The organism is Variimorphobacter sp. HTMS_6 (assembly GCF_059717775.1).
In genome coordinates, this window is record NZ_AP046094.1 from 958015 (window position 1) to 1015685 (window position 57671).

Sequence of the window (57671 nt, forward strand, 5' to 3'; positions counted from 1 at the left end):
GTATCCTTTGTACTAAATAAAGGTATAACAATAGATTATAACAAACAACCCAATTTCACATGTGACGTGAAATTGGGTTGTTATATTTAAAGCAACTTTTATATTATTGAACCAGATTAATTCTCTTTTTTATCAAAAAAGTTTTCTTCTAACATGTTTTTGAAGCATCTGGTACCAAAGATAATTCCAATGATTAGTACGGATGCAACCGATAAGTATTTAATAATCTTAGGGACATCTACATTCACGCTAACTTTCACATTGGAAGCAGTTTCTGACGGAGTACAACAATTTTTTAATGACATTTTCATAATTCCTCACTTTCATTTTTATATTTAGGTAAGTGTGCGAAATAACCATATTATTAATCAGTGTATGTAATCGCAACATGAATCATTTCACAATTACCTTAAGAATCGTTAAAAACCTAATTCTTCCCCAACTAATATAACTTTGATACGTCCGGGGATGCCGGATCTGCGGGTAATTACAATATCACTGCACATACAATCATCTGTCAAGCAATTGGCGCAACGACCAATCTCCGCACAAGGCGTTTTAAGATTGAGACGCACAGCATTTGGTGGAGCAGCAATATTGCGGACACGTTCGATACCAGTTTGAGTATCTGTTACTATTTTATTCATTCCTGCTATGACGATTACATTCTTAGGTCCGGTTATCAAACAAGCTACACGATTGCCGGAACCGTCAATGTTGATTAACTGACCATCAAGTGAGATGGCATTGGAACTCATAAAGTAATAATCAACTGTCACGATTTTACTATACATGGCTGACTTCTCCTCAGGTGTGTTTGCCTTTAGACGGTCATAAAGTATGTAGTCTGAGCTATATAAGTCTTCTAGTAGTCCAATATCGGAAAGAGTTTGGGAGCCACCCCAAGAGATGGAACAACCGGGAGTTAAAAAGCGCTTCGCAGTCAGTAGAGCATCTTCTGTATTATCACAATAATAGCCTTCAATCCCCCTCTTATTGAATTTTTCAATGATACTGTCTGCCAAATTCTCATAGGAAATCTTCTTGGGTGTCATGTTCTTTCCTCCTTATATTTTGTTGAAATTTTTAACAAAACATATACCAATACCCCCTGGACCGGTATAGGTTCCGATAGTTACTCCGATTTGAAAAACAGGATATTCAATGTGACGATCAATAATCTTCTCGATTTCATTCTGTAAAAATATCGAATCCTCATCAGTAGTTGCATTTGCAATACAAAAATCATAATCTTTGGGATTTTCCCCGGATTCAACAAAGTATTCCTCCACCATAGTAAGGATTTTTTCTAAGGATTTTTTTCTTCCTCTAATATTAGAATAGGGAATCAGTTCAGCGCCCTTTAATTGTATTAAAGGCTTTCGTTCAAGCATGTTTCCGGCAAGTGCAGCAGCTTTACCAATTCGTCTTCCCTTCTCCAGATAAGTAAGGGTATCAACCGTGAACATGATTCTTGAGGTGTCTCTAAGTAAGGGAAGCTTATCAACAATTTCATCGATTGTTAATCCGGCTTCTTTCATATAAGTGAGCTGAAGCAACAGTAAGCCTTGTCCCGCAGTAGCCTGATAGCTGTCAAATATCTCGATTCGTGCTTCAGGATATTGTTCTTCGAGAATATCTTTAGCATTTACAGCGGATTGATAGGAGCCGCTAAGCTGATGGGATAAGCAGAGGCAGATAATATCGAGTCCGTTCTTTATTGCTTTTTTGAATTCAGACATATAATCCTGAACAGAGGGTAGAGAGGTGGTGGAAAAAGTGTTATTTTGCTCTAACCTTTTATAAAAGTCTTCGTTCGAGATTTCCACATTCTCCTTATAGTAATTGTCCTGGTCAAAGGTTACATAAAACGGGATTAACTTTATATCATGTTCTTTCACTAAAAGTTCAGGTAAATCACACGATGAATCGCTGAATATCTGATATGCCTTCATGAAATGCCTCCAAATGTATATTTATTATGTAGTATAGATTCCTATCCTCATTTTATACGATGCAATGGAAACTTTCAACAAGTTTTCGCATATGGATTTCAAGGAAATTTGTACGGATAAGCTCATACTGTATCGTTGTGTGGTCAGTACCGAAAACATGCTCGTTTTTCGGGAGCTACTGCATGCATCTATTTCGTTTTGCTCCGCCCTAATAGTGCGTCGGTCGCTCGCAAAACGAATTAGCATGCAATATCTCGCACGAAAAACGGCAAATTGTTTTCCGTATCTGACCACACAACGATACAGAATGAGCTTATCCTGTACTGTAGGTATCGTTTCTTCCCACGAAAAGCAGCTCAAAGACTTCGTCTTGTCGGGCTTGCTTTGCAAGACCGTGTTCGCAGTTGCGGCAAGTTGTGGAATGCGCGAAAGCAACTCGAGAACAAAGTTCTCGAGTTCGCGTTGCGGCGGGAATGGAAAATAAAGAAAAGATGAAAGTGAAGGGAACTTTTATCTTTTCTCTATTTTTCATTCCCTTTGCTTTTCGCGCATGGTATAATCGTTGTATTAATGAGAAAGTTGGAGTTGTATGTCTAAGAGTTTATACATTGCCGAAAAACCGAGCGTGGCGAATGAATTTGCCAAGGCGCTTAAGATAACAGGGAAGAAGCAGGATGGTTATATTGAGTCGGATAATGCGATTGTAACCTGGTGTGTCGGACACTTGGTCACGATGAGTTATCCGGAGGTTTATGATCCTGCCCTGAAAAAGTGGAGTATGCAAACACTGCCGTTCATCCCGGAGCAATATCGTTATGAAGTGATTGGGAATGTGAAAAAGCAGTTTAATATTGTAAAAGGTTTATTGACCCGCAAGGAAGTGGACACGATTTATGTGTGTACTGACTCCGGACGTGAAGGAGAATATATCTATCGTTTGGTGGATCAGGAAGCGAAGGTTCCTTCTGATAAGGTGAAGAAAAGAGTGTGGATTGACTCTCAGACGGAGGAAGAGATTCTTCGAGGAATCAGAGAGGCGAAACCTCTTAGCGCCTATAATCCTTTATCCGATGCAGCATATCTAAGAGCACAGGAAGATTATTTGATGGGTATTAATTTTTCTAGAATTCTTACACTGAAATACGGTAATGAAGTGCAGAAGATAATGAATTCTGAAAAATGGACCGCTATCTCCGTGGGTCGAGTAATGACTTGTGTGCTTGGTATGGTAGTCAGAAGAGAGCGAGAGGTTCGAAGCTTTGTGAAGACACCATTTTACCGAGTTATGAGTGGATTAAAGTTAGACGAGAAGGAATTACCAGCAGAGTTTCGTGCAGTTGAGGGTTCTAAGTATTTTAATTCCCCTTTGCTCTATAAGGAGAATGGTTTTTCTGAAAAAACCTCTGCGATTAAGTTGATTTCAGATTTGTCGGAGCAAATTCCGCTTACGAATGATGACGGAACGTGGAATGCGAAGCTTGAACAAAATGAAGAACCACAGTTATTTGCTCAAATTAGCGCAATTGAGAAAAAGAAAGAGAACAAGAATCCTCCTTTATTATACAACTTGGCGGAGCTTCAGAATGATTGTTCCAGAATGTTTAAAATCAGCCCGGATGAAACCTTAAAAATCACCCAGGAGCTCTATGAGAAGAAGATGGTGACATACCCAAGAACGGATGCCAGAGTTTTATCCACTGCGGTCTCAAAAGAGATTGGGAAGAATATCAAGGGACTACAAGAGCTAAATCAATTCTCCGGTTTTGTTCAAGAGATTATGGAACAGGGAACCTATAAAAATATAGCGAAAACTCGTTATGTCAATGACAGTCAGATTACAGATCACTACGCAATTGTACCAACAGGCCAAGGCTTGGGGGCACTCAGATCGGTATCTCCGACCGCTGCAAAAGTATACGAGACGATAGTAAAACGTTTTTTAAGTATTTTCTATCCTGCGGCTGAGTACCGCAAGGTAGGCATTACAGCGAAAATAAAAGGGGAAAGCTTCTTTGCTTCAGTTAGAGTGCTCGAAAAAGAAGGGTATTTGAAGGTACTGGGCAATAATTATGAAAAATCACAAACCACAGCAAAATCAGAAGAAGATAAGAATTCGGGTGATGGTGATAATTCAGAAGAGGAGGGTGCTGACCAATCATTATTACAGGCAGTAATGAATTTGAAGAAGGGAATGGAACTCCCGGTAAATTATCTGACCATCAAAGAAGGGGAGACCGCCCCACCAAAGCGTTATAATTCCGGTGCGTTGATACTTGCAATGGAAAATGCAGGACAATTGATAGAGGATGAAGAGCTGAGAGCCCAGATCAAAGGTAGTGGTATCGGAACCAGTGCAACGCGAGCTGAAATCTTGAATAAATTGGTAACAATTACATATCTTAATTTAAATAAGAAAACGCAGATTATAACGCCGACATTACTTGGTGAGATGATCTATGATGTGGTAAATTCATCGATTAAATCTCTGTTAAACGCAGAGCTAACTGCAAGCTGGGAGAAGGGCTTAACCTATGTGGCAGAGGGGCAGATATCGAAAGAAGAATATACCGCTAAGTTGGATGCCTTTGTTGCGAAGATGGTAAATGGAGTAAAGGGATTAAATAATCAGGCCGCCTTGACTTATTTTTATAAAGAGGCTGCACAATTCTATAAGAAATAATTTGGTATTATATCGCATACTAATACAGATAAAGAATGTCAAACTATGAATTTAGTTCTTCAACTTTTCTTTGGGGATGAATTCATAGTTTTAAGTCAAGATAAAAGGAAGCAAACGGAATGGAGGATTATATGTCAGAACATCTTATGATTAAATCTTTATTTGATTTGGAAGAAACCATAGCCGCAGAGGTATTTAACGGATGTATGTATCCGTGGGAAGTACTTGGAAAGATAAAGGATGAAATCCTCAAGATTGGAGAAACGTTATCTTCTGAGGAATATATCAAGGTCGGCGAGAATGTGTGGATTGCAAAATCAGCCAAGGTAGCACCCACAGCATATATTAATGGACCGGCAATTATCGGCAAGGAAGCGGAGATAAGACATTGTGCATTTCTCCGCGGGAATGCAATAGTAGGAGAAGGAGCAGTAGTGGGTAATTCTACCGAGCTTAAGAATGTAATCTTGTTCAATAAGGTTCAGGTTCCTCATTATAATTATGTAGGTGATTCAATATTAGGGTATAAAGCTCACATGGGTGCGGGATCGATCACCTCGAATGTGAAATCGGATAAAACTTTGGTTAGCGTAAATGCAGGAGAATTAAAGATTGAGACCGGTTTGAAAAAGTTTGGAGCCATACTCGGAGATTACGTTGAGGTAGGATGTAACAGTGTATTAAATCCGGGCTCAGTTATCGGAAGAAGTGCTAATATATATCCGCTTTCCATGGTACGAGGGTATGTTCCCGAAGGTAGTATTTATAAGAAAGCCGGAGAAATAGTAGTGAAGTTGTAAAATGTAATGACAATTGTGTGATTTTTATTATCTAGGGCATATTATTGAGAGCATCAACTATATTATAGTTGATTTTATTATCACAATAATTAATGAACGAATTTCCTATAAAATGGGAGATATTTGCAGTTAAAATTATATAAAAAAACTATAGACTTATTAAGGGTTTTATGCGAAAATATGTTAGGTAAAGAAGATGGATCATTCTGTGATTCACTTTATACTTCATTATCGTAAGTGGGATATGACTTACGATAATTTAATGTTGAAAGCTGTTATTTTCTTAACAAGGAAATGAAATGCTATACTATGTATTATTGAAAGGAGTTTCAAAACATGACTTATTCACATGAAGTTCAATTGATGTGTCCGGTTACACAGGGTGTTCATCATGGAGCAGCACCAATCCCTCAAGAAGCAAAATGGGTACAGGCAAAAGAAATCAAAGATATCTCAGGCTTAACTCATGGTGTGGGCTGGTGTGCACCACAGCAGGGTACCTGCAAATTAACTCTTAACGTAAAGGATGGTATCATCCAAGAAGCTTTAGTTGAGACTGTAGGATGTTCAGGTATGACTCACTCCGCAGCTATGGCATCTGAAATTCTTCCTGGTTTAACTATTTTAGAAGCGTTGAATACAGATTTGGTCTGTGATGCAATTAACGTTGCAATGAGAGAATTATTCTTACAGATCGCTTATGGTAGAACACAGAGTGCATTCTCTGAGGATGGTCTTCCAATCGGTGCAGGTCTTGAGGATTTAGGAAAAGGTCTTCGAAGCATGGTTGGTACTATGTACGGTACTCTTGAAAAAGGCCCTCGTTACCTTGAGATGACTGACGGTTATGTAACAGGTCTTGCTTTAGATGAAAACAGCGAAATCATTGGTTACCAATTTGTTAACTTTGGTAAAATGATGGATTTCATCAAAAAAGGCGATGATGCAAACACTGCATTAGAGAAGTCGAAAGGCCAGTATGGTCGCGTAGCTGATGCTGTTAAGATCATCGACCCAAGACACGAATAGTAAAGGAGGATACATACAATGGCTTTATTTGAATCATATGATAGAAGAATAAATCAAATCAATGCTGCTTTAAATAGCTACGGCATTGCTTCCATTGAAGAAGCAGAGAAGATTACAAAGGATGCCGGACTTGATGTAATTAGCATGGTTAAAGGCATTCAACCTATTTGTTTTGAAAATGCTGGTTGGGCTTATGTTGTAGGTGCAGCTATCGCAATTAAAAAAGATGCTAGAAAAGCTGCTGATGCAGCTGCAGCAATCGGTGAGGGCTTACAGTCTTTCTGTATTCCTGGTTCCGTTGCTGATCAGAGAAAAGTTGGTCTTGGTCATGGTAACTTAGGTAAAATGTTACTGGAAGAGACAACAGATTGTTTCTGCTTCTTAGCAGGACATGAGTCTTTCGCAGCAGCTGAGGGTGCGATCGGTATCGCTCAGTCCGCAAACAAGGTAAGAACAAAGCCTTTAAGAGTAATCTTAAACGGTCTTGGTAAAGATGCAGCTCAGATCATCTCCCGTATCAACGGCTTTACTCATGTTGAGACTCAGATGGATTACTATACAGGTGAGGTTAAGGAAGTATCTCGTAAGGCATACTCCACAGGCCTTAGAGCAGCAGTAAACTGTTATGGTGCTAACGATGTAACAGAAGGTGTTGCTATCATGCATAAGGAAGGTGTTGACGTTTCCATCACAGGTAACTCCACTAACCCTACCAGATTCCAGCATCCAGTTGCAGGTACATACAAAAAAGAATGTGTTGATTTAGGCAAGAAATACTTCTCCGTTGCTTCCGGTGGCGGTACAGGTAGAACTCTTCATCCTGACAATATGGGAGCAGGTCCTGCTTCCTACGGTATGACAGATACTATGGGTAGAATGCACTCCGACGCTCAGTTCGCTGGTTCTTCTTCCGTACCTGCTCATGTTGAAATGATGGGCTTAATCGGCGCAGGTAACAACCCTATGGTTGGTATGACTGTTGCTGTTGCGGTTTCTATCCAGGAAGCTGCTGAAGCTGGCAAATTCTAAGAAATACAGTGTTTTCAAGGGATTGAAGAGCTGTGAAAAGTTACTAAACGTAGTGAAAAGTAGTGAGTAGCACACAAGTAACTCACACGTAGCACACGAAATATTATAATGTAAAAGGGATGTACCGTAATGGAACATCCCTTTTTAATCTGGATTTTTTGATGAAATAACGTTAGCGATAACATTTTTTACAAGGTTTAAGTCCTCTTGCTTTTGCCTTTTTTAAAGTAGTCTTTGTAAATTTGCCGTTACCACACTTGTGCGTATGATATTTCCAAAGAACGGGATTCTTGTTTTTTCGCTCTATTACCTTTATTAATATATTATTGATATTAAGTATTACTTTGTTATTGTGATGTGTATAGTAGCTGCCTTTTTACTACCATCTTTAGCTGTAGCAGTAATTGTAACTTTACCTGCTTTAATGCCCTTTACAAGGCCAGTAGAACTCACTGTAGCAATCTTTGTATTAGAAGATTTCCAAGTAACTGCTTTATTTGTTGCATTGGTAGGTGCTATAGTAGCCTTCACAGTAGTAGTCTTTTTTACTTTTAGTGTCTTAACTGCTTTGAGTTTTATGCTTGATACATTTACAGCTTTAACAGTTATAGTACATATTGCTGTCTTACCATTTGAAGTTTTAACGGTGATTTTAGCTGTGCCAACTGCTTTTGCGGTTACAACACCTTTTGTTACTGAAGCAACTCTAGTATTGGATGACTTCCAAGTTACTGCTTTGCTAGTTGCATTGGATGGTGCAACTGTTGCGGTTAGTGTATATTTACTACCGACATGTAAACTCTTTGTAGTGGCATTTAGCTTAATGCCTGTAACTGGAACGGTGGTTACAAGAAATTTCTTGAATACTTTTAAATCGGTTAAATACTTCGTTCTATTCGTTTCATTATTAATTATAGGTGTTTTTAATTCGATTTTATCTGGTACTAATTGGTTCATATCTGTATCAAAATTTTTCTTTGTTATTTTCTTTTCATTTCCAGATGTAACTTTATAGTAAGTGTTGCTTTTATAAATATAGCTACGATCCGTATTATAACTTAATACATTGTCAGGATCACCTTGAGTACTATTCACTTTATAGAAGTGCCATTCTTTTTCATTGTTCCAGCTATAATAATTCATAATGGTTTTTGTTTTACTGGAATAGAAAAATGTCTCCATTACCCAAGAATTATAAATCCAAACTGCTTTATCATTTTTCAAACTATATGAAAATATCTGTGGTGATTCACCATTGATAATTAATTCAGGAATACCATCGCCATCTAAATCAAGAAGATTGAAGCTTCTAGCAGTAAAGCCTCCATCGCCGCCTTTATATGGATTTGTCGCTAAAATGTTTAAATAGCATTTCATTGCTTTGTTTAATTGTGTATCTGTAACATTAGTCTCTCCAAGTGCTGTCAAACTTGAAAATTGCATGGAAAATAATGCAGTAATAACTAAAATAACAATATAATTCATAACCTTTTTTGATTTTATCATTATTAACCCTCTCTTTAGTATAATTTAACTTATTATACGATACATGACATAATAATGCAATTTTTGAAATGTAAAAAAGGCTGTTGAGGAGGTTCTAATTGCATCTCATAAGAGTAAGATTTTCATTAAAATAGGCATAGTTAACATCATTCTATTTATTATTTTAGATGAACTATATAATAATAGAAAATGTCAACTAATGCCTGCTTTAATTTACATACCACAATATTAAGTTCAGCGTTAAAGTTCTAACCTCTAAAACCCCCAAACATTACCGGAGGTATGACGGTCGCTTTCACTACTTTTCGCTTTGGCACCTCCAGCCTGTGGAATATACTTATAATCATCCGTAGCACCGTTGGTGGGGTTGTTTGATTTTGTTTTAGGGGGTTGATTTTGAGTGTGTGTCACATTTTTATTGGTTATCTTATTCTCTGATATACTGCTTTTACCTTGTTGTTTAGAAGATTTGTTAATGCTATTATCCATTATTTCTTACTCCTTTCGTGATTGACTTTCATCTGTGGTGCAATTTATCAACACAATCAATAATATCCTGACGCGTACGTGATGCATCAGTGTGTTTGACTACATAATCTCTGGTGTCAGAATCTAATGATGCAAGATAATCCTCATTACTGGCATTCATGAAAGCTCCTGGGGAAAAAAATCCATACAATTGAACCATAGGCACTGGTTGATCAGTAACATATTTTTCTGAATGATCCATGTTTATCACCTCCATAATGAAGTATTATCTACATTTACAATGAAATGTATGTATGGATCTGTTGGTATCACAAAATAACATATGTAGTTCCATTTTATTAAAAGTTTAAGATTTTTAAATTACTTTATCTTCTCCTATGGAGTAACTTAAGTACAAAACAGAAGAGTACTACGAATATAATAAACATGACCATAACAATTGTATGGAAGCGAGCATGTGGAAATAGTAAGCCCCAGGTATAATCAGTATAGATAAGAACGTAAATCTTCCACCCGATATTACAGATAATTAAAATTAATAAGTATAGGGCAAAGATACAGATCAGACCCTTCATAAGGTAAGATAGTAGTCGGTTCATCATAATCAGCTCTTTTTTATTTTAATATATGAGCAGGAAAAAATTATATAACAGAAGTGCTTTGGGTAAGCAAATCAGAATAAGGAGATGTTGCAATATAACATTATTTCGCTAAATCATTTATATTGCAACATCTCCTTAGTTTTTCATTTTATTTGACGTGGGTGTGTTTTTTAGAATTCGTAGCGTTACTGCTATTTTTATAGTCCACATCATTGTCTGAATTATTATTCTTAGCGCCGGTATCCTTTGTTGGAGTACTTTTACTATCTTTTGCTTTGGCCACTAAAGTACACTCCTTTCTATAAGATTTGAATATTATTTGTTATTGCTTCAAAAGTATTCATGAATTTGTATAGATAGTAATGCATAGCCAAAGACTACTTTTTCTCATGCTCAGATTCTTTCACTATCTGATCCAGAACATCGATGAGATCATGAATATTATTAAGCTGGACATTTCTCTCGAGTATATCATTTTTTAAATCAACGGACAATGTTTCAAATTTATCCCTGATTGCCGGAGCCACATAAGACATATCATCACCTCAAGGTTAGATTAACCAGATTTTTAAAGAATTATTTATATAGCCGAGAAAAAACCGGGTCGTAAATAATAAGTTCGTTGAACTTATTAATTTCGACCCGGTTCGTCATATAACTATATTATTTGCTAATTATGCAAATGGATTCTCGGATTTGTAAAGCATACCCTTAGGCTGGTTGAAGCCGATATCGGATACTTCTAAGTAACGGAATACGTTGTATAAAGCTTTTCCGTAATGTCCGAATGCAACAGCACCGTGATGAGGATAATTCTTCTCAATTAATACATGGCGATAGAAACGACCCATTTCACTAATTGCAAAGATACCGATTGAACCGAAAGAACGTGTAGCAACAGGAAGAACTTCACCTTCTGCAACATATGCACGAAGCTTCGCATCAGCAGTACTCTGAAGACGGAAGAATGTGATCTGGCCAGGAATGATGTCACCCTCTAATGTACCACGTGTAATGTTTGGCTCCTGATCTGGCTCTAAAGCTCTAGCCATAATCTTCTGATGTTTCATAGAAGAGCTGCTTAACTTGCAGATTGCAGTGTTACCGCAGTGGAAGCCCATGAAAGTATCTTTGTTTGTGTAATCAAAGTTGCCTTTGATTTCTGACTCGTACATATCAGCAGGTACGGTATTGTTGATATCAAGAAGAGTAACAGTATCTTCACTTACACAAGTACCGATGTATTCGCTTAATGCGCCGAAGATATCAACTTCACAAGATACCGGAATACCCTTAGCTGTTAAACGGCCATTAACATAACATGGAACAAAGCCGAACTGTGTCTGGAAGGAAGGCCAACATTTGTTAGCGAATACAACGAATTCTCTAGCACCTTTGTGCTCTTCAAGCCAGTCAAGTAAGGTGATCTCATACTGAGCTAATTTAGGAAGGATACCAGGCATTTTGTTGCCTTCGCCTAATTCTTTAGCCATATCTTCGATTACAGCAGGAATACGAGGATCATTTGCATGCGCATTGAATGCAGCATATAAATCAAGCTCTGAATTCTCTTCGATTTCTACACCTAAATTATAAAGCTGTTTGATTGGTGCATTACATGCTAAGAAGTCCTGTGGACGAGGTCCGAAAGAGATAATCTTTAAGTTCTCAAGACCAAGAATAGTTCTTGCTACAGGAACGAATTCGCCGATCATGTCAGCAACTTCTTCTGCAGTACCTACAGGATATTCAGGTATGTACGCTTTGAGTTCGCGGAGCTTAAGATTGTAGCTTGCATTCAGCATACCGCAATATGCATCGCCTCTACCATCTAATAAGTCATCACCGCTTTCTTCCGAAGCCGCTACAAACATAGTAGGACCATCGAAATATTTAGCTAATAAGGTCTCTGCTGTTTCTGGACCGAAATTACCAAGGTATACAACGAGAGCATTAACTTCAGCTGCTTTAACATCTTCAATAGCCTTAAGCATGTCCTTCTCATTTTCAACGGTAACTGGGCACTCATAGATATCGCCTAATCTTTCACTATAAGCTTTTACAACAGCACTTCTTCTGCTCGCGGATAGTTCCATTGGGAAACAATCTCTACTTACGGCAACTACACCGAGCTTAACTTTGGGGAAATTCATATTTTTACCTCCTAATTGATACATTTAAAAATGAATCTACACTATATTATATGGGTTTGTTATATATTAGTCAATTTGTAATTAATGATATTTTGTATACAGATTAAAAAATTTATAGAATTTACATGAAAGAATACTAAAGATTACCAATATTTGAAAAACTTTGTTGAAGAAAATATTATGATATGGTAGGATATAGGTACGATTTATATTTTTTAAAATAATAGGGGGTAAATTTCATGGACGAATTTAATAATTCTCAGCAAAATAATGCTGATAATACACCTGATTCTCAACCACAGGTAGATCAACCTCAAGTTGAACAACCACAATACGAACAGCCACAGTATGAGCAGCCTCAATATAGTGGGGAATCACAATACCAGCAAACAAGTGGTCAGGAATATCAGTATGATCAAAACTATAATGAATATCCTGAACCGAAGAAAACGGATGCATTTGCAGTCGTATCCCTTGTATGTGGTATCTGTAGTCTTGTTTTTGGATGTTGCTTATACGTTGTAACCTGGATTCCTGCTATCGTAGGTCTTGTATTCGGTATTTTGAGTATCAAGAGAAATCAGAACGGTAATAAAACTATGGCAATCTTTGGTGTTATTCTATCTGCGTTAGCACTTTTGTTAGCTATCGTTTTCATTATTTTTGTTGTCATATTTGCATCCAGTGGTTTTATGTCAGAATTTCAGAATATGAATGTCAATTATTAATAATAGCAGCTACATAGCGGTTATATGATTTGTAACCAAATCTACTTATCAATAAGAGAGCTACGGTATAGGACAGCAGAATCTGTTCTTTACCGTAGCTCTTTTATGAATTATCACTTTAAATTCTCTCGTATGAGAGTATTACTGTGCATGCACTTATTACTATTATTATGGTACCTTATAGGAGACGGAATTGGAGGTGAAACTTCCATTTCCGAATACATAGGTGACACTAAAGTAATAAGTTTCTCCGGATACTAGTTCCGGATTATGGTTATAATCGCCGCTAGAAAGAGAGAGTGTCCAACACGATTTACATTTATCGGAGAAGGAAGCTAAATAACCATCCTCTGGATATTTGGGATTGCGATTACTTTTGGAAGCTACGATTTTATAATAGTTAAAATCAGTGTACGTTTTACCATTATAATAGGTATTACAGTCCTTTACCGAAGTCCACTTAAAGTCCAGTCCACTACAGGAGGAGCTTACGGATAGATCGTAGTTGGAGACTTCTTCGGTAGGGGGCGGCGTACATGGGACAGGTGTGCAGGGAGCAGGTTTGCAAGGAGCCTGAGTTGGATTTGCCGGAATCTTCACTCTTCTTGAAGATGAACTGAATTTGCCATTGTCAAACACATAAGTAACACAAAAATAATAGGATGTTCCTGGGCTTAGCTTTGGTGAACAGCTATTCGTGTCACAGGGATTAATCGTACATTTCGTGGAACTTCGGTCAGTAATACAGGTGAGATATCCGTCCTCAGGATATTGAGGATTGGGATTGGTCTCAGAAGCAACAATCTTATAATATTGAAAGCCTTGATAGGTATTTCCCTTATAAATGACGGTATCGGATTTTGGCTGGGACCAAGAAAAGTCCAATTTGCTGTCCTTGTTTTTAACCGATAGATATGGCTTGAATTCACCGTTATGTATAATTTGAGAAGGCCTTGGTTTAGTGGTTATTGAGGGCTTATCAGTGGGCGAAGGAGTATTACTTGGATTTGTGGTGGAATCCCCATCGTTTTCAGCTGTTTGCGTAGGTGTGACGGACTCCGTTGGTGACGGTGGTTCGGTAAGATCCTGACTACCCGAAGGAATGGGATCGTTAAGCGAATGACTCCTTGATAATTTTTCATTCAGTTTACCGTCCTGTTTAAGAGCGTTTAACTTAAGAAGCAACTCCGTAATGTTGGTATCTCGAACGTCATCGGCAGACAGCTGCCCATTTTCTGATTGGGCATACTGATAGAGCAGTTCTTTTCCGATTGACAAATTATTGCTTTTTGCGCGCTGTATAATGGACGAATCATCAATAAATACGGTTAATACAGAAGCGTCGTTTTGATTTCCTTCTATATTTAATAAGATATCCTTTAACTGATTGGCATATTTTTTGCTATCCGATTCGGTTAGTGAATCATATAATGCGGCGGATACAAGTACAACATTAGTGTCTTTATCGATATAACCCAATTCCTTAGCCGTACTTACAATCTTTTTGATTCCCTCTGGAAGGGATAATTTTTTTAAGTCAACCGAGCTAAGTACATTAACACCATCTTTATTCACAGCATTCGCTTTCACAATCTGTTTATCTTTGTTAATGCTGATCTGAATGCTTGGATTGATGTCGACGGAGACTAAAGCGGTACATACCTGGTCAAATGATGAACTACCTGTATTTAGCGGATGAACCAATGTCACAAGAGCAATTACCGTAACCAGTAAAATCGCAGCAGCCACAACTGCTAGGTTTTTGATGGATTTAAATCGAAAATAATAGGTATTCGTATAAATATCATTCTGTGAAAAAGTGACATGCTGTCCGAGAATAAAGTCCTTCTTGGTTTTTATTGTGACAACGGAATAATCCATCGTAAATACGTATGTTTTATTGTTGGTAATCTCAATAATTGTTCCGGCATAAATCATGTTCTGTTCACTCCTTTCAAAAGAAAACTGCTGTAACTTTTGATTATTTCTAGGTTACTGTTTAAGACAAGGTATAAGGCGATGATGTATTTTCTATGATTTTCAATTGTTTTCCGATTGAGGTGAAAGACGTTCAGTAATTCGTTTATTGGAAGTCTTTTTTCACCCTCTAATCGTTCGGATAATTCCTTTGTAATGGATAGCTTATTAGCGATATGAAGGCATAACAGCTTAGTATCAAGATGTTTTGGTGTTATACGAACTAAATCCTCAAAGGTTATTCCATAGCTGTTTAATCGATTTTTAAAATTTAAAATTTCCTCCTGAATCTCATATTTGTCTGTAAATGTTGATGTTTGGCTGGCATAGTGTTTTTCAAGATAATTATCGTTGTCCCGCGCTTCAAAATAAGTAAAAGGATATTCCAATTGATAACGTTTATTCTGCCTTATGTAATCGATTACGCGTCGATTGATCACGAGGCCCGCATAGTAGAGAAAGTTAACATTTTTAGATGCGTCAAAACCATCAATGGCCTCGTTAAAAGCTTGCAGCCCGATACTGTATTCGTCGGATGAATTGGCTGGTTTTCCAATCATTTTTGATACGATAGATAAAATATAATTCTGGTAATGCTCTACTAGAAAGTTTCTTAGGTGGCTTTCTCCCCTTCTAAGGCGCAGAATCACTTCTTCGGGTCGGATATCATTCTCGGCCTCACTAGTTATTTGCATTGTATTCCCCCTCCGGTATGGATTTACTATATAATTCGGCAGAATATTGTTTTTTTATGGGGTAGGTTGGAAGAATTAGGTCTAAATGCTTAGAAAAGGTAGATGTTTATCGGTTTATATCATATAATGAGATTAACATCAATTAATATGGTCTCTTGTATTGAAGAGATTTGATATAAAATGCTTGTTATGGATGGAAGAATGAAGTATAATATGAAAAATTATTATAAAAGAATTTATAATTATGCTTTTTAGGTACGCATTGTCCAAAATATAGTGCGAAAATGATATTATTGAGATGGGTACAGTGAATAGTTATAACTACTTAATAAACAACAGCAGGTTATTAAAATAATAAATCAGTAAGGATGATGCACGATGAGATTAAAGGATTATTTGGAGAATCACAGACTGATACCAGATGGTTCAATGGGAACCTATTATTCGAGTATTATGGATCAACCGGGTGCGATATCAGAGTATGCGAACCTCGAGGCACCGGACATAATAAAGAAAATCCACATGGAATATATAAAATCCGGTGCGAGAATTCTTCGTACAAATACTTTTGCTGCAAATCGTGAAGTTTTAGCAATAGAGGAAGAAAAACAGTTGTTACTTATTGAAGCTGCTTGTCGGATTGCGAAGGAAGCTCAGATTGAGAGTGACAGCTTGTATCCGGAACATCCCCCGGTATGGATTCTTGGTGATATTGGCCCGATTCCCGAAGATGCAGATACGAAGGAAGAGGATGTATTCAATGAATATAAGAAGATGTGCGACATCTTTTTAGCGGAAGGACTTGAGGGAATTCACTTTGAGACGTTCTCGGGGATTCGTTATATAGAAAAGTTGGTTCCTTATATAAAACAGAAAAATCCGGACATGTTTATTATGGCTAGTTTTTCAGTGAATAAGAATGGCTATACGTCGTCCGGAACGCGTGCGGCACGAATTCTCGACATGGTTAGTAAATTAGAGGGCGTGGATGCCTGTGGACTCAATTGTGGAGTGGGTTCAGGACATATGTATCAAATTTTGAAGAATATCGCACTGCCACTAAATAAATATATCTATGTTGCTCCAAATGCAGGTTATCCAGAGCAGATGCAAAATCGAATGATTTTCATGGATAATGCAGATTACTTTGCAGATAATATGAAGCGAATTGCTGAGCTAGGTATTGATATTATTGGCGGTTGTTGTGGAACAACACCGGAATATATCAGTGATCTTGTAAGTACAATTGACCTAACCCATCAACATCGGACAAAAAGAGCAGTCCGTGGAGAAAATCTTATTGTAGATTTACCGGTGAAGGAAAATGAATTCGAAGCACTTTTAAAAAGAGGTAAGAAAGTAATTGCGGTAGAACTTGATCCGCCCTATGATGCGGATATTGACAGAGTGATGGAATGTGCTCATATCTTAAAGGGCAGCGGGGCTGATATGATAACCTTTGCCGATTCCCCGATGGGAAGAAGCAGGGTGGATTCCATCCTAATGGGTATCAAAATCGCTGAAGAGACAGGATTAAAGGTTATGCCTCATATCTGTTGCAGGGATCGTAATATGATTTCAATCAGATCTACGCTGTTAGGCGCTTACATTCACGGTATCCGTAATCTCTTAGTTGTTACTGGTGATCCTGTTCCGAGTGACAGCAGAGTGAAGACAACCAGTGTGTTTGATTATAATTCCATTAAATTGATGGATTTTGTTAAGGAAATGAATGTTGAGCATTTTTTGACCGAACCACTTTCTTACGGTGGAGCGCTAAACCATGCAAGGGGCAGTTTAAAGAGCGTGGTGGACCGAATGAAACGTAAGATCGAGGCAGGAGCAACTTACTTTCTGACACAGCCTATTTATTCCAAGGAAGATGTGGAGCGAATTCGTGAAATCAAGGAGCAGGTGGATACTAAGATTCTATGTGGGATTATGCCATTAGTAAGCTATCGGAATGCATATTTTATTAAGAATGAATTCACCGGCATCAATGTACCGGATGAAATAATGGATCGCTACCATCCAGATATGACAAAAGAGGAGGGCGAGCTTGTAGCAGCAGACATAGCCCGAGAAGTAATGGAATTACTGGATCCGGTAGCGGATGGGTTTTATTTCATGCTTCCTTTTAACCGTGTCAGTTTAATGGATAAGATATTGCGATAATATGTGTAGTGGTAGAACCTGATTGGCTACAGCAGCAGAATACTTATAATTAGAAATTTAACATAGGATAGATTTAGAGTTGGATAGGAGGAACTATGACAAAAAAGGATTTTGTAGAACTAATTGAATCACGAATTGTGTTAATAGACGGTGCAACCGGAAGTAATCTTCAAAAGAGAGGAATGCCGACGGGGGTATGCCCGGAGGAGTGGATTTTAGATAATAAAGACATATTAATTGACCTTCAGCGTGAGTTTTTAGAAGCAGGCTCTGATATTATACTGGCGCCGACTTTTACCGCAAATCGAATAAAGCTTGCGGAATATGGAATAGAAGAACGAATAGAAGAGATAAATAAAGGGTTAGTGGAAGTTTCAAAGAGTGCGGTAGAAAGTTATTACAAAAAGAACGGCAATCAGCGTAAAGTGTACATCGCTGGTGATTTAACCATGACCGGTGAACAGGTTCAGCCGATCGGTACGCTTTCATTTGAGGAATTAGTGGACGTGTATAAAGAGCAACTAAGGTATGTGGTAGCAGCAGGTGTTGATCTGATTGTTGTTGAGACTATGATGAGCCTACAGGAATGCCGCGCTGCACTACTTGCGGTGAAAGAAACCTGTGATCTACCGGTTATCGTATCGCTTACTTATGCTGAAAATGGAAGAACCTTATTCGGAACCGATCCGAAGACTGCAGTGATTGTACTTCAGAATATGGGTGCGGATGCAATAGGTATCAACTGCTCTACAGGCCCTGATAAAATGGTGGATCTTATTAAGGAGATGAAGCAGTATGCTTATATTCCGATTATGGCAAAACCAAATGCTGGAATTCCGATATTAGTTAACAATGAGACGGTATTCCCGATGGAGGCAGAAGAATTCGCCATTGAGGTAGAAAAATTAGTCGATGCCGGAGCTAGTATTGTGGGCGGTTGTTGTGGTTCGACACCAAAGCATATTGAGTTGTTAACCAAGCAGGTACAGAATAAAAATGCACATGTTATCACAAATGCTCATGTCAGAGCGCTTACTACGGAGCGAAATACCTTAGAGATACCGCTTGATGGGCATTTTATGATTGTGGGAGAGAGAGTTAATCCTACGGGGAAAAAAGCACTTCAGGCTGAATTAAGAGAAGGAATATTAAATATTGTAAATCAGATGGCAAGTGAGCAGGCAGAGCTTGGTGCAAGCATTCTGGACATCAATGTCGGTATGAATGGGATTGATGAGAAGGAGATGATGCTTCAAGTGATGCAGGAGGCAATGCAGGCTAGCGATTTACCGCTTTGTATTGATTCCAGCCATGTTCCTGTAGTAGAGGCTGCACTTCGTATCTATCCAGGTAGAGCATTAATTAATTCAATCTCTTTAGAAAAAGAGAAATATGAAAAACTGATACCAATTGCAAAGAAGTACGGAGCAATGTTTATTCTGTTGCCATTATCTGACGGAGGACTTCCTAAGGATATAGAGGAGAAGAAGCAGGTGATTCAGACGGTTCTTGAGCGAGCTTATAAGTTTGGTCTCACCAAAGAAGATGTGATTGTGGATGGTCTGGTAAATACTGTTGGAGCGAATAGAAATGCATCCATCGAAGCATTACAAACAATCCGTTATTGTAAGGAAGAGCTGGGTGTGGCTACCATAGTAGGATTATCTAATATATCCTTTGGTATGCCGGAGCGCCAATTTGTTAACAGTACATTTTTATCCTTTGCGATACAGACAGGACTTACAATGGCAATAGCAAACCCATCCCAGGATCTCCTGGTTAATACCGCGCTGGCAGCAGATTTGCTTCGTGGCGTTGAGGATGCAGCGGAAGCATACATTGATCGTGTAACGTCAAGACCTACTACAATTACAAGTGGAGCCACTGCACCGAATAGTAAACCGCTACAACCCAAAGCTTCCCCCGAGGTAAATACAAAGGATGCTTGTTGTTCACCCGCCGGGGAACACACGCATGAAGAAAGCGCAGAGCAAAGTCCTGATTATAAAAAGGAGATTTTTGAAGCGGTAGTTAAGGGTAGAAAAAAGATTATTATTGATATAGTAGAGAAAGAATTAGCGCTTGGCACCAAGCCGGATTTAATCATTGAGAATACTCTGATTCCAGCAATAAACGAGGTTGGACGATTGTTTGATAAACAGATATACTTTCTTCCACAGCTAATATCTGGTGCAGAAACGATGAAAACTGGGATCGATTATCTGGAGCCAAAGATAGAGAAAAAGGATTCAGTTGCAAAGGGAACTATTGTAATCGCCACAGTAGCCGGGGATATCCATGATATCGGGAAGAATCTAGTTGTACTGATGTTAAAGAATTACGGTTACCGAGTAATTGATCTCGGAAAGGATGTTCCGTCGGAGAAGATCATTCAGACAGCCAAGGAGGAGAACGCTGATATCATTGGTCTTTCCGCTTTGATGACCACTACCATGGTGGAGATGAGACGTGTTGTTGAACTGGCTCAGGAAGCAGGAGTTACCGCAAAGATTATGGTCGGTGGGGCAGTAATTACAGAAAGTTATGCGGATGAAATAGGCGCTGACGGCTATTCTGAGGACGCGCAATCTGCTGTAGAATTAGTAAGAAGATTTATGTCAATCTAATGGGACTCTGAATTGGTTTGTGCTATATGGAATTGATTCTTGGTAGGAAAGGATAACCTCTATGGGATTATTTCAAAGAAGTAAATTAAAGATTGAAAAAACAATAAAGAATGGAACAAATCAATACTTTGTTGATTATTCAAAACAGAAAGCACCTGAAATTTTTCTAACGAAATTTTATCAATTTATCATAGAAGAGGAAAACTGTTTGATTATCATAGATTCCGATCTATTTTATGAGAAGCGTAAGGGAGAGATGGAAGGCGTATTTGACAGAATCAAGACGGAGCTGGAGCATAAGGGGATCCCTTTTCAAGAGTTTATTACAATGAAGGATGCGGACAATCGAATTCTCGGCATGAAAATGAATACCACAGAGCAGGTAAATCACTACCGGATTGGAGTGCCGTGCAATTCTAATACAATCAAAGAAGTGCTTCCGTATCTAACGCAGTACAATATCTTTTGTTACATACTTAAAGATTCTACCGAAGAAGAACTGATGAACCGTTTTCATGAGATTCGAGGTAATTTAGAAGAATTCAATCAGCTCAGTGAAAGATATGTGTATCACGATAGCTATTTCAAACGTATCGGTGTTTATTGTGATCACGATATCCAATCAAAAATTGAGGATATTGTTCAGCAGTGTGAAACAAAGTAATTATTATATAAGATCAACTATAAGCAAAATATTTAACATCTTAAAAAAGACTGGCGTAAGCTAGTCTTTTTTTTCTATAGGACAGACCTTATTACTATAAAATGATAAAGCTTTTGAATCCTATAGAATAAAAATCACCCCTTGAAGGATGCGCATTCTCCGCGGAACACATACATGCGTATTGTTTTTATCTGCCTGTGGTAGAATACGCTCGGTACGAGAATGTGCCAGGGCACATTCTTGTTATGCTATAAGCTAAAACAACCATATATTGCCAAACTGTTTGCGGAAGTAGTATAATAAATTTAGTGAATGTGGTTGAATGGTGATATACGTTTGTTGGAAGGGGAAGAACATGATTTTTATACGAATAGTTTTAACCAATATGAAACGTTATAAAAGTAAAAGCGCATTGAATCTAATGATTTGTATGATTCTAGTAGTTTTACTAAGTCTATTTTTCGGCAATCTAGAGGGTAATAAAAAACAATTGAAAGATATGTCAAAGACAATCACAATTCATGGACAAATCAGCAATTTGAATGGAACTCTACAAACCGGACTGGTAATTAGGAACAATGTTATAGAAGGTTTGTTGCAGTCAAAGTACATAACGAAGCCTAGCATCACGGTGACATTGTCCGCCTGTGAAGGGAAATTTCCAAAAGAGAATATAAGGTCAAAAGTAATGATTGATGTTGCCGCTGTCACAAATATTGCTGCAATAAACGGGGTATCTGAGAAAAACATAACGACGGATCAAAAGACCTCTTTGAATTTCCTTCAAAAAGATACCGCTACCTGTATCGTGGAGGAAGGATTTTTAAAACAAAATCATTGGAGTGTAGGACAAACCGTTCAGTTATCAGTTTATTATGATTATAGGGATCAAAATCTGGAATACACCATGCAGGAATTGAAAGCAGAACAGTTTTATATTGCAGGAAGTGTAATCTCTACGGAAGGAGAGAATATTCCGCAGGTAATTGTTCCGTTTCAATGGGCTAAAAAAGTATTTAAGGAGAAAAAGTATCCGTTCCTTGCTAATGCGGCTTCCTTTAGTATTAAAAATCCTCTTCAGATTAATGAGTTTAAGCATGAGATGCATCAGAAGTTACATTTACTCGAGATTATTCCGGCAAGCGATTCGGACTTTGCAGGAAATGCTCTGGCAGTTAATGATGAAACATATATTCTATCTGCCTCAAAAATTAAGGATAATATCGCAATGTTAAAGGGGTTCTTACCTCTGATTTTACTTATTATAGTTTTTATCGGGTATATAACCTCCTACCTTCTGATACAGAATCGGAGGGGGCAATATGCGACGATGCGATCTTTGGGTGTAAGTAGTAGAAGCTGTTTTTTCGTTTTCTTATTGGAAAGCTTATTGGTGGAGTTAATGGGCGGAGTCATCGGTATTGCGATATCGAATTTTTTAACAGAGACAAAAGGAAGGGCACTTATCATTGTATTTAGTGTTTTTCTTATCTGCTTTCTGTCCGGTACTGCGGTGGCGCTCTATCAGCTTGGCAGGATGAGTGTATTGAAGGCTTTTGCTCAAAAGGATTAAGGAGGAGGTTAATATGGAAATCATAAAAGCGGAACAAGTTCATTATTCATACCAAACCAAATACCAGACAATCGAAGCAGTTCGTGGAGTTTCCTATTCCTTTGAGACTGGTAAAATGTATGCAATTGTAGGAGAATCAGGATCCGGTAAAAGTACATTTTTGTCCTTACTAGCAGGACTTGATGTGCCCACAAAGGGAACGATTTATGTGGAAGGAGAAGATATTACCGTTCTGAATCGTGATATCTTTCGTAGAGAAAAGGCTTCGGTTGTATATCAATCGTTTAACCTCTTTCAATTGTTGACAGCAAAGGAAAATGTAATGTTTCCGATGGAGTTAAAAGGGATGAAAAAAAAGGCTGCGTCAAAGAGTGCAAATGAATTGATTGAACAGGTAGGACTTCGGAAACAAGTGGCGAATCAGTTTCCACAGATGATGAGTGGTGGCGAACAGCAGAGAGTGGCGATAGCAAGAGCGTTGGCTTGTGGCGGTAAGATTTTGTTGGCAGATGAACCAACCGGTAATTTGGATTCGGAAAATGAGAAGAATATCGTTCGGTTGTTAAAGGAAGCAGCGCATAATATGGATTATGCAGTTATTGTGATAACACACAATCCGGAAGTGGCAGCAGAGGCTGATCATATCTTAAAGATGAGAGATGGTAGGCTAATAGATTAGGAGGGGTTTGATGTTAATTAGAAACAGCATACGGCAATTAATGAGAACCCCGGTAAAGTCTTTCCTTTTTCTAATACTCATAATGTTTGCAACGATTTTATGTTCTTTGGGAGTTCATTTGTGGAAGATGAGTGATTCCAATGTAAAGGCATTTGAAAAAGCATTTACAACAATCGGGACAGTGGAGCAGAAGAAGACTGTAATGAAGAAAGAGGAAGAATGGGATTCGATTGATAAGATTTTTAGATATTATTATTATCCGGAATACAATGCTCCAATTCCTGTAAAAATTTTGGATTTTAAAGGGGTGAATTACCTTCAAAAGCCCGAAAAAAGACCGTTCTATGGTGCATATTTACCGGATAAGAAGATACTTCCACCGAATGTGAATTGGGGAATAGAAGAGATTATTGTACAATTTAGCGTTGATAAGGATTGTGTACCCGATCATGAGATTGAAATTAATATTAAGAAACAGTTATTTGCCAGATACCTAATTAATACAAAGACGGTTTGGTTTTGCGATCGATATAATCCAAAGCCTGATAAATTATATGCTGGCAAAACTTATATTATGGCTATGGCTGCGACGTATAAATGGACGAGCGATACTTCGATAAGAAGTATATACACTCCGGTAGATATGGTAGGTTCAGTGCAATACACGAAAGACGGTAAAGTAATGCCTGATGATATGCAGGGAATTTTATATGAGGAAGTTACTAAGAACTTTGACCAGTCAGAACATGGAAAACGATGGCTGGCCTTGTCTAAAACCATGGATCGTCCATACCATACCGTTGCAGTCACTCCGACGAATGATACAAATCTTTTAATCCCCTTTTATGGAGGAACCACATATGTCGAAAGGGGAAGGGATATTACGAAAGAGGAATATGAGAAGGGTGATAAGGTTTGTTTGATCTCAAGCAGCTTTGCACGACGAAACAATATCAAGGTGGGTGATAAGATTACCTTACCATTGTATTATGCCAACTATCAATATTCGGCGGGTAGGGCATTTGGGGGAAGTGAAGCATGGAACGGATTTCGCTTACTGAATGTAAAGGGAGAACCTTATCCAGTATTTTATGAAGCGGATTATAAGATTGTCGGTTTTTATGTCAATGCCGGTGGAGGGAACTCAAGCGGTTATTCATTAGCACCAAATGAAATAATTATTCCGACTAAATCTGTCAAATCGAGTGATAAGGATAATATTATTTCATATGGTCCGATGATGGGGTATAATACTTCCTTTCAGATACCGAATGGATCCATTGATAGGTATAAGAAGGCGTTTCAAAAGTTGGGTTACGATGAGTTGGAGCTGAAGTTTTATGATAAGGGATATTCGCAGTTAAGAGCCGGTCTTGATAATATTAAAAATATGTCATTCGTATTGTTAGCGGCAGGACTGATTGCTACTATATTAATTCTTGCATTCTTTTGTAATCTGTTTATTGCAAAACAAAAGAAGCGAACAGCTATTGAACGATCTTTAGGGATGAGTAAATGGAAATGTATCAACTCCATGATTAGCGGAGTGGTATTAATTGTCCTGATTGGAAGTTTAATTGGTTGTTTAATCGGGTTTGGGTTAACAAGTGTGGCAGCTAAGGACTTCAGCGGTCAAAAGCATTTTAGTACGGAGTACACAAGTGGCTCGATAAGTAAGAATTTGGATGCACAAACCGTAATCGAACATACCCATCCAAGCTTCGTGCTTTCGATAAGCATAGGTTTGGTTATAGTGATATTTGCGATGCTGTTATCATATATTGTTGTGACAAGCAGTCTGAGATGTGAACCTTTGGAATTGCTATCGCAGAAAACCGAATAAGGTTGCAACCATAAAACATTTTAAAACGTCTAAGTATATATAATGAGAGGAGTGAAATAATGAGATTTAAAAGTAAAATGTGGAAGTTTGTAGTAGGTGTTTTTTTGGTAGGAATTATAGTAGTTGGCATGCATCAAGGCGCAACTAGGGTTAAAGCGGATGAAGTTGGGACATCTTATAACAAGCAGGTGATTAAAGACCTACTTGGTGCCGGCCAATTTGGTATATCGGACAATGGGGTTACTTTACGCAAGGATGATACTGCAAATGGAGTTATGATATCCGGGCCAAATAGTAACATATCAAACTGTAAATTTACATTTACAAAGGAGTTTAATTTTGATCAAAAAAGTCCTGCGTGGATTATAGTGGATGGGTTAGCGGAGATACGCAAGGATACTGTATTGCAATTCTATTTGGATGATGCAACAGAGAGCTTTGCAACGGTTAAGCTTCAAAGACAGAAGAAGGAGTATAATTGGAATGCACAGAAAATAGTTACAACTGAGATTCCTGGTGCAGGGATTACCGGAAAGCATAAGATATCTTTCCGAGTGGTTGCAGGAAGCGATTCCAGTGCGATATTACTTTTACGCTACATAGAATTTGTACAAAACGATCTGCCGGTAGTTAATTTAAACCTAGATGAGTCTAAGGGATTAATTGATGCAATGAATAATGATCCGGAGCATTTGACCGAATGTTATGGAAATATGACGCTTCAGATTCCGGAGGGATATAAATCGGAATATTCCGATAAGACCTTTACGACTGGAACCTATCCTCTTGAGTATATTCGTGGTAGAGGGAATTCTACTTGGATGGTCGATAAAAAACCATACAAGATGAAGCTCCAAAGTAAGGCGGATCTCTTAGGAATGGGCAAGAGCAAACATTGGGTGCTACTTGCGAATTACTATGATGTATCAATGATTCGTAATAAGATGACCTACTGGATGGGGAATGCTCTTGGAATGGAATTTACACCACAATGTGTGTTTGTAAATGTAGTTATGAATGGAAAATACCTGGGGAGCTATTATCTATGTGAACAGGTACGAGTAGGCAGCAGTGTGGTTGATATTGATGATCTGGAGAAGGATGATACTACAAAGGCTGCAACCGATGCAACAACTATCTCCGGTGGATATCTATTGGGCATGTCTCCTTATGGAGATGATGAGGGACTTACCTTTTCTACAACAAGGGGAAATTCCTATGAGATAGAAAGTCCGTCTTTTGAAGGATATACGAATCAGGCACAGTTTAACTACATAAAAAATTATATTCAAAAAACGGAAGATGCCATTTATGGTAAGAATTTTAAGGATAGCAGTGGAAAATCTTATTCTGATTATATGGATGTGGATTCTGCGATAGATTATTATTGGATTCAGGAAGTCTCAATGAATGGGGATGGATTTATAAGTCCCAGTACATATTTGTATAAGAAAAGAGATGGCAAGCTATATTGGGGACCGTTATGGGACTTTGATTATGTGGCCTGGGGTGCAACTGAATTTGATGGCAATCAAACCAGTGGATTTACACAGAATCAAAAAACTTGGTTTGCACAACTTCTGCAAGATGATAATTTCTATAATAAATTAAAAACGCGTTGGCCTGCTATTAAGGCGAAGCTTCTAGAGGCGGCAAAAGATGGTGGCAAGATTGACCAATATGCAAAAGAGCTTACTATCTCACAGAAATATAACTATGATATCTGGGAAAAATTTAATGACTACGGTGAGGACATGTCAAATGTTACATATAATGGTGAAGTCTCACGATTGAAGAGTTGGATTAAGGCTCGTGTTACCTGGATTGATGCAAATTTAAATAAAGTAAGGCCATCTATTTATAAAGTGGTATTTCAGGTAGATAACAAAGATTATAAGGATTACAGTGTTGAATCAAATTCCACGTTGGATCAGCTGCCGAATGACCCGACAAAAAAAGGATATTATTTTAAAGGTTGGTATACAAAGGGCAAAATTAATAACAAGGAATATGAATACCAGATAACCGCTCCGATAACTGTCAACTCCAATATGACTATCTATGCCAAGTGGATGAAGATATCTGATGTAATAAAAGCAACAAAAATATCGTTTGCTGCGCAAGATATCTATGTTCCGACCTATGGTTTAGTTGTACTGAAGATGGGAACAAAACCTTTTGATGGATATATCGGTAAAGTAACTTGGAGCAGCAGCGATTCCAGTATAGCAGAGCTATATGATAATAATGGCAATGTATATACCAGTGATAAAGAAGGTGTAGTAACAATTAAGGCTACCACAAGTACAGGGCTGGTAGCAACCTGTAGGATCCATGTTGTATCCAATATGAATGATAAAATAACAAAATTCACGTGTATTCAAACCGATTCAATGAGTATTGGTGAATATAAGAAGATTAACTTAACAAAAACACCGGGTACGAAAGCTTTGGGTATCTTTAGCTATGCCTCACAGGATCCTTCTATTGTTGCAGTAAATGAGATTGGTGAACTATATGCGAAGAAAGTTGGTACAACGAATATCTGTATTTATAACGCGGATAGTAATACCATGAAGTTTTGCAAGGTAACCGTCAAGGCAACTCAGTTTGAAAATGGTGGATTAAAGTATCAGGTTATCGCATTGGGTAAGATAAATTACGCTAGATGCATTGGAGTAACGGCTAAAATGTCCACAATTACTGTACCGGCTACGGTGACAAATAAGAATGTAAATTATCGAATATACTCAATCAGTGATAAAGCATTTAAAAATAATACTAATGTGAAGAAAGTAGTATTAGGTTCTAATATATCCTCGATTGGAACGGAGGCTTTTGCAGGTTGCAAAAACCTAACTTTAATCAAGATAGAATCTTCTGTATTATCGAAGGTTGGAACATCAGCAATAAAGGGAGTTAACAAACAATTTAAGATTGAAGCTCCTAAGAACAAGCAAACAGCGTATAAGAATTTGTTTTCAAAAGCAAAATAAAATAGAAATATTTTAAAGTTAGATACAGCCGGGGAGATTCATACCCGGCTGTATTGTATATCTAAATTCAATAATTATTTATCGAAAAACAATAAATAATTATTGACTTTCGTTTTTCATGATGATATATTATTATCAAGGCAGGGAAAATTATAACGTTTTTCTGTTATGATTTTATAAGTCAGGTATGTTAGTGATGGCAATGTACCTAGAGAATACCGTAACATAAACCGGTTTAATTAAGAAAAATATTATTTCAGGAGGAAGTTTTCTTATGAGTAAGAATCCATTGGTACGTGTCACTAAGCTCTTATTAGATTTTATGTTTTTTGTGGGGATAGCGGTATGTATAGCGGTTCCATTGATATTTAAGTTTGCAGGGAAATATTATAGTATATTTGAAACATATTATCTCCCCTTTTGTATTTTGTATATGATCGCAGGTTTATTTGCGTTGATTATTCTATGGGAGCTGCGTAAAATGTTCCGTTCAGTTATGCAGGAAAATCCATTTGTAATAGGGAATGTGATATCGTTAAAGCGTATGGGAGGCTGTTCCTTCATTATCTCGCTTTCAATGTTACTTCGATTGGTATTTATTATAACTGTGGCTGAATTAATTCTTGTAACGGTATTTTTGATAGCTGGATTATTTTCCGTTGTACTGTCTATGGTATTTGACCGAGCGGTAACTTATAAAGAGGAGAACGATCTTACCATTTGATTTGGCGACATTTGGGAACGTACATGGGTAAAATGGAGGAAATATATGATTTTAGTAAATTTGGATGTTGTAATGGCTCAAAGAAAAATTGGTTTAACAGAGCTAGCAGAGAAGGTGGATCTTACTCTGGCAAATCTGTCCATTCTTAAGAATAATAAAGCAAAAGCAATGCGATTTACCACCCTTGAAGCCATCTGCGAGGCACTGGATTGTCAGCCGGGTGATATCCTAGAATATGTAAAGGATGATAAAGAAGAGTAGGATTAGTATAAGGGGTGTGGAAACTATGATAACAATGTTTTTTGCTAATGAGAAGGTCGTCGGTGGAAAGTTGATATTATATGGAATATTAATTTCGGTGATTATATTTTACTTGATCTTTATACTGTTTCGTGAAAATAGAAACCGAAAATCAATGATATATTATTCAGTAGGAGTAATAATTGCACTTGAGGTATGTGATATGCTTTGGTTATCTTATCTATTTCCTCACAAGGAATATGTGAATCGAGGATTAGAGGGAGCATATAATTTGTTGATATTTCCAACATCACTAATCATCTTGAATACATCAATTACTGTTAAAAATAAGATAAATGATAGTACACTAAAAAGTACGTTGAATTAAAAATAGATTTATAAGTCACAAAGAGTTTTGTAATATTTAGACAACGATCAAAAATGAAAGTTAGAAAACATATAAAATTAAAATAATGGAGGTAAAATTATGGAACAACTGAATAATCCTCTTCCTCCACAGGAAGAGAAAAATCCCGCAGCGGAGGCGGTAATTCTTAGAAAGGAATCTCCACTGTTTCTACAAGTGCGCCAAAATTTCGGGTTATATGGAGCAATTAGCCTAACCTTTGGAGGTGCATTTGCATTACTTTTTTATAAGGCTTGGATTGGATTAAATGTATTATTGTATGCAGCAATCATTGTCGGGCTCTTAGCAATCGTTATGATGAAATTAACTTCAAAGATAAAATCTGGTACAAAACTTTACTTTACAGCAGTTATCTTGTTGGGAATTTCAACAATGTTAACGTCAAATGGGACAGTTCAATTTTTGAATATAGTTGGTATCTTAATATTGCTGGATCTATCCCTTCTGCATCAATTTTATGAAGTCGGTAGATGGGAATTTGCAAAACACCTAGTCAAAATGTTTGGCATGGTATTTAGTTCAATTGCATGCATCTGGATGCCATTTGCAGACAGTATTAATTACTTTAAGAAAACGAAAGTTCTTAAAAATGATAAGGTACGGAATATTACAATCGGAATCGTCATCGCAATTCCTATCTTGTTTATTATAACAGTATTATTATCTGGCGCAGATATATTGTTTGGAAGCGTGACAAAAGATATCTATAATACAGTATTTTCAGCCGATATATTCTGGATTATAACGATGATATTATTTGGTTTACTAGCGTGCTATTGTATTCTCTGTGCATCGGTTAGTAAGGTGGGAATTGAAGATGTGAAGAGTTATCAAAAAGCGGATGCCACAATAGCTGCCACGGTTATGACATTATTATGCCTTGTTTATGCCTGCTTTTGTGTACTACAGGTCGTCTATTTGTTTGCCGGTGGATTGTTTACCTTACCGGAGGGTTATACTTTTGCAGAGTACGCAAGAAGAGGGTTTTTTGAATTGATGTGGGTTACTGCAATCAATATTGGTCTTATGATTCTTTGCAGAAGTTTATTTAACGAAAGTAAATATCTTAGCTTGTTAGTTGTGATTATGACAGTATGCACCGGAATCATGATTGCTTCAGCGACGTATCGTATGATTTTATATATTAGCGTGTATCACCTGACATTTTTAAGATTGTTTGTATTAATGATTCTATTAATTGAGGTATTTGTGCTGGCAGGTGTAATCATATCTGAGTATAAAAAAAGCTTTCCGTTATTCACCTACAGTGTAGCAGTTGTTACTACATGTTATATTATTTTTTCCTTAGGAAAACCGGACATATGGATAGCCTCTTATCTTGTGGATCAAAAAGAAAATTTAACATTAAATGATCTATTCTATGTCACTTCGGATTTATCCCTTGATGCCGCAGGGGTAGTCCTACCGTTAATTGGGGATGAGAAACGCTGGAATAACGAAGGTGAAAAACTTGATGACGTAACAGCATATGAATCGGATCGAATATATAATAACAGTTATGAGGATATGATTAAGAATTATTATGCTAGAATTAAAGAAGCAAATCAGGGTGCGGATCTTAGGGAATATAACTATTCGAATAGTAAAGCAAATGAGTTGGTAAAAGAATATCCGATGAAATAGGTTAGTGAAAAAAGTATATGAGGTTGTTTATGAAACGATATTTTAATTTTGATAAGAAACATTTACCACTAATTACTGTTTTGATATCTATATTTGCAATTGCAATACTTTGTTTATATATATTATCCTTTCTTGCATCAAAGGATATGTATTTATACTTCAATTCAATTATTAATTCAAGGATTAAAAATGTTATAATTTATATCCTAATTATTGATATCAGCATTAGTGTATTCATTATCATAAAAAATAGGAATCTTAAAATATATGTAATAGTAGTTTGTCTTTTGTTTGGATTCTTAAACTATGCATTTAATGGTTTCTTGGAACCTGATATAGCATATTTTGAGTTTACATCACCAGACAATAAAACGATATTGATTGAAGAATATTCATTTCTATTAGGTGGTTGGAGTAATGTGTATCAAAAGAAGGATAACCATATTCTTATAGATTTGAAAGGAAATATTGGCACTGATGATGGTTATACACCTTTTTCAAATAATGATTATAAACTAAAATGGAAGAAGAATTCAGTAACAATAACATATGGTTTTGGAAGTGAAGGTATCGAAAAAACTGAAACAATTAAGTTAAATAATAAAAAATAAAATGTTTTAGGGCTATATCTATGTAATTCAATATCAGGTTGCTATAAAGCGAAAGAAAGATGATCTCGGATTAAAAGTATTTGTAGTTTATGTGCAATTCTTAGGTGCCAGATGGAACGATGAAATCAGATGTGCTTGTAATCGCACGAGCGCAAATGTTTGACGAAGGAGTATTTTGCGCGTTCTGATTGTTTCAAGTGAAGGAGGGTACCTTAGAACTGCTAGTAAACTACAACTGTCTTTTATTACGAGATTACTTTCCTTATCGCTTTATTAGCAACCGTTTCTTGAATAACGATAACTACATTTTATATATTCTTAATAATCTTTCTGGTTTTCATTTCTCCAAATTGTGGTATACTTAACACAAAGAGTATATATTATGGAAGGAAATGAAATATAAACTATGGAAGAGTCAAATACAACAAATAAACCAATCAATAATTACTCGGTGGATGTAATCATTCCGACCTATCACTCTGACGATAAGCTGAATAAGCTATTGAAGATGTTGGACAGTCAGACGGTTAAGCCTGGCCGGGTTTTTATTCTGCATACAGAAGAAACTCCGGGACAGGAACAGCCGTTGCCGGAGGTTGAAAATCTTAATATTACAGTAGTTCCAATTGAGAAGTCTTCCTTTGATCACGGTGGAACTAGAAAATACGGTGCATCCCTTTCCGATGCTGAGTTTATTATGTTTATGACTCAGGATGCGATTCCTTCTGATGAACACTTAATAGAACATATACTTGCTCCATATGATGATCCCTGGGTGTCTGCAACCTATGCCAGACAGCTGGCAGATGAGAAAACAGAATTTTTAGAGCGATATATCCGTAGTTTCAATTATCCGAAGAAGAGTATGGTTAAATCCCTAGAGGACTTGGATACCATGGGAATTAAAACATTTTTCTGTTCCGATGTATGTGCTACCTATCGTAATATCGTTTATAAAAAAATGGGTGGTTTTGTGGACAAGACTATATTTAATGAAGATATGATTATGGCAGCCGCGATGATTAAGGCGGATTACCGTGTGGCCTATGTGGCTGAGGCAAAGGTAGTTCATTCCCATAATTATTCCTATATGCAACAATTTACCCGTAACTTTGATCTGGGAGTATCTCATAATCAATACGTTGAAGTGTTTTATGGTATAAAATCAGAATCAGAGGGGATCAAGATGGTGAAGAACGCCATGAAATATCTCATTAGCAAAAAGAAATACTTATTAATTCCGGATTTGATTCTTAGCAGTGGATTTAAGTTTCTGGGCTATCAGGTTGGCAAACGGTATGATATTCTCCCAAAGAGCTGGGTGATATGTTTTAGTATGAATAAGTCCTTTTGGAAATAATAAACCTAACACGGTGAAAATTTATAATAAACTATAGATTTGATGGAGACGTTAACATGAGTACTGTAGCAGTCGTAATGGCAACCTATAATGGAGAAAAATATATTAGGGAACAGATTGATTCCATTCTGGCGTCAAACTATCAGGATTTTGAACTGTTTATCTATGATGATGGATCACAGGACGATACAGTATCGATTTTAAGATTTTATGAAGAACAAAATCCGTCCAGAGTGCATGTGTATCAGAATGTGAAAAATCTTGGTCTGGTTCGTAATTTTATAGAAGGGCTTTCAAAGACGACGATGGATTATGTGATGTTTTGTGATCAGGACGATGTGTGGAAGAGTAACAAGATCGGTATTACATTAAAGAGAATGCGTAATATGGAGGCACAATATGGCAAAGGAATGCCCTTTGCAGTATTTACGGATACTTCTGTGGTAGATAGTGACTTGCAGGAGCTTTATCCCTCATTCTTTAAATCAAATCATCTGGATCCTTCCAAAACGGATTTATCTCATTTACTCATGGAGAATAAATTAATAGGTTGTACCGTGATGGTAAATGCTGCATTACGTAAAATTCTACAGAGTAATCGTATGCCTCAGCACGCCAAGTATCATGACTGGTGGGTGGCGTTGATTGCAGCCTCATTTGGTAAAATTGGATTTGTGAACGAGAGTACGTTGATGTATCGACAACATGGAGGTAATATCGTTGGAGGTGCAGATTTTAAGTCATATGTTAAGAACAGATTGCATTCGTTACATCAACAAAAGGAATCTATCCTATCACTTGAACAACAGGCCGCAGAATTTGTGCATTTGTATGGCGAACAATTGTCTGCGGAAAAAAGAATGATTATTCAGAGATTCAGCGAATTAAGTGAAGCAGGTTTTTTACAAAAAAGGCAGATAATTCTAAAGAAAAAATACCTAAAGACAGGGCTTGTTCGCAATATTGGCTTGCTTATAATCATTTAAAAAACATGTATTTTTATGCAACGCTTTATCGATTTAAACCAATAAAAAATTTCTGCAAATACCGTCGTTTCAAGACTTGACAAATAGTGAGGTTGCTGATACAATAACTTAAAACTTAATAATATTACTTTTTATACAGCAACAGAAGCCCCATTACAGAGTGACCTGTGGTGATGGGCTTTTCTATTTAGATACGAAAAGTAATATACATACAGAGAGGAGCCTTCTATGAAAAGAATGGTATTATCAATTCTGGTAGACAATACAGCGGGTGTGCTAAGTCGTGTTTCGGGATTGTTTAGCAGAAGAGGGTATAACATCGATAGCTTAACTGTAGGAGAGACCCAGGATCCGGAAATCTCAAGAATGACCATTCTGGCTCATGGCGATGATCAAATTTTGGAGCAAATCAAGAAGCAGTTACTCAAACTGGAGGATGTTTTCGAAATTAAGGAATTAGCTCCTGGTGAATCCGTTACAAGAGAATTGATTTTGGTAAAGGTCAGTGCAACTGAGAAGGATCGTCAGAGCATTATATCTATCGCTGATATTTTCCGAGCTAAAATCGTTGATGTCGCTTTAGAATCTCTTATGATTGAGCTTACTGGTAATCAGGAAAAGATTGATGCATTTATTAATTTGTTAAATCAATATACGATAAAAGAATTGGTACGTACCGGGATCACCGGTCTTGCCAGAGGGTCAGGAGATATTGCAGATTATATCGAAGATTAATTTGTGACAGGAATTAGGTTTATAAATAGGGGAGCAATCCTCATTTCATACAAAGGGGGAAACCCCGGAGTAAATTAACATGCTGGGACGAATAGTCCTGCAAAAAACAAGGAGGATATAAAAATGGCAAAGATTTTTTATCAACAGGATTGTAATCTTTCATTATTAGAAGGAAAAACAATCGCCGTAATCGGTTACGGTAGTCAGGGACATGCACATGCATTGAATGCAAAGGAATCAGGAGCAAACGTTATCATTGGTCTTTATGAAGGAAGCAAGTCCTGGGCAAAGGCTGAAGCAGCAGGATTTGAAGTATATACTGCAGCAGAAGCTGCTAAGAAAGCAGATATCATCATGATTCTTATCAATGATGAAAAGCAGGCTAAGCTTTACAAAGAGGAAATCGCTCCTAACTTAAAGCCGGGTAATGCATTAATGTTCGCACATGGTTTCGCAATTCATTTTGGTCAGATTATTCCTCCTGCTGACGTAGATGTATTAATGATCGCACCAAAGGGACCTGGTCATACAGTAAGAAGTCAGTACCAAGAGGGTCGCGGTGTTCCTTGTCTTATTGCAGTTCACCAGAATGCTACAGGCAAAGCACATGATTTAGGTCTTGCGTATGCATTGGCAATCGGTGGCGCCAGAGCAGGTGTTCTTCAGACAACCTTCAGAGAAGAAACAGAAACTGATCTTTTTGGTGAGCAGGCTGTTCTTTGTGGTGGTGTTACCGCTCTTATGAAGGCAGGTTTTGAGACATTGGTTGAAGCAGGTTATGAGCCTGAAAGCGCATACTTTGAGTGTATCCATGAGATGAAGTTAATCGTAGACTTAATCAATGAAAGCGGTTTTGCTGGAATGAGATATTCCATCTCCAATACAGCAGAATACGGTGATTATGTAACCGGTTCTAGAATTATTACAGCTGAAACTAAGAAAGAGATGAAAAAGGTTCTTACTGAGATCCAGAATGGTACCTTTGCTCGTAACTGGTTATTAGAAAATCAGGTAGGCTGCCCGAACTTCAATGCAACCAGACGAATTGAAGCACAACATGATTTAGAGGTAGTTGGTGCAGAACTTCGTAAGATGATGAGCTGGACTAGCAAACCGAAGTTAATCAACAACTAATTACATTAATATAATAAATAAAAAGTGCTGTCTCGCTAATGATTAAGTAATCATAGGGTGGCAGCACTTTTTTGATATCCGGAATGAAAATAGATTTTATTGCTAATATACCGACGAATGAATTATCTTATTTGACATCAATGAATGCAAAATCAATTGTTCAGGCCGTAATTCATCTCATTCGTACTTAAGGTCTCATTCATACTTCCGGTTCGATAACCCCTCAGGTCTAGAGACACATAGGTAAAACCGATTTTGCGGAATTCCTCATAAAGTTTATTACGAGTATCGGTGTCAAGAAGTATCGCAAACCCTTTTTCATCGGTTTCAATGCGTGCTAAATTATTATGAATCCTTACTCTCACCTGCCAGATACCAAGATCAAGTAAGTATTGCTCTGCTTTATCAATCATAATGAGGCGTTCCGGTGTAATGCTTTCTCCATAAGGAAAACGGGAGGAGAGACATGCAAAGGAGGGTTTATTCCATGTCGGTAGTCCGAATTTTCTGGATAACTCTCGTATTTCTGCTTTCGTAAATCCAACATGCCTTAATGGACTATGTATTCCAAGCTCCTTTACTGCAATCAATCCGGGACGATAGTCACCATTATCATCACTGTTGGAAGCTTCTAGTACCGCTGTTATATGTTTTTCCTTTGCCATATCAGTGATCTTGGTAAAGAGCTCGGATTTACATAGATAACAACGATTTTTTGGGTTTTTTGAAAATCCTTCGATATCCAGCTCCTCTGAATCCACTACATAATGTTCAATCTCATGTTCCAGAGCATACTGGGTTGCCTCATTTAACTCTCTCTCCGGGAAGCTAAGTGAACGGGCAGTAACTGCTATGATATTTTGTCCGAGTGCTTCTTTAGAAGCATGTAATAGGAACGTAGAGTCAACACCGCCAGAAAAAGCAATTGCTGCACAACCAAGCTTCTTTAAATATGCTAATAATTCTTCATATTTCAAATGTAAATCATCCATAAATTTACCTCCATTCCTGCGCACATTTTATACGCATGTAAAGTTTGAGTCGAGGATTACATAGGCACAAACTTCGCGGTGAAAGATTTATCTTTCACGATATCTTTTTGATTCTGATATATTACTTATATTCATATAAGAATACTATGAAATATTATATATTTTATATAACTCTTGAGGGACTGTCAAGAGCGAAGTTATATTGCACTGGTGTTGGATAAACTCTGTTGACATAAGAATCTTATAATGGTAAAGTCAAGAAAATGGATAATTAATACAATACACTATAAGATACGAACAGATGGGAGACAGTTATGATAAAAACGGTAATACTTGATATTGGAAATGTACTCGCTTGCTTTGGTTGGAAGGAATATTTGATGGATTGTGGATACGATAAGGAATTATTTGAGCGTATCAGTGCTTCAACAGTTTATAGTGATGCTTGGAAGGAATGGGACAGGGGGAGTATGACCAGGGAAGAGATGACTGAAATCTGCTGTCAATACGACATCGGTATTGAAAAAGAGATAAAGCACTTCTTCGACCATATTTATGATACTGTACGAGAATACGAATACTCAGAGGGGTTTGTGAAGCGATTAAAGAATAATGGTTATCAAGTGTATCTTCTTTCGAATTTTAATGGAGGACATTATGAATATTGTAATGAGAATCTTCGCTTTTTAAAATATGTGGATGGTGGGGTGATATCTTATGAAGTAAACCATGTAAAGCCTGAAGCTCAGATATATCAGATTTTACTTGATAAATATAATATCAATCCATCCAGTGCGGTTTTTTTAGATGATATGGAGGAGAACCTTGAAGCAGCAAAATTATATGGAATACATACGATACTAGTAAAAAGTCATGAACAAGCACTGGATCAATTAAGAAGTCTTGGAGTTGTGATATAAGAGGAAATAGGAATTATTATTAAGGAGAACGAAGATGAAGCGAGTAAAGAAATTATTAGTCAGGGTAGCAATTTTGTTCGTTATTATGGGGTTAGCAGGAATCGTAACATCGTTATGTATAAACTGGTATGTAACCTCTTCCGTTAAAGGTAGAATGGTTACAGTCTCTGAGGCCGAAAAGCGAAAGAACATGGATTGTATTATTATTCTGGGAGCCGGAGTATGGAAGAATAACACCCCTAGTCCAATGTTAAAAGATCGTTTGGACCAAGGGATTGCTTTATATAAGTCGGGAGTTTCTGACCGTTTATTAATGAGCGGGGATCACGGACGCACCAATTATGATGAAGTAAATGTAATGAAACAATATGCGATTGATGCTGGGATACCTTCGGAGAATATATTTATGGATCATGCGGGTTTTTCAACATATGAGAGTATGTACAGAGCAAGAGAAATTTTTCAGGTAAAAAAAATGATAGTAATTACACAGAAGTATCATATGTATCGCTCTTTATATGATGGGAAAGGCCTAGGACTTGATGTATACGGTGTGGCCTCTGACCCAAGAAAATATCGTGGACAAAATTACCGAGAGGAGAGAGAAATACTCGCACGCTGCAAGGATTTCCTTTATATCATTGTAAAGCCAAAGCCAACCTATCTTGGGGACGCAATTCCGGTCAGCGGCAATGGAAACTCTACAAACGATAAGTAATACAGGACGAGAACTTACCACTGATTCCCTACCCCTAACCAATTGACGTAGTGCACAATGGATGATAGTATTTGAATAGGTGATGTGTAAATAATACACAAAGCATATGACACTATATTACACCAGATATCCATTCGTTTTAGGATGCTTTACATTAAATCAATGTATCTAAAACAAATGGACATAGTTACAGCACGTTAAAAGGGAGGGCAAAATGAAACAATATTTTAAATCATGGACGAATAAAAAGTTCTTGGTAATTATTCTTACAGCCATTTTTATATTAAATGGCGTAATGACATCAAGTGGATTGAGTGCATCTGCAAAAGTAGACCGTACTGTTCCGACTGCTCCAACGAATTTAAGAACAACATCCGTTACGAGCAACTCAGTATCTTTAACATGGAACGCATCTACTGATAATGTGAAAGTATCCTCCTATGAGATCTATAAAAACAGTTCTCTTGTAGGGACAAGTACTTCTACATCTTATAATGTAAGTAATTTAACCCCAGCAACAACTTATTCCTATTACATAAAGGCAAAGGATGCAGCAGGTAACCGATCTGCAAGTAGTAATGTTATATCAGTTCAAACAGCTGCAGCAATAACACCAACCCCGACAGCGGTACCCACGGTAGCACCTACTGCAACGCCAAGTCCAACCGCAACTCCTATTCCTACTGCGACAGTAGCGCCTACCGCAACACCTGTTCCAACGGTAAGTCCGACCAATGCTCCTACACCCACCCCGGTTCTTGCCGGTAAAAAGATGGTAGGATACTATGCAGCATGGTCAGCGTATTCACAGTTCACACCGGATGATGTGGATGTTATGAAATTAACGCATATTAATTACGCTTTTGCTAATATTGGAAGTGATTATAAAATAGCTCTAGGATATCCTGATGTTGATCCATCAAACTTTACTAAACTCAATGCCTTGAAACAGATTAATCCTAATCTTAAGACTCTTATTTCAGTGGGTGGATGGGAGTGGTCAGGAAGATTCTCGGATGTAGCTTTAACCGACGCATCGAGAACCTCATTCGCAGACAGCTGTGTTGATTTTATTGTGAAATATGGTTTCGATGGTGTAGATATTGACTGGGAGTACCCGGTATCCGGTGGCTTATCAACCAATATTAGACGTGCCGAAGACAAAACAAATTTTACCTTGTTAATAGCTAAATTAAGAGAGAAGTTGGATGCAAGGGGTGCAATTGACGGAAAACAATATCTGTTGACCTTTGCAGGAGCAACTGGTAGCTGGTATACGAATAATGTTGAATTAAGTAAATTAAGTCAGTATGTAGACTATGCGAATGTTATGACTTATGATATTCACGGAAGCTGGGATTCCTATACGGATTTCAATGCTCCTCTTTACAATAATACCGATACTTCTCCACAATATAAGGATAGTGTAGATTCAAGCATCAAAGCATGGATTAATGCAGGTTTTCCTACGAATAAGATTATTATGGGAGTTCCGTTCTACGGATATATTTATAAATCCGTTACGAATGTAAATAATGGATTATACCAAAGATATTCCGGAGCGAATTCCATAAGTTATGCCAATATTGAAGCGAACTATTTGAATGCTTCTGGTTATGTACGTAATTGGCATACTCAATCTATGGTTCCTTGGTTATTTAACGGATCGACCTTTATCAGCTATGATGATCCACAATCCATGGGCTATAAGGCCTCCTACATTAATAGTAAAGGTCTTGGTGGAGCAATGATGTGGGAATTGAGTCAGGATCCAAACCGAGTACTTTTGACTGCACTGTATAACGGATTGAAATAGGAGTTAGACGCCTTAGGTAAGTGTCAAAGTTTATTACGATATAGGTATTGATAATAACGCACACGCTATTGATTTATGTTATGAAGTGATAAACAGCCAAGTAATCAAAGACGCATTCCTATTTTGGGGATGATGAAGTTTATCACGATAAATAGCGATACATACTAAAAGCCGTACAAATACGCAATGCGTGTTTGTGCGGCTTTTTTGAATGATTTTACAATATCGGTGAATAATACAAAGAAACAATATTATGAATTGATAAAATGGGAGCTAAGACATGAACAAATACAGATTAGGCTTAGACATAGGTTCCACTACGGTGAAATTAGTGGCTCTGGATGAGGAAGATCAATTGATTTATCACGAATACAGACGTCATTTATCTGATATAAGAAATACGGTACGTAATGTGATAAGGGAATGTTATGAATCACTGGGTGAATCCATAATTAGAGTGAATATCACAGGCTCCGGTGGATTATCTCTTTCGGAATGGCTTGGCATTGGCTTTGTTCAGGAAGTGATTGCCTGCTCCAATGCAGTTGAAAAATTCATACCTCAAACCGATGTAGTGATTGAATTAGGTGGTGAGGATGCAAAGATTACTTATTATGGCACAGGCATGGAGCAAAGAATGAACGGTAGTTGTGCAGGAGGAACTGGCGCTTTTATTGATCAAATGGCGGTCCTTTTGGATACGGATGCCTCAGGGTTAAATGATCTGGCGAAAGGACATACAATGATTTATCCGATTGCTTCCAGGTGCGGTGTATTTGCGAAAACAGATATTCAACCACTTATTAATGATGGTGCTAGGAGGGAAGATATTGCAGCATCTATATTTCAGGCGGTTGTAAATCAAACAATCGGAGGATTATCCTGTGGAAAACCGATTCGTGGTAAGGTGGCATTTTTGGGAGGACCGTTATTTTTCCTCTCAGAGCTAAGGGAACGATTTCACGAAAGTTTAGGATTAAAGCACGAGGACGGTATATGCCCGCAGAATTCTCAACTCTATGCTGCGATTGGTGCGGCTCTTAATATAACAAATGAGAAATCAGTAAATATGAGTAACCTTGTAAAACAATTTGAACAGATTAAGAATCGATCTGATGATGAAGTAAAGATTCTTTCTCCACTATTTCATAAGGACGAAGAATATAAGCATTTTCTGGAACGCCATGATAGAGCTAAAGTAAACAGAGGTGATTTAAAACATTATCAGGGGAAGGTTTATCTTGGGATTGACGCAGGGTCTACAACTACGAAGGTTGCATTAATTGGTCAAGAAGGAGAGCTTCTCTACTCCCATTATGGTAATAATGAGGGAAATCCACTGTCAAAGCTCATAGCAATTATCAAGGATTTGTATCAAAAGCTACCGGAGAAAGCAAAACTATGCAAATGTACAGTTACCGGATACGGAGAGGCATTGATTAAATCAGCACTACACGTGGATATCGGAGAAATTGAGACGATCGCTCATTATAAAGCAGCGGAGCATTTTCTCCCAGGGGTTAACTTTATCCTAGATATTGGAGGGCAGGATATGAAGTGCCTTCGCATCAAAAATGGCGCGATTGACAGCATACTGTTGAATGAAGCTTGTTCCTCCGGTTGTGGTTCCTTTCTTGAGGGATTTTCAACCTCCTTAAATATGGGTGTAGAGGAATTTGCAGAAGAGGCTCTATTTGCAAAATCTCCAGTTGACCTAGGTACCAAGTGCACCGTATTTATGAATTCCAGAGTAAAACAGGCACAAAAGGAGGGAGCAACGATACCCGATTTGTCTGCTGGTTTATCGTATTCCGTTATAAAAAATGCCTTATATAAGGTAATAAAATTAAGAGATGAAAGAGATTTAGGATCAAAGATAATTGTCCAGGGCGGAACCTTTTATAATAATGCGGTACTTCGTTGCTTTGAAATGGTAACCGGGAAGGAAGCAGTAAGACCAGATATAGCAGGACTTATGGGTGCTTATGGTGCTGCGTTGATTTCAAGAGAGCGTTATATAGAAGGAGAGAAGAGCTCGCTTTTGGAATCGGCGGAGCTAAAGGATTTTTCAATGAGGGTTTCCTCAGCAAGGTGTGGAAAATGCACCAATCAATGCTTACTAACGATTAACACCTTTTCCACTGGAGAGAAATTTATTGCCGGAAATCGTTGTGAGAAAGCAATAGGAATCAATCAGCATACGAATAATCGATTGCCGAATCTTTATCAATATAAATACCGAAGAACCTTTGGGTATACCCCGCTAAGTGAAAAGGAAGCAATCAGGGGAACGATTGGTATACCGAGAGTTTTAAATATGTATGAAAATTATCCCTTCTGGTTTGCCTTTTTTAATACACTTGGATTTCGAGTTATTCTATCCTCTCCCTCATCAAAGAAATTATACGAGAAAGGATTAGAAACCATTCCGTCAGAATCAGCTTGCTATCCGGCTAAACTTACTCATGGACATATTATGGATCTGATTGAACAGGGTATCAAAACAATATTTTATCCCTCCATTGTTTATGAAAAGAAGGAATATCATGATGTGAACAATCATTATAATTGTCCAATTGTAATCTCCTATCCGGAGGTGATACGCAATAATATGGATGAGATAAAAAATAAAAACATACGGATTTTATCCCCGTTTTTATCCTTAGAAAATAAAAAGGTTTTAGTAAAAAGGCTGACGGAAGAATTTGCGGAGTATGGAATTGATGAAGACGAAATTAGACTTGCAGTAGCAATGGCATGTAGAGAGCGGGACTATTATAAAAGTGATATCCGAAGGAAAGGGGAAAGCGTATTAGAACAGCTTCGTAAAGAGGGACGGCATGGAATCGTGTTATGTGGTAAACCCTATCATGTAGATCCGGAGATTAATCATGGTATCGCTGATATGATCACTTCTTTTGGTTTGGCGGTATTGACAGAGGATAGCATCTCACATCTGCTACCTTTAAAGGACAAGCTTAGAGTAGTGGATCAATGGGTATATAATTCCAGACTTTACCGAGCAGCTACTTTGGTTGTGAAGGAACCATGCCTTGATATGGTACAGCTCAATTCCTTTGGATGTGGGCTGGATGCGGTAACCTCGGATCAAATAGCAGAGATACTATCAAAAGGAAATAAAATTTACACCATGATAAAAATTGATGAAGGGAATAATCTTGGAGCAGCAAAGATACGAATTCGTTCTTTGAAAGCAGCGGTGGAAGAGCGCGGTAATAATATGGAGCATGAGATAGCGGAAGAAATCGCAATTACCCCGCCCACATTTACAAGAAAGATGAGAAAAATGCATACGATATTAGCCCCTCAAATGGCGCCGATGCATTTTGAATTAGTGCAGGAAGCGGCCAGAGCCTGTGGTTATCAGATGGTTGTATTACCGGCAGATGATAGAAGTGCAATCGATGAAGGACTCAAATATGTGAACAATGATGCCTGCTATCCGGCGATAATCATGATTGGGCAGATCGTACAGGCTCTAAAATCAGGAAGTTATGATGTGAATCAAACATCGGTAATCATTACACAAAGTGGAGGAGGGTGCAGAGCAACCAACTATATTGCGTTTTTAAAATTAGGGTTACAACAGGCAGGTTTTGGTCAGGTTCCGGTTATTTCACTGAATACCATTGGGTTGGACAAACAACCAGGGTTTAAAATGTCACTTGGGATGATCAATCGATGTATTATGGCTCTTATATATGGGGATTTGTTTATGCGGGTACTGTTTCGCACCAGACCCTATGAATGTTTCCCCGGTTCTGCTCAGTTACTTTATGAAAAATGGAATGACATTGCCAAGGATAATATCAAATCAGCAAACCGAAAAACATTTCGCAAGAATATCAGCGAGATAGTACGTGATTTTGATCATTTAGAACTTATAGAAATCAAAAAACCAAAAGTGGGTGTGGTAGGAGAAATCTTAGTAAAATATCATCCTACTGCTAATAATGATATCGTTACGATATTAGAACAAGGAGGAGCTGAGGCAGTTGTACCCGATCTTATGGATTATTTCTTATATTCTACTTTTAATTCGGGATTCCGAACTCGATATCTGGCCGGGAAGAAATTAGACAAACAGTTAAGCGATATAGCGATGAACTATATTATAAGATTCCGTAATATCGTGAAGCAGGAGCTTGAGAAGAGTAAGCGTTTTACTGCACCAACACCGATTCAGGAGTTGGCAAAGATGGCTTCCTCTGTATTATCACTGGGCAACCAGACAGGGGAAGGATGGCTTGTTACGGCGGAGATGTTAGAATTTATCGAGCAGGGAACCAGTAATATAATTTGTGTTCAACCGCTTGCCTGTCTTCCAAACCATGTTACCGGTAAGGGGATGTTCAAGCCGCTAAAGGATCGTTATCCGAAGGCTAATATTATGGGCATTGATTATGATCCCGGGATATCCAATGTGAACCAACTGAACCGAATTAAACTTATGTTATCTATCGCAATGAAAAATAATAAGGATTAATATTTAATTGAGTTCAGTATTGGTGTCTAGCTAACCAAAGTGGTTTAAAATACTATATTAATCCCTATATCGAAAGTTTGTTATATGTAAAACAGTATCTTGACATTTAGCCTGACTTTAATATATACTATCTTTCAAATAATTAAAAGCGTTGATAAGAACGAGTACGAGTTCGAACTTTCTTACAGAAAGCTGCCGGTCGATGAGAGGAGCAAGAAGGTGAATTCAGAATACATCTTTGAGCTTCACACCGAACAGGAATACTAAGTAGGCTGTTGACGGTTCCCTGCACCCGTTATCGTGCTAGAGTATAACTAAGCAACATTTTTAGATTTCCTGTTAAGGGATTCCGAAAGCAGTTTAGCGTACTCAAAGAGGTTGGCTATGAGAATAGTCGATAAATATGAGGTGGTACCGCGAGATGATATCCCGCCCTCTAATTCATTAGAGGTGCGGGATTTTTTGTATTCTTATGTACCATTACGTTCTTCATTAAGCGAGAGCGTGCTACTTAGGAAATACGTTAATCAATTCTTATAACACCATTAATTTAACATATTGTCGATAAGAACTTAAAATCAGTGCTTTCGGCATCCGAACAGTATCAAATTTAATCATGAAAGGTTGATCGAGTATGAAACATTCATTGGAAGAGCAAATACGAATTATCACAAAAGGAGCAGCACAAGTTATATCAACTGAGGAGTTAAAAGAGAAACTTATCAAGTCAAAGCACGAGAATCGCCCATTAACAGTGAAATTAGGACTTGATCCAACAGCACCAGATATTCATCTTGGTCATACGGTGGTGTTACGTAAAATCAAACAAATACAGGATTTGGGGCATCATGCAGTCATCATCATCGGGGATTTCACCGGGAAGATTGGTGATCCAACCGGTAAATCCAGAACCCGAATACCCCTATCGAAGGAACAGGTAGCGCAGAATGCGAAGACGTATACGGAGCAGATTTTCAAAATTATTGATCCTAATAAAACTACTGTACGTTTTAATAGTGAATGGTTGTCGCAGCTTCAGTTTGAAGATGTAATTCGGCTGGCATCGACGACCACGGTAGCCAGGTTGCTAGAACGGGATGATTTTCAAAGCCGATTTAGGCGAAGTGAAGCGATAGGTTTACATGAATTTTTCTATCCTTTGATGCAAGGGTATGATTCAGTAGAAATAAAGGCGGATATAGAGCTGGGCGGAACCGACCAGACCTTTAACATACTGATGGGACGTACACTACAGGGGGTATATGGACAGGAGAGGCAGATTGCTATGTTTATGCCGATTTTGGAAGGGCTAGACGGAGTGGAAAAGATGAGCAAAAGCCTTGGCAATTATATAGGGATTTATGAACCTGCTGAAGTGATGTTTAAAAAGGTAATGGAAATTCCGGATCATATGATTATCAGATATTTTGAACTGGTTACAGATGAACATCCGGATCAAATTGATGAGAGGAAGATTCAGCTTGCGGACGGTAAAAACCCAAGGGATATAAAGTTAGAACTGGCTAAGACAATTACAGGTTTGTACTATTCTATCGATGAGGTGAATAAAGCCTGTGACTACTTCCACACGGTATTTCAGAATCGTGACATTCCGGAAAATATACCTGAGATTATAGTAACAGCTTCCGCCTTAACATTATTTGATTTGGTTTCTATACTGGTGGAACAAAATATAATCGTATCCTCCAGTGAGTTTCGTAGATTGGTAAAACAGGGAGGGGTACAATTAAATCAAGAGAAAGTGCTTTCACTAGATACCCCCTTACAACAGGAGGATAATGTATTAAAAATAGGAAAGAAAAAATTTGTACGAATTGTTAGAGAAAAATAAATTAGAAAGGATTGCACTTATGCAATAAAAACAAAGCCCAGTGACCGTGATTTTATCAAAGGTCATGGGCTTTATGTTGTCTTATTCTTTGGATGACTTTAAGCTCTAAAGTAGATTAAAGATTTTATATTAGATTAAAGATTTTATATTATATGATTTTACAACTGATTTTAATATCAAATGTCAGTATATAATTAATTTTAATATCAAATTTTATTTATCAGATTCTGCTTCTTCGCGTTCAGGCTTTATCAAGATATGCACCTTATCCACACGATTTTTATCCACTGAGGCAACGGTAAAGACGATGTTATTTTCTTCAACCGTTTCACCCTCTTCAGGAAGATGATCTAATAGGAATATGATATGACCGGCGATCGAATCATAATCATCGGATTCCAGATTGAGTCCGAGTGCTTCATTAATCTCAAACAGTTTGGTAAAGCCATCAACAATATATTCGTTCTCAGATAACGATTTAATACTATCTTCTTCGTCATCGTCGTATTCATCTCGAATCTCTCCGACGATTTCCTCGAGAAGATCCTCAATTGTAATTAGTCCTACCGTCGCACCGTATTCATCCAGAACAATAGCCTGAGAGATGGAGTTCCTTCTCATCTCAATCAATAACTCGGAGGTCTTTTTATATTCATAAGTAAAGTAAGGTTCTCTAACAATATCAACCATGTTAAAATTCTCTTTTTCTCCCTGATAGAAAAAAACATCCTTGAGATTGACAATTCCGATTATGTTATCACGGGTATCGGAATATACCGGCATTCTTGTATACTTTTCTTCAAAGAATGCTTGAACCAATTCATCATAAGTAAATTCAACATTGGCAAATGCCATATCAGTTCGAGGAACCATAACATCTTTTGCTAAGGAATCACCAAAGTCAACCACATTGGTAATCATTCTGCGTTCCTCGCTTTCGATTACACCCTCCTCATGACTGAATTCAAGAATGGAACGAAGTTCATTTTCTGTTATTGCCATGGTTTTTGCTTTTGCATCAATCCCTAATAATCGGAGGAAACCGTTGCAAATCTTATTCAGTACATAAACAATAGGATTTAAAAGCACTACAATTAAATAAATGGGGCCAGCCAATGTAAGTGCTAATCGTTCGGTATAAATACTTGCTATCGTTCGGGGTATAATTGAGCCAAATACTAAAAACAGTAATATTAAAACCGCTACGGTTAGCCAGATCCACTGGCTTCCCCAATAATGCTTCGCCATGATGGTTGCAAATGCAGCCGCGGATATCTTGGCCACGTTTTTACATACTGAGATAGCACTTAGCATCTTCTGTTTATCTTCTATTAGTTTTCCGGCAGTCTTTGCGCCTCTTGTATTGTCATCTGCAAGTGATCTTATTCGCAATTTATTCACCGCATTCAATGCTGCTTCTGAAGTGGTAAAGAAAGAGGATAAAATCAATAATATAAACAATAAAATAGGCTGCCACAAATCACTGGGATCCAATCAATCATCTCCTAAATCCAAATTAATCTATCTATAATATATTATTATACAAGGTATATTTTACAATTTACAATCTTACCTTACTGATGGAGTAATGTCAAGATTTACACCGTTTTTTCAGTATACTTCATAAAATATTCATATATTACTACCAATTAATCTTTGTCAAAATAAAATGAAAAATAGACTTATATGAATTAATTGTGAACTTAATTTCACTTGTAGAATAATGTGAAATGGTGTATGATTCAATGCATAGCGTTTTAAACCATTTTTTAGGATAGATAGTTACATTTCCAAGGAGGAATATAATGAGAAAAAAGTCTCATATCTCACTTGCGAAGTTTTTAATGAATAACATGCAAGTACAGGATCTAAATGAACATAAAAAAGCTTTTTATATTGGAAGTATATTACCGGATATCACCCCATCCTTTCTAACCAAAAGACATACTTTTGATGAAACAATTATTACACTGATAGAAGAAATAAGAAAAATCACAATAGATTATGATTTTGAAAAAGGTATCAATGGATACTATGCAAGACATCTTGGCGTAATTACACATTATCTTTCCGATTATTGTACGTATCCTCATAATGATATCTACGAAGGGAATATAAAGGGTCATGTAACTTATGAAAAGGAGCTGAAATACTCTCTAAAGGCTTATGTCAATCATGAGAATAATCAAAGAGAGAGACTTCAAAGACAGAGAAATTGTTCTTTTGATGATATTGTATATCTAATCAGAAGAACACATGAGGAATATCTAAGGGCGGTTAAAAATATTCATCAGGACATTCACTTTATCATCGAGTTAAGCTATAAGGTGGTGGATGCAATTCTTTCCTTTTTGGAAAAATCTTTATATGAGTTACATAATAGCTCACGACATTCTATGATGTATAGTTAAGAATACTTAGAAACAGCGATTGCAAAAACTCTTATGTTTTGCAATCGCTGTTTTTTACTTTCAGGTAGGATGCAAATACATGACATGAAGTTTTGCATTCAATAGCTCAGGTGAACAAGTATCTGCAAGAGGTACTTTGAGCAATGTATTGAAATCTTGTGGTTATGACTGCATCATACTATAATAATATAATATAATTATGTATGTGATTGCAAATTGGAGTGATCTAAAGCAAAGGAGGGCTTCACTTATGATTCGTATTAAGGGTGAAGTGAAGGAGATTGATTATGATGCGTTATTTGAACTGACAATGCCGTATCTCGTAAGCTGGCTGTCAGATCAGAATAATAAATTCTACGGTTTAATGACAAAACTGATTAGCAAGCAGGGGAAGCCGAGCCGACTATCCAAAATATTAGTATCTGCGTTACCTAAAAAGACGGAATTGGCTGTTTGGGCTCTTCCTCATTTTGATGAAATGCTAGTGGATTATATGAATCATATCGCTAACAAAAACGGGATTGTAGCACGAGTAAGTGATTTAAAGGCGCAAACAATAGAAAGGAGTGGCAAGAAGATGCTGCGAATAGAATTTTTGATTGATGAGGTAGACTATGAAAAGTCTGCAGAAGATCTGTTACCGATCTTATTACAACAGTTATCCGAAAAAGAGGATAGCAGTTCCAAACTACCAAAATTACTTTTAAGCCTTAAGAAACTTCCCAGACAGGTTCTGGGCGCTGCAGTGAGAGCAATTCCGAAGGAACAAAGAGATGAGATTACCTGCCTATTTTTAAATGAATATAAGGAGGAGTTAACCGGTGTTTTGAATCATTTACTTCTTCAAAATAGTATCAAAGCAGAGGTACAGAATATTAAAGTTGATACCAAATAAGAGAAATTACGCAAATGAATTCCAAATTTTAATATATTTTTAATGTAATTTGACTCTCGTTATGGTAAAATATGGCGTAGTTAGTTGTTGAATTAACAAGAGATTACAAATTAGGAGGATATTTAAATGGAATATGTACTGCAAACCAATGGTTTGACGAAGCGTTTTGGTAAAAAAGCGGCAGTCAATGGCATAAATCTGAATGTTCGAAGGGGCGATATTTATGGATTTATCGGAAGAAACGGCGCCGGAAAGACAACGTTAATTCGTATGGTAGCCGGATTGGCTCGTCCAACCAGTGGTAGCATAGGACTTTTTGAAGGGGACAATTTAGAAGAACAGAGGCATAAAACAGGCACCATGATTGAAAATCCTGCTGTTTTTCCTCATATGACAGCGAAGCAAAATCTTGAATATTATTGCTTATTATTTGGACTTGATTCGAAAGCGACGATTGATAATATGCTAGATTTGGTTGGGCTTTCGAATACGGGTAAGAAGAAGGCGAAGAACTTTTCACTGGGTATGAAGCAAAGACTTGCAATTGCCATCTCATTATTAGGAGATCCTGAATTCCTTATGTTAGATGAACCAATTAACGGACTTGATCCTTCAGGCATTAAGGAAATTCGTGAACTGATTCTTAAGTTGAACAGGGAGAGGGAGATAACCATTCTGATTTCCAGCCACATTCTTGGGGAATTATCTAAGATGGCAACACGTTATGGGGTAATTAATAATGGTGTTATGGTTACGGAATTTACGAATGAGGAACTGGAACAAAGATGTAAGGGTGAATTAGAGGTTAAAGTGGATAATGTTACAGAAGCACAGAAAATAATTTCTTCCATTGTTAATCCCTCTGCAATTAAAGTAGTAGATGATAACACATTACACATCCTGGAAGATCTGGATAAGGCGGGTGTTATTAATATGGAACTTGCAAAGTGCGGAATCGTTGTTAATTCAAGCTCCGTTGTCGGTCAGGACCTGGAAGCATATTTTATGCAGTTAATGGAGACTACCGATAAGAGAATGAATTAATAACAGATAGGATGGAGGAATAATATGTCAAAATTATTAAAATCGGATTTTTACCGACTGTTTCGAAGTAAATCGTTTTATATATGTGGTTTTATTGGGGTAGCACTTTTTAATCTAGGTTTAATTATGCTTTTTTATGCGAGCAAAATGGTTGCTGATCAGACAGGGGATGCATCTTCGTTAATGAATTTTACCGGAATACAATACGGAATCAGTGCATTTGCTGACATGGATAATCAGATTATTCTATCAATAATATTGGGGATGTTTGTTACCTCGGAGTTTTCCCATGGAACAATGAAGAATGTAGTTTCTAAAGGATTCTCCAGAATATCTATCTACTTTTCAAAATTAATTACGATGGTTGTTGCCAGTTATATAGTACTACTTGTTACGTTGATTACAGGTATAATTAGTGGAAGTATTGTGACCGGAAAAATAGGTGATTTTTCTACAACTCCAATGGCAGAATATGCGAAGATGATCAGTGTTGAAATGATATTATATATAGCTTTCACAGCATTACTCGTATTTGTCGGAGTTTTGATACGTAACTTAGGAGGAGTAATTGCAATTAATATTATAGGTGTGACAATGTTCATTCCTATTATTTGTAATTTGCTGCAGATGTTAACGAAGAATAAAGTGATGTTTACTTATGCCAGCTTAAGGGATAATATGTCATTACTTATATCAGGTGCTGAGCCTGCGTATATGCGTTCCATTTTAGTCGCTGTTATATACTTTGTAATAACAACCGGCCTTGGTATTCTTGCCTTCACCAAAACGGATGTAAAATAAATATAACAAGATAACCTTAATCCCGCGAAATATGTTTAGGATGCTTTTATTCTTAATATATTTAGCGGGATTTATTTTGTCCCATTATTAGTAAATCCGGTATTCCATAAATAATGATATATACTTAGATTATATTAATAGTAAACAGCTTCACCGAGTTAGTGCAAAGTTCACTTAAGAAACTGCATAGCATATATTATTATGAAGTTTTGAATTGTCACGGGAGTGGATGGAAACCGTGACAGAATGGAGCATTATGCAGATTCATGTGGTGAAAGCAGGAGATACCATGGCATCCATTGCGAATCAGTATGGAGTGTCTGCTGAGAGGATTATTATTGAAAATGAACTTCCGAATCCGGATAATCTTCTCGTTGGTCAAAGTATCGGTATTCGGAAACCAAATACCGTGTATACGGTTGCAGCGGGTGATACGGTCTTTGGGATTGCAGAAAAGTATGGTGTGGAACCCAATCTTATCTATCAAAACAATCCGCAGGTCGCAGGAAGACAGGGATTGGTTCCGGGTGAGGTACTGGTGATAACTTATGCAAATGAAGAGAAGATTGATACGGTTGTTACAAATGGGTATGCATATCCATTCATTGACCGTACGGTACTACGAAAAACACTACCTTTTCTGACGTATCTATCCCTGTTCACTTATGGTTTTACCCCGACTGGTGAATTGGTTCCTATAGATGATACGGAGCTAATTGCCATAGCAAAGGAGTTTGGGGTAGCACCCATTATGGTGCTGGCGCCAATGGATGCTCAGGGCAATTTTAGCAGTGAAAGCGCACATGCCATCTTTATTAATCCGGAAGCTCAGACGAATTTAGTCAATAATCTGGTTACTGCTTTACAAGCGAAGGGATATGCTGGTATTGATATAGATTTTGAGTTTATATTGCCTGAGGATAAACAGCGCTTTATAGATTTTGTTTCTGCCATAAATACAGCCCTAAATAAAATCGGATTAATTACATTAGTGGCTCTTGCCCCAAAGACTTCCGGTGAAATGAAAGGCCTTCTTTATGAAGCGCATGATTATGTTGCAATCGGGGCAATTGCAGATCAGGTTCTTTTAATGACTTATGAGTGGGGCTATACCTATGGACCACCGCAGGCCACCTCGCCGATTAATAATATGCGCCGTGTATTACAATATGGGGTATCCGTAATTGATCCTAATAAAATACTAATGGGGACACCAAACTATGCATATGACTGGCCTTTGCCGTTCGTACAGGGCACAACATCTGCCCAGTCCTTAGGAAATCAGGAGGCAATAATTCGTGCAGCCAGCTTTGGAGTACCGATTCAATTTGACGAAGAAGCGCAATCCCCCTTTTATAATTATACAACACCGGAAGGTGTCGCTCATGTAGTTTGGTTTGATGATGTCAGAAGTATGAATGCTAAGTTACGTCTTATTCCTGAGTTCAATCTTAATGGTTCTGGGGTATGGCAGGTTATGAGATATTTTCCCGGACTATGGATGAATATGTCTTCCTTATTCAATATAACAAAAGTATAAGTATGCATTGAGAGTTTTTTATTTACAAACGAATCCAGTCAGTTTATAATTAAAATTACGTTCCCTTCTTATGAGAATGGGAGAATTATCCATTGAATTTATATCCAAAGAGAAAAACGATGCTGTAAGTATCGGAAAATAGCTGATTGGAGGATTTATGAAGAATAAAATAGTGAAAGAAATTATTAGTTGGATTCTGGTCTTTGTATGCGCAATTGCATTGGCTACGTTCATTAATAAGGTTATCATACTGAAGGTTGAGGTTCCCACCGGCTCTATGGAAAAGACTATTATGACAGGGGATCGGGTAATTACCTCAAGATTATCGTATTTGTTTTCTGATCCCAAAAGAGGAGATATCATTGTATTCCCATTTCCGGATAATGAAAAGGTAGACTATATTAAGCGAATCATCGGTCTACCAGGTGAAACAATTGAAGGAAAAGATGGTTATGTTTATATTGACGGTAAGAAACTGGAAGAAAAATATGTTACTTCAACCTTGGATGAGGATTTCGGCCCCTATGTTATTCCGAAGGATTCCTATTTTATGATGGGAGACCACAGAGAGATATCGGAGGATGCAAGATACTGGAAGAATAAATTCGTTAAAAGAAGTAAGATTATTGGAAAGGCTGTTTTAAAATATCCGAATATGAAATGGTTAAATCATAATGTTTATAAAAAATAAAAATAATAGGATGTTGCAAAATAATAATTTATTTTGCAACATCCTCTTTCTCTATATAACAGGTTAATAACTTATATTTTAAATGAATTAGCGCGAAACTACGGCTGATAAGGAGCGATTGCGCCAAGCACTGTTTTCTCAAGTGCTTCCTTGCCGTACTGGTCAATCTCATTCTTATTACGGTCACCATGCGTCAGACATCCGGCTCCACCAATACAACCACCGTTACAAGCCATACCTTCAATGAAATTATTTGGTAGAACATTCTTTGAGGCTTTTAATAATGCGGTACGGCAAGCTTCAATTCCATCACAGGAGACGGGGTTAAACTTGAAATCCTCGTGTCCCTTCTCTTTTAATACTTCTCTAACTGCTTCGGATAATCCTCCGCTACGAGCGAAGATTCTTCCGAAATAAGAGGCATTATCTAAGATATCCTCAGGTAAGTTTTCCATATTAATACCCATACTATCAATGAGTGCTTGCAATTCTTCAAAGGTAATTACACTGTCAACATAGGGGGCAACTTCAGGGTTGCTCATCTCCATCTTCTTCGCGGTACAAGGTCCAATGAAGACAACCTTGGAACTAGGATCGGTTTTTTTGATGTATTTCGCAATCATAGCCATTGGAGATAGGTTATGTGAAATATGTTTTGTCATAGCAGGAAATTGTTTTTTAATATAATCAACAAAAGCAGGGCAGCAGGAACTGGTCAAAAATCCTTTCTCCAGTAATTCGTCTGCTTCAGAGCTGGTTACCATATCGGCGCCGAGAGCAGCCTCCACCACACTATGAAAGCCAAGTCTTTTTATCGCGGTGATTACTTGACCAAGCTTTACATATTTGAACTGACTTCCGATGGAAGGCGCAATGACTGCATATAATTTATATTTCGTGTTACTTTTGCTTGCCTTGATCATATCAACCACATCTACAATATAGGATTTATCCATGATTGCGCCAAAAGGACATTGATAAACACATGCTCCACAGGAGATGCATTTGTTATTATCAATGATGGCCTTCTTATTATCATCCATGCTGATTGCCTTTACCTTACAGGCATTTTGGCAAGGACGTTTGTGGTTTGTTATTGCACTGAAGGGACACACGGAGGCGCACTTCCCACATTCCACACATTTTTCATGATCAATGATTGCTTTCTGATTACGATCAAATGAGATTGCACCCATTTTACATACTTCTTCACAACGATGCGCAATACAGCCTCTGCAAGCATCCGATACCTCATAACCACCTACCGGACATTCATCACATGCGATGTCAAGAACTTCAATTACATTTGGATTTTCAGCGTTACCGCCCATTGCCAGATTGATTCGTTCTCCTACAATTGCGCGCTCCTTATATATACAGCAGCGCATGGTGGCTGTCTGTCCGTCAACTATGGTTTGTGGAATGTTATAAAGTGCATGATGTAAATCATTATAGAAAGCAGATTTTGAAACTTCTTTTAATACTCTATATTTTAAATACTGAACTTTGGTGTCAAATTTACCCATATGTTTACCTTTCCGGACATGCCATAAACGTTACGACATTTTCCTAACTAGCAGTAATTATTAGTAATTGTATACTAGATGAACTAATATTTTTGTTTAAATGATTAATAGTAAGTAACTTGAATGCGCTTGCCAATCTTGCGTAAGCAATCCGATAGTTCATCGATTAATCGCATCTTAATACTGAAATTAATCGGTAGTGTCGGATTTTGATGAGCCGGGTTAATTGCCTTCCCTACATAAAAATTAATATCAGTTGCCTCCTCAAAAAGCAGCTTAGCTATAAGTGAAGCAGCATCCTGACGATATCCCCATTGAGCGTAACAGGCATTGTCCTCCAGATAATTCTTCGCATAATAGAGTACACGGTTGATGGTGATGACTCCTTCCGTTACAAGATCAACACCTGGTATCTTAGCGATTGGCGGTATCTCATTGTCATGATAATCAAAACCGGTACTTATTTCTTTACCTAGATAATTGGCTGCGAGAGAGGAAGTTGTTCCACCGCATACGATATGTTTTCCATCCTGATCAAAAAATTTTGTAAGCATCTCCTCTAGATCATCCGGATTGGAGGGAGGACCGATCATTAAATTGATGAGCTGTCTCTTTCTGATTTTGACGGCGGCAATTGTTGTATCATCGCCCGGAGCCTGGCCATATAACTGAGCACATTGTTCCAATAATATGGTGGAAACCATTTTGGGTGAATAATTCTCCTCGTACATTAATTCAAGGAATTCAATGATGTTGTCTCTTTGCCAACCAAAATTGAAGGTCTTTCCGACACCGGCATAGATTGCACCATCACTCATGGATATTAGCATATCACCGGGCAAAAGTTCCAGTTTCGATTGAAAGATTTTCTTATCTCCGAGCTGGATTTGATTCATTTCGTATTCGCAGTTTACACCATCGCGTAATAATATTACCTGTGGGTTATCATATTGTATTACTTCAGCGGTTTTGTTGTTGATTACATGTATGATTGTGAATGTGGAGTAGGCGATACCTCGTTTTTCACAAACAGGGAGCGTGGATGCTACCGTTGCGACGCAATCTTCAATGCTCATATGGCTTGCCATCATAGTGGATATAATTTTTGATGTCAGTGTGGATAGGATATTCGCTTTTACTCCGCTGCCTAAACCGTCAGCCAGAACCATAACAATCGATTTATCATTACCTTCCGCAACCTCAACGTGATCTCCACACAACTGCTCGCCATGTTTGTTAATACTGAGATAGCCTACATCGGTACAAAGACTATTCATTATTCAGACTCTCCTTTAGATTAGTTAAAGCAATTTTTGTTTCAGCAGTGGTTTCGCCAAGTAACGAGGCGATTTCTTGTACGACACGCATCTGCTTTTCAATTACTTTGTCAGTGATTTCAACGGTTCGCCTGTTCAGGGATTCTTTTTTTAGTTTTGTTTTTTGCTCTATGGTCACATCCTTCATAATACTGATGATAATATGATAAGTTTTATCATAAAGGATAGTTTCTTCTATGTATTTACCGTAATCATCCAAGTAGGTCAAATTATCGTGCAGATTTTTTTCACTGTTCATTACCTGTAAATATACGGTAGGGTTTAAGATGCGAATGACCGGTTGGTTAAGTATGTCACGCCCATGACGTATATTCAGTAATTGCTTTGCAGCACGATTGATTTGTTGGATTTCCAGATCTTCATTTAATACCATAACACCGTTTGGCGTATTATATAAGATATTATCGGAGAAGGATTCTGCTCTTTCTTTCAGATAAGGCAGGCACATTGTTAAATCCGCTTTTCCCTGATATACGGCAATTGCTTTATCCCTACAGGTATTATAACCGCAACTACCACAGTTGAGCTCCTGTAAAGAGGAAGTTTTCCCCATTTTGTGC

General features: G+C 37.5%; 49 protein-coding genes and 1 other annotated feature (2 of these 50 only partly in view). Of the genes, 33 read left to right on the forward strand and 16 right to left on the reverse strand.

Translation table 11 applies throughout. The features are described 5' to 3' along the window. Positions 1 to 16, forward strand: partial view of a serine hydroxymethyltransferase gene (gene glyA, locus AC6IWN_RS04235; RefSeq protein WP_497991127.1) — the 3' portion only. Its footprint begins 1223 nt before the window's first position; 16 of the gene's 1239 nt are visible here — the last part of the coding sequence; its start codon lies off the left edge, out of view; its stop codon occupies positions 14 to 16. A gap of 100 nt (positions 17 to 116) precedes the next feature. Here glyA and AC6IWN_RS04240 read toward each other — a convergent pair whose 3' ends face one another. The 3 genes from AC6IWN_RS04240 to AC6IWN_RS04250 form a co-directional block, all read right to left on the reverse strand. After that, positions 117 to 305, reverse strand: a complete 189-nt coding sequence (locus tag AC6IWN_RS04240; protein WP_497991128.1) for a hypothetical protein — start codon at positions 303 to 305, stop codon at positions 117 to 119. A gap of 114 nt (positions 306 to 419) precedes the next feature. Further along, the gene (locus AC6IWN_RS04245) at positions 420 to 1055 is read right to left on the reverse strand and encodes a lactate utilization protein (protein ID WP_497991129.1); all 636 of its coding nucleotides are present in this window, start codon (positions 1053 to 1055) and stop codon (positions 420 to 422) included. A 12-nt stretch (positions 1056 to 1067) separates the two neighbouring features. After that, positions 1068 to 1955 (reverse strand): DegV family protein, encoded by an 888-nt coding sequence (locus AC6IWN_RS04250; protein WP_497991130.1) that lies wholly within the window; start codon positions 1953 to 1955, stop codon positions 1068 to 1070. Positions 1956 to 2544: 589 nt separating this feature from the next. On the opposite strand from AC6IWN_RS04250, the gene AC6IWN_RS04255 reads away from it, so the two are divergent. The 4 genes from AC6IWN_RS04255 (at position 2545) to AC6IWN_RS04270 (ending at position 7493) form a co-directional block, all read left to right on the forward strand. Then, positions 2545 to 4635, forward strand: coding sequence for a DNA topoisomerase (locus AC6IWN_RS04255; protein ID WP_497991131.1), 2091 nt, complete (start codon positions 2545 to 2547; stop codon positions 4633 to 4635). A gap of 131 nt (positions 4636 to 4766) precedes the next feature. After that, positions 4767 to 5435, forward strand: coding sequence for an acyltransferase (locus tag AC6IWN_RS04260; protein WP_497991132.1), 669 nt, complete (start codon positions 4767 to 4769; stop codon positions 5433 to 5435). A gap of 336 nt (positions 5436 to 5771) precedes the next feature. Further along, positions 5772 to 6464 (forward strand): iron-sulfur cluster assembly scaffold protein, encoded by a 693-nt coding sequence (locus AC6IWN_RS04265; RefSeq protein WP_497991133.1) that lies wholly within the window; start codon positions 5772 to 5774, stop codon positions 6462 to 6464. 18 nt (positions 6465 to 6482) lie between these two features. Further along, positions 6483 to 7493: a GGGtGRT protein gene (locus tag AC6IWN_RS04270; protein WP_497991134.1), complete on the forward strand. Its 1011-nt coding sequence runs from the start codon at positions 6483 to 6485 to the stop codon at positions 7491 to 7493. Positions 7494 to 7832: 339 nt separating this feature from the next. Here the strand turns inward: AC6IWN_RS04270 and AC6IWN_RS04275 are convergent, their stop codons facing one another. The 6 genes from AC6IWN_RS04275 to AC6IWN_RS04300 all read right to left on the reverse strand — a co-directional run bounded on the left by AC6IWN_RS04275 (position 7833) and on the right by AC6IWN_RS04300 (position 12243). Further along, positions 7833 to 8999, reverse strand: coding sequence for an Ig-like domain-containing protein (locus AC6IWN_RS04275; RefSeq protein WP_497991135.1), 1167 nt, complete (start codon positions 8997 to 8999; stop codon positions 7833 to 7835). A 255-nt stretch (positions 9000 to 9254) separates the two neighbouring features. After that, the gene (locus tag AC6IWN_RS04280; protein ID WP_497991136.1) at positions 9255 to 9488 is read right to left on the reverse strand and encodes a hypothetical protein; all 234 of its coding nucleotides are present in this window, start codon (positions 9486 to 9488) and stop codon (positions 9255 to 9257) included. A gap of 28 nt (positions 9489 to 9516) precedes the next feature. After that, entirely contained in the window at positions 9517 to 9729 is a 213-nt protein-coding gene (locus tag AC6IWN_RS04285; protein ID WP_497991137.1) for a hypothetical protein, read from the reverse strand. A gap of 509 nt (positions 9730 to 10238) precedes the next feature. Beyond that, positions 10239 to 10373 (reverse strand): hypothetical protein, encoded by a 135-nt coding sequence (locus AC6IWN_RS04290; RefSeq protein ID WP_497991138.1) that lies wholly within the window; start codon positions 10371 to 10373, stop codon positions 10239 to 10241. A gap of 94 nt (positions 10374 to 10467) precedes the next feature. Next, positions 10468 to 10626, reverse strand: a complete 159-nt coding sequence (locus AC6IWN_RS04295; RefSeq protein ID WP_497991139.1) for a hypothetical protein — start codon at positions 10624 to 10626, stop codon at positions 10468 to 10470. A 138-nt stretch (positions 10627 to 10764) separates the two neighbouring features. After that, positions 10765 to 12243 carry an L-fucose/L-arabinose isomerase family protein gene (locus AC6IWN_RS04300; RefSeq protein WP_497991140.1) on the reverse strand — a complete coding sequence of 493 codons (1479 nt, stop codon included), beginning with the start codon at positions 12241 to 12243 and terminating at the stop codon, positions 10765 to 10767. Between the two features lie 239 nt (positions 12244 to 12482). Between AC6IWN_RS04300 and AC6IWN_RS04305 the strand changes: the two genes are divergently transcribed. After that, entirely contained in the window at positions 12483 to 12971 is a 489-nt protein-coding gene (locus AC6IWN_RS04305) for a DUF4190 domain-containing protein (protein ID WP_497991141.1), read from the forward strand. A gap of 168 nt (positions 12972 to 13139) precedes the next feature. On the opposite strand, the gene AC6IWN_RS04310 is transcribed toward AC6IWN_RS04305, so the two are convergent. Both AC6IWN_RS04310 and AC6IWN_RS04315 read right to left on the reverse strand, forming a co-directional pair. Continuing rightward, positions 13140 to 14909: an anti-sigma factor domain-containing protein gene (locus tag AC6IWN_RS04310; RefSeq protein WP_497991142.1), complete on the reverse strand. Its 1770-nt coding sequence runs from the start codon at positions 14907 to 14909 to the stop codon at positions 13140 to 13142. Further along, positions 14906 to 15643, reverse strand: a complete 738-nt coding sequence (locus AC6IWN_RS04315) for a sigma factor (protein ID WP_497991143.1) — start codon at positions 15641 to 15643, stop codon at positions 14906 to 14908. Before AC6IWN_RS04315 ends, AC6IWN_RS04310 begins: the two co-directional genes overlap by 4 nt. Before the next feature lie 378 nt (positions 15644 to 16021). Here AC6IWN_RS04315 and AC6IWN_RS04320 point away from each other — a divergent pair, with 378 nt between their 5' ends. The 16 genes from AC6IWN_RS04320 to ilvC all read left to right on the forward strand — a co-directional run bounded on the left by AC6IWN_RS04320 (position 16022) and on the right by ilvC (position 36061). Then, a complete protein-coding gene (locus AC6IWN_RS04320) occupies positions 16022 to 17818 on the forward strand; it encodes a bifunctional homocysteine S-methyltransferase/methylenetetrahydrofolate reductase (protein WP_497991144.1) in 1797 nt (598 codons plus the stop codon). A 95-nt stretch (positions 17819 to 17913) separates the two neighbouring features. Next, complete coding sequence (locus AC6IWN_RS04325) at positions 17914 to 20445, forward strand: homocysteine S-methyltransferase family protein (RefSeq protein WP_497991145.1); 2532 nt, start codon at positions 17914 to 17916, stop codon at positions 20443 to 20445. 61 nt (positions 20446 to 20506) lie between these two features. Then, positions 20507 to 21109: a hypothetical protein gene (locus tag AC6IWN_RS04330; RefSeq protein WP_497991146.1), complete on the forward strand. Its 603-nt coding sequence runs from the start codon at positions 20507 to 20509 to the stop codon at positions 21107 to 21109. Positions 21110 to 21464: 355 nt separating this feature from the next. Continuing rightward, on the forward strand, positions 21465 to 22682 hold the full coding sequence (locus AC6IWN_RS04335) for an ABC transporter permease (RefSeq protein WP_497991147.1): 1218 nt from the start codon (positions 21465 to 21467) through the stop codon (positions 22680 to 22682). A gap of 13 nt (positions 22683 to 22695) precedes the next feature. Then, positions 22696 to 23361 carry an ABC transporter ATP-binding protein gene (locus AC6IWN_RS04340; RefSeq protein ID WP_497991148.1) on the forward strand — a complete coding sequence of 222 codons (666 nt, stop codon included), beginning with the start codon at positions 22696 to 22698 and terminating at the stop codon, positions 23359 to 23361. A gap of 10 nt (positions 23362 to 23371) precedes the next feature. Beyond that, positions 23372 to 25204 (forward strand): ABC transporter permease, encoded by a 1833-nt coding sequence (locus AC6IWN_RS04345; RefSeq protein WP_497991149.1) that lies wholly within the window; start codon positions 23372 to 23374, stop codon positions 25202 to 25204. Between the two features lie 59 nt (positions 25205 to 25263). Next, on the forward strand, positions 25264 to 28200 hold the full coding sequence (locus AC6IWN_RS04350; RefSeq protein WP_497991150.1) for a CotH kinase family protein: 2937 nt from the start codon (positions 25264 to 25266) through the stop codon (positions 28198 to 28200). Between the two features lie 274 nt (positions 28201 to 28474). After that, complete coding sequence (locus tag AC6IWN_RS04355) at positions 28475 to 28924, forward strand: DUF2975 domain-containing protein (RefSeq protein ID WP_497991151.1); 450 nt, start codon at positions 28475 to 28477, stop codon at positions 28922 to 28924. Positions 28925 to 28969: 45 nt separating this feature from the next. Then, a complete protein-coding gene (locus AC6IWN_RS04360) occupies positions 28970 to 29185 on the forward strand; it encodes a helix-turn-helix domain-containing protein (protein ID WP_497991152.1) in 216 nt (71 codons plus the stop codon). 25 nt (positions 29186 to 29210) lie between these two features. Continuing rightward, entirely contained in the window at positions 29211 to 29552 is a 342-nt protein-coding gene (locus tag AC6IWN_RS04365; protein ID WP_497991153.1) for a hypothetical protein, read from the forward strand. A 99-nt stretch (positions 29553 to 29651) separates the two neighbouring features. Continuing rightward, on the forward strand, positions 29652 to 31235 hold the full coding sequence (locus AC6IWN_RS04370) for a DUF4153 domain-containing protein (RefSeq protein WP_497991154.1): 1584 nt from the start codon (positions 29652 to 29654) through the stop codon (positions 31233 to 31235). Positions 31236 to 31264: 29 nt separating this feature from the next. Beyond that, a complete protein-coding gene (locus AC6IWN_RS04375) occupies positions 31265 to 31846 on the forward strand; it encodes a hypothetical protein (RefSeq protein ID WP_497991155.1) in 582 nt (193 codons plus the stop codon). 406 nt (positions 31847 to 32252) lie between these two features. Next, complete coding sequence (locus tag AC6IWN_RS04380) at positions 32253 to 33206, forward strand: glycosyltransferase family 2 protein (RefSeq protein ID WP_497991156.1); 954 nt, start codon at positions 32253 to 32255, stop codon at positions 33204 to 33206. A gap of 56 nt (positions 33207 to 33262) precedes the next feature. Next, positions 33263 to 34192, forward strand: coding sequence for a glycosyltransferase family 2 protein (locus AC6IWN_RS04385; RefSeq protein WP_497991157.1), 930 nt, complete (start codon positions 33263 to 33265; stop codon positions 34190 to 34192). Between the two features lie 228 nt (positions 34193 to 34420). After that, positions 34421 to 34927: an acetolactate synthase small subunit gene (gene ilvN / locus AC6IWN_RS04390; RefSeq protein WP_497991158.1), complete on the forward strand. Its 507-nt coding sequence runs from the start codon at positions 34421 to 34423 to the stop codon at positions 34925 to 34927. A 123-nt stretch (positions 34928 to 35050) separates the two neighbouring features. Beyond that, positions 35051 to 36061 (forward strand): ketol-acid reductoisomerase, encoded by a 1011-nt coding sequence (ilvC, locus tag AC6IWN_RS04395; RefSeq protein ID WP_497991159.1) that lies wholly within the window; start codon positions 35051 to 35053, stop codon positions 36059 to 36061. Positions 36062 to 36213: 152 nt separating this feature from the next. Here the strand turns inward: ilvC and larE are convergent, their stop codons facing one another. Then, positions 36214 to 37053 carry an ATP-dependent sacrificial sulfur transferase LarE gene (larE, locus tag AC6IWN_RS04400; protein WP_497991160.1) on the reverse strand — a complete coding sequence of 280 codons (840 nt, stop codon included), beginning with the start codon at positions 37051 to 37053 and terminating at the stop codon, positions 36214 to 36216. 314 nt (positions 37054 to 37367) lie between these two features. Here larE and AC6IWN_RS04405 point away from each other — a divergent pair, with 314 nt between their 5' ends. The 5 genes from AC6IWN_RS04405 to tyrS all read left to right on the forward strand — a co-directional run bounded on the left by AC6IWN_RS04405 (position 37368) and on the right by tyrS (position 46866). After that, the gene (locus AC6IWN_RS04405; RefSeq protein ID WP_497991161.1) at positions 37368 to 37973 is read left to right on the forward strand and encodes an HAD family hydrolase; all 606 of its coding nucleotides are present in this window, start codon (positions 37368 to 37370) and stop codon (positions 37971 to 37973) included. A 34-nt stretch (positions 37974 to 38007) separates the two neighbouring features. Continuing rightward, a complete protein-coding gene (locus AC6IWN_RS04410; RefSeq protein WP_497991162.1) occupies positions 38008 to 38691 on the forward strand; it encodes a SanA/YdcF family protein in 684 nt (227 codons plus the stop codon). Between the two features lie 214 nt (positions 38692 to 38905). Next, on the forward strand, positions 38906 to 40507 hold the full coding sequence (locus AC6IWN_RS04415; RefSeq protein WP_497991163.1) for a glycoside hydrolase family 18 protein: 1602 nt from the start codon (positions 38906 to 38908) through the stop codon (positions 40505 to 40507). A gap of 280 nt (positions 40508 to 40787) precedes the next feature. Continuing rightward, positions 40788 to 45014, forward strand: a complete 4227-nt coding sequence (locus AC6IWN_RS04420) for an acyl-CoA dehydratase activase-related protein (RefSeq protein WP_497991164.1) — start codon at positions 40788 to 40790, stop codon at positions 45012 to 45014. Between the two features lie 142 nt (positions 45015 to 45156). Continuing rightward, positions 45157 to 45454 (forward strand) — a binding site (T-box leader). A gap of 194 nt (positions 45455 to 45648) precedes the next feature. Next, complete coding sequence (gene tyrS, locus AC6IWN_RS04425; RefSeq protein WP_497991165.1) at positions 45649 to 46866, forward strand: tyrosine--tRNA ligase; 1218 nt, start codon at positions 45649 to 45651, stop codon at positions 46864 to 46866. A gap of 213 nt (positions 46867 to 47079) precedes the next feature. Here tyrS and AC6IWN_RS04430 read toward each other — a convergent pair whose 3' ends face one another. Next, complete coding sequence (locus AC6IWN_RS04430; RefSeq protein ID WP_497991166.1) at positions 47080 to 48360, reverse strand: hemolysin family protein; 1281 nt, start codon at positions 48358 to 48360, stop codon at positions 47080 to 47082. A gap of 311 nt (positions 48361 to 48671) precedes the next feature. Here AC6IWN_RS04430 and AC6IWN_RS04435 point away from each other — a divergent pair, with 311 nt between their 5' ends. The 6 genes from AC6IWN_RS04435 (at position 48672) to lepB (ending at position 54248) form a co-directional block, all read left to right on the forward strand. After that, complete coding sequence (locus AC6IWN_RS04435) at positions 48672 to 49277, forward strand: zinc dependent phospholipase C family protein (protein WP_497991167.1); 606 nt, start codon at positions 48672 to 48674, stop codon at positions 49275 to 49277. 250 nt (positions 49278 to 49527) lie between these two features. Then, the gene (locus tag AC6IWN_RS04440) at positions 49528 to 50172 is read left to right on the forward strand and encodes a hypothetical protein (protein ID WP_497991168.1); all 645 of its coding nucleotides are present in this window, start codon (positions 49528 to 49530) and stop codon (positions 50170 to 50172) included. 126 nt (positions 50173 to 50298) lie between these two features. Next, positions 50299 to 51216, forward strand: coding sequence for an ABC transporter ATP-binding protein (locus tag AC6IWN_RS04445; RefSeq protein ID WP_497991169.1), 918 nt, complete (start codon positions 50299 to 50301; stop codon positions 51214 to 51216). 24 nt (positions 51217 to 51240) lie between these two features. Next, positions 51241 to 52017 (forward strand): DUF2705 family protein, encoded by a 777-nt coding sequence (locus AC6IWN_RS04450; RefSeq protein WP_497991170.1) that lies wholly within the window; start codon positions 51241 to 51243, stop codon positions 52015 to 52017. Between the two features lie 238 nt (positions 52018 to 52255). Further along, positions 52256 to 53557: a LysM peptidoglycan-binding domain-containing protein gene (locus AC6IWN_RS04455; RefSeq protein WP_497991171.1), complete on the forward strand. Its 1302-nt coding sequence runs from the start codon at positions 52256 to 52258 to the stop codon at positions 53555 to 53557. Between the two features lie 157 nt (positions 53558 to 53714). After that, a complete protein-coding gene (gene lepB, locus AC6IWN_RS04460) occupies positions 53715 to 54248 on the forward strand; it encodes a signal peptidase I (protein WP_497991172.1) in 534 nt (177 codons plus the stop codon). A gap of 98 nt (positions 54249 to 54346) precedes the next feature. Here lepB and AC6IWN_RS04465 read toward each other — a convergent pair whose 3' ends face one another. The 3 genes from AC6IWN_RS04465 to AC6IWN_RS04475 all read right to left on the reverse strand — a co-directional run. Next, a complete protein-coding gene (locus AC6IWN_RS04465; protein ID WP_497991173.1) occupies positions 54347 to 55774 on the reverse strand; it encodes a 4Fe-4S dicluster domain-containing protein in 1428 nt (475 codons plus the stop codon). Between the two features lie 104 nt (positions 55775 to 55878). Further along, positions 55879 to 57051: a SpoIIE family protein phosphatase gene (locus tag AC6IWN_RS04470; RefSeq protein ID WP_497991174.1), complete on the reverse strand. Its 1173-nt coding sequence runs from the start codon at positions 57049 to 57051 to the stop codon at positions 55879 to 55881. After that, positions 57044 to 57671 carry the final stretch of a [Fe-Fe] hydrogenase large subunit C-terminal domain-containing protein gene (locus tag AC6IWN_RS04475; protein WP_497991175.1) on the reverse strand. It continues 1052 nt past the right edge of the window, so only the last 628 of its 1680 coding nucleotides appear in the window; its start codon lies off the right edge, out of view; it ends in the stop codon at positions 57044 to 57046. The genes AC6IWN_RS04470 and AC6IWN_RS04475 overlap by 8 nt, the downstream gene beginning before the upstream one ends.

Coding starts and splice junctions, on each gene's coding strand:
- AC6IWN_RS04240 (WP_497991128.1), bottom strand. CDS start 305: ATGTCATTAAAAAATTGTTGTACTCCGTCAGAAACTGCTTCCAATGTG.
- AC6IWN_RS04245 (WP_497991129.1), bottom strand. CDS start 1,055: ATGACACCCAAGAAGATTTCCTATGAGAATTTGGCAGACAGTATCATT.
- AC6IWN_RS04250 (WP_497991130.1), bottom strand. CDS start 1,955: ATGAAGGCATATCAGATATTCAGCGATTCATCGTGTGATTTACCTGAA.
- AC6IWN_RS04255 (WP_497991131.1), top strand. CDS start 2,545: ATGTCTAAGAGTTTATACATTGCCGAAAAACCGAGCGTGGCGAATGAA.
- AC6IWN_RS04260 (WP_497991132.1), top strand. CDS start 4,767: ATGTCAGAACATCTTATGATTAAATCTTTATTTGATTTGGAAGAAACC.
- AC6IWN_RS04265 (WP_497991133.1), top strand. CDS start 5,772: ATGACTTATTCACATGAAGTTCAATTGATGTGTCCGGTTACACAGGGT.
- AC6IWN_RS04270 (WP_497991134.1), top strand. CDS start 6,483: ATGGCTTTATTTGAATCATATGATAGAAGAATAAATCAAATCAATGCT.
- AC6IWN_RS04275 (WP_497991135.1), bottom strand. CDS start 8,999: ATGATAAAATCAAAAAAGGTTATGAATTATATTGTTATTTTAGTTATT.
- AC6IWN_RS04280 (WP_497991136.1), bottom strand. CDS start 9,488: ATGGATAATAGCATTAACAAATCTTCTAAACAACAAGGTAAAAGCAGT.
- AC6IWN_RS04285 (WP_497991137.1), bottom strand. CDS start 9,729: ATGGATCATTCAGAAAAATATGTTACTGATCAACCAGTGCCTATGGTT.
- AC6IWN_RS04295 (WP_497991139.1), bottom strand. CDS start 10,626: ATGTCTTATGTGGCTCCGGCAATCAGGGATAAATTTGAAACATTGTCC.
- AC6IWN_RS04300 (WP_497991140.1), bottom strand. CDS start 12,243: ATGAATTTCCCCAAAGTTAAGCTCGGTGTAGTTGCCGTAAGTAGAGAT.
- AC6IWN_RS04305 (WP_497991141.1), top strand. CDS start 12,483: ATGGACGAATTTAATAATTCTCAGCAAAATAATGCTGATAATACACCT.
- AC6IWN_RS04310 (WP_497991142.1), bottom strand. CDS start 14,909: ATGATTTATGCCGGAACAATTATTGAGATTACCAACAATAAAACATAC.
- AC6IWN_RS04315 (WP_497991143.1), bottom strand. CDS start 15,643: ATGCAAATAACTAGTGAGGCCGAGAATGATATCCGACCCGAAGAAGTG.
- AC6IWN_RS04320 (WP_497991144.1), top strand. CDS start 16,022: ATGAGATTAAAGGATTATTTGGAGAATCACAGACTGATACCAGATGGT.
- AC6IWN_RS04325 (WP_497991145.1), top strand. CDS start 17,914: ATGACAAAAAAGGATTTTGTAGAACTAATTGAATCACGAATTGTGTTA.
- AC6IWN_RS04330 (WP_497991146.1), top strand. CDS start 20,507: ATGGGATTATTTCAAAGAAGTAAATTAAAGATTGAAAAAACAATAAAG.
- AC6IWN_RS04335 (WP_497991147.1), top strand. CDS start 21,465: ATGATTTTTATACGAATAGTTTTAACCAATATGAAACGTTATAAAAGT.
- AC6IWN_RS04340 (WP_497991148.1), top strand. CDS start 22,696: ATGGAAATCATAAAAGCGGAACAAGTTCATTATTCATACCAAACCAAA.
- AC6IWN_RS04345 (WP_497991149.1), top strand. CDS start 23,372: ATGTTAATTAGAAACAGCATACGGCAATTAATGAGAACCCCGGTAAAG.
- AC6IWN_RS04350 (WP_497991150.1), top strand. CDS start 25,264: ATGAGATTTAAAAGTAAAATGTGGAAGTTTGTAGTAGGTGTTTTTTTG.
- AC6IWN_RS04355 (WP_497991151.1), top strand. CDS start 28,475: ATGAGTAAGAATCCATTGGTACGTGTCACTAAGCTCTTATTAGATTTT.
- AC6IWN_RS04360 (WP_497991152.1), top strand. CDS start 28,970: ATGATTTTAGTAAATTTGGATGTTGTAATGGCTCAAAGAAAAATTGGT.
- AC6IWN_RS04365 (WP_497991153.1), top strand. CDS start 29,211: ATGATAACAATGTTTTTTGCTAATGAGAAGGTCGTCGGTGGAAAGTTG.
- AC6IWN_RS04370 (WP_497991154.1), top strand. CDS start 29,652: ATGGAACAACTGAATAATCCTCTTCCTCCACAGGAAGAGAAAAATCCC.
- AC6IWN_RS04375 (WP_497991155.1), top strand. CDS start 31,265: ATGAAACGATATTTTAATTTTGATAAGAAACATTTACCACTAATTACT.
- AC6IWN_RS04380 (WP_497991156.1), top strand. CDS start 32,253: ATGGAAGAGTCAAATACAACAAATAAACCAATCAATAATTACTCGGTG.
- AC6IWN_RS04385 (WP_497991157.1), top strand. CDS start 33,263: ATGAGTACTGTAGCAGTCGTAATGGCAACCTATAATGGAGAAAAATAT.
- ilvN (WP_497991158.1), top strand. CDS start 34,421: ATGAAAAGAATGGTATTATCAATTCTGGTAGACAATACAGCGGGTGTG.
- ilvC (WP_497991159.1), top strand. CDS start 35,051: ATGGCAAAGATTTTTTATCAACAGGATTGTAATCTTTCATTATTAGAA.
- larE (WP_497991160.1), bottom strand. CDS start 37,053: ATGGATGATTTACATTTGAAATATGAAGAATTATTAGCATATTTAAAG.
- AC6IWN_RS04405 (WP_497991161.1), top strand. CDS start 37,368: ATGATAAAAACGGTAATACTTGATATTGGAAATGTACTCGCTTGCTTT.
- AC6IWN_RS04410 (WP_497991162.1), top strand. CDS start 38,008: ATGAAGCGAGTAAAGAAATTATTAGTCAGGGTAGCAATTTTGTTCGTT.
- AC6IWN_RS04415 (WP_497991163.1), top strand. CDS start 38,906: ATGAAACAATATTTTAAATCATGGACGAATAAAAAGTTCTTGGTAATT.
- AC6IWN_RS04420 (WP_497991164.1), top strand. CDS start 40,788: ATGAACAAATACAGATTAGGCTTAGACATAGGTTCCACTACGGTGAAA.
- tyrS (WP_497991165.1), top strand. CDS start 45,649: ATGAAACATTCATTGGAAGAGCAAATACGAATTATCACAAAAGGAGCA.
- AC6IWN_RS04435 (WP_497991167.1), top strand. CDS start 48,672: ATGAGAAAAAAGTCTCATATCTCACTTGCGAAGTTTTTAATGAATAAC.
- AC6IWN_RS04440 (WP_497991168.1), top strand. CDS start 49,528: ATGATTCGTATTAAGGGTGAAGTGAAGGAGATTGATTATGATGCGTTA.
- AC6IWN_RS04445 (WP_497991169.1), top strand. CDS start 50,299: ATGGAATATGTACTGCAAACCAATGGTTTGACGAAGCGTTTTGGTAAA.
- AC6IWN_RS04450 (WP_497991170.1), top strand. CDS start 51,241: ATGTCAAAATTATTAAAATCGGATTTTTACCGACTGTTTCGAAGTAAA.
- lepB (WP_497991172.1), top strand. CDS start 53,715: ATGAAGAATAAAATAGTGAAAGAAATTATTAGTTGGATTCTGGTCTTT.
- AC6IWN_RS04465 (WP_497991173.1), bottom strand. CDS start 55,774: ATGGGTAAATTTGACACCAAAGTTCAGTATTTAAAATATAGAGTATTA.
- AC6IWN_RS04470 (WP_497991174.1), bottom strand. CDS start 57,051: ATGAATAGTCTTTGTACCGATGTAGGCTATCTCAGTATTAACAAACAT.